The following is a 57,671-nucleotide window of genomic DNA, read 5'->3' on the forward strand; positions in this document are numbered from 1 at the left end:
CCGAAAAGTGTTTGATTGCTCGAAATTAATACTGACTTGGTGTTGAACTCAAGGTTCAACTTTATTTGCACGCTTGACATTTCGTTTAGTTTTCAAAGATCATTTCAATCTTGCTCGTTGTTTACTAACAGCGACATAAAACATCATAACATTTTATTTCGTGGAAGTCAACAACTTTTTTACTTAAGTTCTCTTCTTGTAGAGACTTTATACATCTTACAACATCGTCTGCTTGATGTCAAGGAATTTTGTAATTAAATCAACAAATTCCTTTAACTGCACCTGCGATTGTGAACTTTTTGTGAACATCGCTAACTGCGACTTTAATAATATACCATCTCCAAAAATCTAAGTCAACAAATTTCTACAAAAAAATACAAATGGCTTTAACCACTTGTAATTGGATTATAGAATTATTTGATCAATAGCTATGAGAGCCGCCATACCGGGGATGCCTAAAAATCCACTAATGCAAGCTGTAATGAAATTAATTGGAATATGAAAATCCATTAATGTCCCAATTGAATTTATAATGAAAAGACCCAAGGCGCCAATCATGATCTTTACAAGACCGCTGCCTACCAATCTTATTGGCTTAATCGGAGCGCCTAAGATTAATAGGAGACCCATTAGCCCTCCGAGAACAACGATAATCGTTGTCGGTTCAAATATGCTTATATCCATCATCCCTTCCCCTTTCATACTTTGTCCCACTTATTATCATTACTATGAAAGGGAAGTTAAAAAAAGAACAAAGAGAGGCTCTTTATTTTCGGTCTGCTGATAGATTACGGAATTTAGCCTCTCTTACTAAATAAAAATATTTAGCTTCTGAAATTTTTAGCTCATTCAGTAAATGTACACTCGGGTCAATACTTTTTTCTACTAATACTTTATTTCTCATCCATTCATCTTTCAATTCATTTAAAGAATTCCAAAGTTTTTGATCTGTCTCTCTTCGAAGCTTCCCTTTGCGGCGGAAAAACATCAACTAATCCCCCTGTTCCTTATAATTCACGTCGTCCTTCTAATGCCTTTGATAGGGTGACCTCATCTGCATATTCTAAGTCCCCACCAACCGGCAGACCATGGGCAATTCTAGTAATTCGAATACCCGATGGCTTGACTAGACGTGAAATATACATAGCTGTTGCTTCTCCTTCTATATTCGGGTTTGTGGCAAGGATAATTTCCTTTACTTCTTCATCCTGCAATCTTTTCAATAGTTCCGCTACTTTAATATCTTCCGGACCTACACCATCCATTGGTGAAATTGCGCCGTGAAGAACATGGTACAGTCCATGATACTCCTTCATTTTTTCCATAGCAATGACATCCTTTGGGTCCTGGACAACACAAATTACACTGCGATCCCGGTAATGGTCATCACAAATGGAGCATGGGTCTCGGTCCGTTATATTAAAGCAGACGGAGCAATGCGTCAGATTTCTTTTGGCATTTACTAAGGCTTTACCGAAATCTAATACATCTTCCTCTTTCATTTTTAATACAAAAAAAGCCAGACGAACGGCCGTTTTAGGACCGATACCTGGCAATTTCATAAAGCTATCAATCAGCTTTGCAATTGGTTCAGGGTAATGCATTCTATTTTTCTCCTCTTTTTAAATGCCATTAAAATAGACCTGGAATATTTAAACCTTGCGTATATTTACCCATTGTTTGGTTTGTTTTTTCATCAACCTTCTTTAGTGCATCATTTGTTGCAGCTAAGATTAAATCTTGAAGCATTTCGATATCTTCAGGATCTACTACTTCTTCTTTAATTTTTACTTCCTGGACAATTTTACCTCCAGTAACAGTGACAGTGACCATACCGCCGCCAGCTGTTCCCTCAAATACCATCGCCAATAATTCTTCCTGAGACTGCTGCATTTGTTTTTGCATTTTTTGAACTTGCTTCATCATATTATTCATATTTCCCATTCCACCACGCATATTGTGAAACCTCCTATAAGTATATTCAATAATTTGTTAATCTTTTATTTCAATTAAATCAGAACCAAATAATTTCTTTGCTTCTGCTATTAATGGATCTTCTTCAGGTACTTCCTCTTCATTTTCATTCTTTTGCTTGCGAATGAATTCTTCTTTAACATCTTCCCACTCTTCAAGAGTGATCGCATGCATTTTCAAATCTAATCCGGTTGTTTCACGAAGGACCTTTTCAATTATATCACGTTTATTTGTTGATGCCATTTGACAGTGAAATTCGTGTTTAAAGGCAAGAACGAAGGCTGACTTTGAGGCTGCAACGACTTTGGCATCTAGAATCATCGCCTGCGCAGCAATTTCTCGATTTTTCAAATTATCTAGAAATAAGCCCCACTGGCTTGATAACCGGCTGAGGTCCTGCTTTGATGCGGTTTTCAACATTTCCCTTACCGGGCCTGTTGCCTTTCTGGAGTTTCGGCCTGACCCTGTTTTTACAGGTTTCCTCTCCGCTTGGTGTGGTTCAGAACCTCTTCCCGAATCGATCATTGAACCATTTTTCTTCCACTCGTTTAATTCCGATTCCAACCGATTGATCCGGTCAAGGAGTGCACCAATTTGTTCATTGGATCCTGAGCCACCTGTTCCTGCACTACCCTGCTGGCAGATTTTCACTAAAGCCAACTCCAGGAAAATCTTCGGATGATTCGTCCATTTCATTTCTTGCTGGCTTTCATTAAGCCCATTTATGATTGTATAGATTTGATCTGGTGATGTTTCAGCAGTTAATGTCTTAAACCCATCATCAACAATCGCCCGCTCCATCATTCCCTCTAGATTCGGTGCAGTTTGATATAAAAGCATATCTCTAAAGTAAAAAATTAAATCCTCAATAAAACGAGCTGGCTCTTTACCTAGCCTTAAAAGCTTATCCACTGTATGTAACGCTTCTACTACATCCCTGTTCAATAAATTCCCTGCAGTCTCAACTAGAAATTGCTGAGAAACAGCTCCTGTAATAGAAAGCACATCCTCAACCGTTACTTTCTCACCACTAAAGGAAATTGCTTGATCAAGAAGGCTTAATGCATCACGCATTCCGCCTTCAGCAGCCTTTGCGATTAATGGCAAAGCTTGCTCTTCTGTCTCAATATTATTTGAATCCATAATTTCCTTCATTCGTTCGACCATCGCTCGAGGAGGAATTCGTTTAAATTCAAAACGCTGACAACGAGAAATAATCGTTAGCGGGATTTTATGCGGTTCAGTTGTTGCTAAAATAAAAATAACATGTTTCGGCGGCTCTTCTAATGTTTTTAGTAGTGCGTTAAAGGCTCCAATAGAAAGCATATGTACCTCATCGATGATATATACCTTATAACGAACAGCACTTGGTGCATATTTAACTTTATCCCGTATATCTCGAATTTCTTCGACGCCATTATTTGAGGCAGCATCAATTTCAATAACATCCGATATCGAGCCGTTTGTAATACCTCTACAAGCATCACACTCGTTACAAGGTTCACTTACCGGTGCCCGCTCACAGTTAACGGCCTTAGCCAAAATCTTAGCCGCACTCGTTTTTCCTGTTCCACGTGGACCGGAAAATAAATAAGCATGGGAAAACTTTTCCTGAACTAAAGCATTTTGCAATGTTCTAGTGATATGCTCCTGACCGACAACATCATGAAATGTTTGCGGTCTCCAAACACGATATAACGCTTGATAAGCCATTTCCCATGCCTCCTTTTACCTCTTTTTTGTACTATCAAAACTTATTATTCTAATTTGTAGATAGTATAAGAAAGGACATCGACTTCCGCCATTACTGGCGGCAAGCCGTGTCTTTCTAATCTATTTCATATGTACTAAATAATTATAACTGATTAAAGAAAAAAACTCACCCTATTGGTGAGTTTTTAATTTCATATGTAGGTGTCGTGCACCTTCTGTCGATATGGCAGCCATAAGCGTTACTTAAGCAGTTAGCTCGGCCCAGGCAACCCTACGGCACACAAGATGATCCACTTACTGCTGCTTCCTTCCGGACCTGACAGGGTTCGTGGGTTCCCGTTGCGTAGGACCCAGACGTCAACACCACTTACTTAAGGCAGGCCTTACGGCTACCAACCTCGAGAAGGGATTCGGCCTCGCTACAGCGGATTGCGAGTACAGGGCACCGCTACCTCCCCGCTTAGCACGACTCCCTAAGTATATAGTCTTTTATCCAAAAAATCAATAAGATAAGCGGTGGTAATTGTTTGTACATTTGCCAAGGTACATTTTACTTTTACAATATCATCGTCTTTGTCTGCTTTTTCTTTTCACGCAACCCTTTGAAAAAGTTACTTAGTAATGCAGCACATTCATCCTCTAACACACCGCTGGTCACCTCAGCCATATGGTTGAAACGATCATCCTGTAATAAATTCATGAGCGTTCCGGCACAGCCGCCTTTCGGATCCTTTGCCCCATACACTACACGATCAACTCTTGATAACACGATAGCCCCGGCACACATTGGGCATGGCTCCAATGTAACGTATAAAGTAGTTTCAGAAAGCCGCCATGTCCCTAACTTTTGGCAGGCATCATCGATCACTAACAATTCCGCATGGGCAACAGCCCTTTGCTCGGTTTCTCTCAAATTATATGCTGTAGAAATAATTTCTCCATCTTTTACAATGACAGCTCCAATCGGAACTTCACCGATTGCTTCTGCTTTTTTTGCTTCCTCAATAGCAGCCTTCATAAATAATTCATCTTGGCTAGTCATAAAATTTCTCCTTTGCGTACACAACATCTTCCACTATTATAAGGGAACTTTAACAAAAACAAAAAAACTGCAAGCAACCGTGCCTACAGTTTTTTCATTCAGTCATTCCATTCAATCATCGCTCAAGACCCATTTTTCTAACAACAGCATCATCTCGAAGCATCGTCCAGATTGCCGGGTCTTCCATTCCTAATCTCCAAAGTGCCAAGCCCCGTATTCCTAAACGGTTCGCTAACCGTACTTTCGCTTGGATACTCGCACGGTCTTCAAACCATACTTCATGGTTAACACCATTTTCATCTGTATAAGCGAACATTGGAGTTTGTGTTTCTTTATCAAAAGTAATTTCTTTATTATGCTTCTTTGCTAAATTTATTGCCATGTCATAAGTTACATACGATGCACGACCTGTTTGCAGGTTAAAATCAAAACCAAATACGGAAACAGCGGCTACGATCTTTTCTTTAGGCATAACTGTCATCGCATATCGTAAAACAGTTTCCATCCGCCCAATTGAAACAACCGGTCCTGGACCACTACCAGGCCAGCCATGTTCATTATACAGCATAATAACAAACTGATCTGTTGGCTGATGAAGATTCGGATAATCAAACGGTTTCGCAAATACACTCGGGTCATTAGGCCCCGTTTTCGATGGCACAGCAGTGGAGAAGAAGTAGCCCCGCTCATCGAAAACACGCCCGATCACGCGATATAACTGGGTCAAGCGATCTCTGTCTTCCTCTAATACATCTTCAATATCAATGTCGACACCATCTAATCCATAACGCTCAACAAGTCGAACTAAATTCATGGCAAAAGCATTCATATTTTGTTCAGACGATACAAGCTCATGGATAACGCGTTTAGCAAGCTCGACTCCTTCGTCATATAAAAGGTTATGGACTGTTGCGAGCATTTTCACATTATGGCGGTGACCGATAGTAACTACCGCCCGGACTTCGTCATCTGTAAATTCACCGAACTTATCAATTGTTGTCGGATTATCTTTGCTGATTCTAAACATGAACAAACCGGCCTGTGATATTTGCTCTATGTTAGTAACAAACGACTGATAGGAGCTTGGAAGTGTTGGACCTTCTTCTAATGTATAGTAGCCTAAAATTTGAACAATTGGTTCGGAACCATCATAGGCACGCAATGCTGTTACCGTTTTTGAAATCCACCCAGGGTTTCCATTAAATAATGCAACCCTATACCAATCCCCTTGAACACCTAGGAGTGGTAGCCTAGCCCCACGGGCCATTTGTGCCAAAACATTGTAGGCTGCCCCTGGTCTCTCCCTGACATTGGCAGTATCAACATTAACAACCACTTCTGAAAACACAGGGATAGTCAGCTTTTGGCCAATATTTAAATCCATATTTTCTAAGTTATTTAGAGTCATTATACTCTCAACTGTTGTATTGTACCTGTTAGCGATACTGTATAAGGAATCCCCCGATTTAACAGTATATACCGTCTGTCTCTCGTATCCTTCTGATACTTTTAGCCGTTGCCCGATATAAATAATGTTTGAACGTAAATTATTCAGATTCTTTATCTGTTCAACAGTAGTTTCAAACCGTTCCGAAAGTGTATATAAGGAATCCCCTGCTTGAACAATATAATAGTCAACATTAAATTCCTCAGGAATAACAAGCTGTTGATTAGCATAAATAATATTATCCTCTAAGCGGTTCATTCCTTTTAATTCTTCAACATCTAAGCCAAATCTTGTCGCAATTGTATACAAGTCATCTCCCGGCTGAACATTATATACCGTTTTTTCCAAATTAGAAGGAACGGTTAAAGGCTGACCAATAAAAATAACATTAGACGTTAAACGGTTTTCATCTTTAATACCTTGGACTGTCGTGTTAAACTTCTGTGCAATTGAAGCTAAAGATTCCCCAGGCTGCACAACATACATGATTTGCCGAAAATACATTTTGAGTCTCATCCCCCTCACCTAGACATCTACATCAATATATGCAGGAAGGGGATATTTTTGACAAAGAAAAAAGCACTATCACACGGACAGTCCTTAAATAAGGCTTAGACAGCCAAAAATACTTTTTCATTACTTCTCATGAATTTCATTTCTAATTCACATGCCGGTAAAGGCTTGCTGATTAAATATCCTTGGCCGTACTCACAATTGTGGAGTTTTAGATAATGAATCTGATCAATATTTTCAATACCCTCCGCAACGACCTTCATTTTAAGAGATTTGGCTAAAGAAATAATTGCATTTGTCATGAGTGATGATGAAAGGTGATTCATGCGTCCAATTTCATCGATAAAAGATTTATCAATTTTCAAAACATCAGCTGGAAGCATATCCAAATACTTCAAGGAACTATAACCTGTACCAAAGTCATCAATAGCTATGCTTACACCTAATCGTTTTAAAGCGTATAACTGACTCATAATCACTTCTTCAGACAGCATTGATACACTTTCAGTAACTTCAATTTCTAAATGTTTCGCTTCATGATTCGTTTCATGTAAGATACGTTCGATCATCCCAATCATCGTTGGTTGTTTAAATTGATGAGCTGACATATTAACTGCCATTATAAAATTATTGTAGCCTGCCTCGTGCCACTTCCTATTTTGTAGGCAGGCCTCTCTTAAAACCCACTCTCCAATTTGACTAATAAGCCCTGTCTCTTCGGCTAATGGGATGAATTCCGCCGGAGAAACCATCCCCATTGTTGGATGGTTCCAGCGGATTAAAGCTTCACAACCAGAAATCTCATTTGTCTTTAAATCAATCTTCGGCTGATAATAAAGAATGAACTCATTATTATCAATTGCTTTACGTAATTCCAATTCTAGCTGCATAATTCTTACTGATTTCTCTTTCATATGGGGCTCATAAAATGAGAAGCCATCTTTCCCTTTATCCTTGGACCAGTACATGGCAACATCGGCATTTTTCATTATTGTTTCAATATCATTTCCGTGTTCGGGATAGATGCTAATCCCAATACTGCAAGTTATTAAAATCTCTTTTTGTTCAATCATATAAGGCTGTTTGATTCGGTCTATCATTTCCTTTGCAATAATTTCAATTGAATTTCTATCGCGGTAGTTTACCAAAATTGTAAATTCATCTCCACCTTGACGGGAAACAATAGCATCCTTTTCAACAATACCTTTTAATCGTTTAGCCACTGCTTTTATCAGGTTATCACCAATACTATGACCAAGTGTATCATTAACATACTTAAATCGATCTAAATCTATGAATAAAACCGCAACACTATTATGTTTTCTAATAGCTTGCTGCAATTCATATTCAAATTTTCTACGATTTGTTAAATGTGTTAAATGATCATGAGTTGCTAGTAATTTAATTTCTTTTTCAGCTTCTTTTCTTGCCGTAATATCATTTCTTATTGTAATAAACTGATAAGGTTCCCCTTTGCTATTAATGAAAGGAACAATAATCGTCTGCACCCAATAATAGCTGCCATCCTTTGCTTTGTTTTTTACCTGGCCTTCCCAGACTTGTCCTTTGTTAATTGTTTCCCATAAATTTTGATAAAAATCTGCTGTATGGTAGCCTGAGTTAAGGATGCGGTGGGTCTTACCAATAACCTCTTCTGCACTGTATTTAGAGATATTACAGAATTTATCATTTACATAAACTATCCTACCTTTTTTATCTACTACCTCTACAATACTGGAAACTTCTAAGGCGGACTTTAGATTAATAAGCTCCTTATAAATGTTTTCAGCCTCTGTTTTGGACTGAATTTTTTCTGTAATATCCTTAAAAATGATTAATTCATTATTGTTCAATACTGTGTTCAAGGGGATTAATACCATTTCTAAATCGATATCATTTTCGTCAATCCTTTTACCCTTTTCTTCAATCAATTCATCTTTCTTTATCGATGCTTTGATTTCAGGATTGATAAAGTCATGAACATTTCTTCCAACTACTTCACTGCTATCATCAGCACCGAGTGTCTGATACCCTGATTTATTTATGAATGTAATTTTGTCTTCCTGTACAGTCATAATCCCCATTGGAGAATGATCGACTAACAGTCTATATTTTCTTTCACTATTTTTTATATTTCGGAAAAAGTGCCAGACCACAAATAAAATGATGATCAAAAGCAGATTTGAAAAAATAAGAAAAAGCTTTTGGGAATTTAATCCTTGCAAGCTCTTTCGACCTGATTGTTCAATTAAGTTGACTAGCTTGTCTAAACTTTCAATTTGGTCTATACTTTTTAGATTGATTTTACTGACTATTACCTTTTGTTGCTCTTTATCATTCTCTATTAAAAGTAATTGGTAATCTTCCTTTACATCGTTCCAAATCTCCATAGTTTTTTGAAACTGTGCCTGAATCTCTTTATCCTCCAGCTTTACTAAGCCAAGCTCATTGCTGCCATTCATTAAACCATAAAAGTTTTTTTCGAATGTACCCATTGATTCTTGAAGCTCTTTCTTCGTATAAAGACCTTCCATAAAGACATATTGAATGGCCTTCTTGCTCATTTTTTCAGTTAGCATTCGCTCCCTGCCCGCAACATTGATCATATGGGACACATTCTCTTCTTGAGAAAGCGAGTAAGAAATTATATAAAAACTCCCTATGATTACTGTAAAAAGTAATGCTAGAGAAATTCCCAGTCTAAATGAACTTGATTTGAAGATTGAAAAACCAGCCACCATGTCACCTACTTTCCTCTATTGAAAATATAGTTAATTTTCCGTAGCAAAACCGTGATTTTTTTCACTGAAGGAGATTAATTTCCATAGTGAAAGAAGGATTGTCGGAAATTCGACAAAATGCAACAAAAAAGGTAGACTCCATGAGCCTACCTAATGTAATTTAAGTTTATTCTTTTAATCTTTCGCCCGACCCCATCTTCGTTCCCTCAATCGATCAACAATCGTGATATCTCTTTTATGGGCGATTTCTTTTTCAGTAAATAAATCTGCTTTTTCCTTTACTCCCGCTATGTTATCCGGTTCTTTACACTTTTCATGAATTAAATTTCTGATGAGCTGGCTTTGACTTATAGGGGCATGAAACTTTTGAAAGTGCTGCTCTCTCAAGCTTTCAATTTTTTGCAATTCCTCCTCGGAAACTCGTAAAGTAATCGTCTTATACATACCATTCACCTCTACTTAAGGATAATCTTCCTCTAGTAAAAAGGTCGTCGGTTCGTGCTAGAAGTTTTTAGCTTTTATCATTGGTTATTGTCGATTATTACGCGTTATTAGGCGGAAAAAGGTCTCTGAATATAGTTTTTAATAATTTACAGAACTAGCAGTTTCCGCAAATCTCTTGCAAAAATCACATCTATTCGTAATCACAATATTTTTATCATCAAAAGTAATCGACCCCTGTTCCTTCAACTTCACGATTACCCGATTTACACTTTCACGGGTTGCTCCAATAATATTGGCTAGTTCTTGTATCGTTAGCGGGAGTTCTATTTTCACGCCACATTTGGTTCTTTTTCCAAAATCATTCGCAAGTCTTTCAATTGTTTTAACCGTTTTTGTATAGACATCTAATAGTGCTACATCCGCCAATATATTCGAAAATGAATGTAATTGCCCCGCCATAAAGCGAATCATTTCAACTGAAAAGCTTGGATTTGTTCCCATTAGTTCCTCTACATCGGAAGCCAGCAAATATAATACCTCTGTGTCGGCTAGTGTTTGTGCTGTTCCGGGATACGTAGAGCCCGGTTTACTGAACACAGATACCTCCGCAAAAAGATTGCCTGGCCGTTTAATGCAAACAACCAACTCTTTCCCCTGATGATTAACTTTCTTTATTTTGACTGTTCCGCTCTTCACAAAATAAATCGCTTTTGATTCATCACATTCAGAAAATATAATCTCTCCTTTTTTATAGGTTGCCGTTTTCACCTTTAAACTTAAAGTACTAATAATATTATCCGAAACATTTTGGAAAAAAGGGATGCTCCTTAAAAACTCAATATTCATATTTCCTAACCCCCCTAGCACAAGCAGTATAATAGATTTCATTATCTTATAATAATCTTATTATAATTTACACTGGACATCTTCACACTGCTTACAAGGGAAATGCCTTCAAATCTTCACAAATGTAGTTAAGCAAAACCTTTAATTCTATTTCTTCCCTCTTCTTTAGCCATATAAAGGGCTTGATCAGATTGGTAGATAAAATCTTTAATCCTCATAAAACTATTCGGTTTCTTTGTAGCATAGCCTACACATACAGTGACATGGTCGCTTACCTTAGATTGTTTATGTGGTATTTTTAACTGTTCAATGGCCATTCTTATATTCTCTGCAATGCCCCTTGCTCCTTCACCATCTGTGTCAGGCAGAATGATCACAAATTCCTCTCCGCCATAACGACATGCAAGATCACTTGGCTTCTTTAACGTCTCTTTAAGAGTTTTTGCGACCTTTCTCAGACATTTATCACCGCCTAAATGACCATACGTATCGTTATAGGCCTTAAAATAATCTATATCAATTAATAGCAAGGACAATGATGTTGAATTCCGTATTGAATTCTCCCACTCACTTTCTAATTTCTCATCAAAATACCGCCGATTCGCAATTCCCGTTAATCCATCCAAAGTAGATATCTGCTGCCAAAGCTCTTGTGCTTCTCTCAATTGCTGCTCGGCTAGTTTTCGTTCTGTAATATCTTTAACCATCGCCATAATGGACGGTGGATTTTCATTAACTAGACTGACAGTTAGATCACCCCAAATGATGCTACCATCCTTACGAATATACCGTTTTTCCATATGATAATGCTCTCGTTTTCCTTCAAGAAGCTCCTCGTACAGATCCAGATTCTTCCGTGTGTCTTCAGGATATGTAAGCTCTGAAAAGGTTTTATACAGTAGTTCTTCCTCAGAATACCCCAATATTTGTTGTAGCGTGGAATCTGTCCCTAAGAGTCGTCCTCCCTCCACATCAACGAGCGCAGTCTCAATTCGAGCCTTAGTTAAAATACGTTGCATGCGTTGATGGCTTTGTCGTAGGTCTTCCTCTAATCTGAGTCGCTCTGTTATGTCCCTGACAATTACTTGAGTGGCAGGTTTCCCCCTAAAAGAAATCGGGGACGTGATTACCTCAACATCGATGACCTGTCCATCCAGTGTTATGAATTTTTCTTTGGCTAACTCATTTATCTTATGTTCAAAATAGGATTGGTGCACACGCTGCTGTGCCAGATCTCGATAATCTGGATGAACAATGTCAAAAATTGATTTTCCAATCAGTTCTTCTTCATGATTGGCATGTAATAGCTTTAATCCAGCAGGGTTAATATACACAAATTTACCTTCCTGGTGTACAGCAATCGTATCTGGTGATAGCTCAACCAATTGGCGATATTGTAATTCACTTTCACGTAGTTGCTGAATATCACCTGAATGGTCGATAAACTTAGAAAACCTTAGCATTTTCGTCACCTCTTGCTGTCAGGGAATAATATAAAAAACATTTTAACATACATTTTTATTTAATAAATATTTTTTGAAAGCAATATTAAGCCAAAACAAAAAACCCTTGATATATCAAGAGTTTTGGGACGGCCCCGAGAGGAATCGAACCTCCGACGCACGGTTTAGGAAACCGACGCTCTATCCGCTGAGCTACGGAGCCAGATATTAAATTGTGTACATTTATTAATTATAATAACAATAACAAAAAAGTAAACCCTAGAGTCTGAAAAAATTAAAGGTAGAAAGGACCCAGTATATTATACGGGACCCTTTCTGCTTTACTATTATTAGAAACTTCCAAAAAAATTTTTAAAGGACTGAATGGTTGTTTCGCGATTCAAATGGGCGATTGAAGTTGTTAATGGAATTCCTTTCGGACATACTTCAACACAGTTTTGTGAGTTACCGCAATTCGTAATGCCGCCTTCACCCATAATGGCCTCCAGACGCTCTTCTTTATTCATGCTTCCGGTTGGGTGGGCATTAAATAAACGGACTTGCTGTATTGGCGCTGGTCCCATAAATTTTGATTTACTGTTCACATTCGGACATGCCTCTAAACAGCAGCCACATGTCATACATTTTGATAACTCATAAGCCCATTGCCTTGTTTTCTCTGGCATTCTTGGACCAGGTCCCAAATCATAGGTACCATCGATTGGAATCCAAGCCTTTACCTTTTTCAATGCGTCAAACATGCGCTCTCGGTCCACCCATAGATCACGGATGACTGGAAAGGTTTTTAAAGGTGCTAAGCGAATGGGCTGTTCAAGCTGATCAATAAGAGTTGAACATGCTTGACGAGGCTTTCCGTTGATAACCATAGAACAGGCTCCACAAACTTCTTCTAGGCAGACACTTTCCCAAACAACTGCTGTTGTAGCTTCTCCTTTTGCATTGATTGGGTTTCTGCGAATCTCTAGCAGCGCTGAAATTACATTCATGTTTGGGCGATAGGGGATTACAAATTCTTCTTCATAAGGAGCAGAATTCATATCCTTTTGACGTGTCACAATTAATTGAATGTTATTTTTCCCACTTGCCCCCATCAGTTCTCCGCTCCTTTCTTCTTCGCTTTCGTATAATCTCGTTTTCTTGGCTTAATAAGAGAAATATCAACCTCTTGATAAGAAATTTCTGGCTCATTTTTTGTAGTGTTGTATTTGGCCATCGTTGTTTTCAACCATTCTTCATCATTACGGTCAGGGAATTCAGGCTTGTAATGGGCCCCACGGCTTTCGTCACGGTTAAGGGCACCAAGTGTAATCACATGGGCAAGATTAATCATTCCCTCTAATTGGCGGACAAACGCTGCACTTGTATTAGACCATTTTGCCGTATCCTCAAGATTAATATTTTTATAGCGTTCGGCTAATACCTGAAGCTTCGCATACGTTTCCTTCAGCTTTTTATTCTCCCTTACAACTGTTACATTTTCAGTCATAAGCTCTCCTAGCTCTTTATGAAGCCTATACGCATTTTCAGTGCCTTTCATTGAAAGGATAGAATCATATTTTTCTTGGTCCTCTCTCACTTGCTTATCAAATATAGCACTAGACATCGTGTCACTTGTTTTATTTAGACCACCAATATATTCAAGTGCCTTTGGACCAGCTACAAAACCGCCATATACAGCTGATAATAATGAGTTAGCTCCAAGTCGATTGGCGCCATGCTGTGAATAATCACATTCACCGGCTGCAAATAAGCCTGGGATACTAGTTTGTTGATTAAAGTCGACCCATAAGCCACCCATTGAGTAATGGACGCCAGGGAAAATTTTCATAGGGACTTTACGAGGGTCGTCTCCTACAAATTTTTCATAAATCTCCATAATACCGCCTAGTTTTATATCTAGTTGCTTCGGATCAATATGGGATAAATCAAGAAATACTTTATTTTCCCCGTCGACGCCTAACTTTTGATTAACACAAACATCGAAGATTTCTCGAGTTGCGATATCACGAGGAACTAGGTTACCATAGGCAGGATATTTCTCCTCAAGGAAGTACCAAGGCTTTCCATCCTTATAGGTCCAGATCCTTCCGCCTTCCCCACGAGCAGACTCACTCATTAGTCGGTTTTTATCATCACCCGGGATTGCAGTTGGATGGATTTGAATAAACTCACCATTTGCAAAATACGCACCCTGCTGATATATCCTTGCGGCAGCATATCCGGTATTAATAGTCGAATTGGTAGACTTTCCGAAGATAATTCCCAGTCCACCTGTTGCCAAAATGACTGCATCTGCCCGGAATGGCACAATCTCCATCGTTTTTAAATTTTGAGCAGTAATTCCCCGACAAACACCAGCTTCATCAAGTATGACTGATACAAACTCCCAACTTTCGTATTTAGTTACTGTACCCGTTGTTTCATAGCAACGAACCTGTTCATCAAGAGCATACAATAATTGCTGCCCCGTCGTGGCTCCTGCATATGCTGTTCTATGATGCTGGGTACCTCCAAATCTACGAAAATCCAAGAGGCCCTCTGGTGTTCGATTAAACATAACTCCCATCCGGTCAAACATATGGATAATCTTGGGTGCTGCCTCACACATCGCCTTCACTGGAGGTTGATTGGCAAGAAAATCCCCGCCATAGATCGTGTCATCAAAATGTTCCCACGGAGAATCATTCTCTCCTTTTGTATTTACAGCGCCATTAATTCCACCTTGGGCACAAACAGAATGAGATCGTTTTACTGGTACAATCGAAAATAAATCTATTTTTTTTCCGGCTTCTGCTATTTTAATCGTAGCCATAAGGCCGGCTAAACCGCCTCCAACGACAATAACCTTTCCGTTTTGCATCAGAAAGACTCCCTTCCTTTTCATTAGATGAATGCAAAAATTGCACGTAATCCAACAAACGATAATGCAAAAAACAAAGCGATTGTTATATATTGAAGTATCTTTTGCGACTTTGGAGAAACTGTAATTCCCCAGGTGATTAGAAACGTCCAAATTCCATTAGTAAAATGATAAATAGCAGATAAAATACCAATAATATATAAGACTATTGATAGAGGATTTTCTACGATACTAGCCATCATATTAAAATCTACATGTACACCCAGTTCCGCCTGCACCCTCGTTTGCCATACATGCCAAATTACAAAGGCGAACGCAATGAAACCTGTTAATCTTTGAAAGAAAAACATCCAATTTCGCATGTACTTATATTGGCCCACATTATTTTTTGCTTGTAGAGCAATCTTGGCACCATAAATAGCATGGTAAAACAACGGCAAAAAGATAATAAATATTTCTAAGGCATACTTAAATGGCAAATTTCCCATAAATCCAGATGCCGTATTGTAAGCATCCTCTCCCCATACTGCACTATAGTTTAAAAATAAATGAAAGGTTAAAAAGACCCCTACTGGAATTATTCCAGCTAAAGAATGCAGCTTCCGGTAGAAATTTTCGTGGTTTCCAATACCCATTACTCTTAAACCTCCTTTATTTACTAGCAAAAAAATTATTTCTAAATTCTTAAACCAGTTATCATATGATCGATTTTTCCCTCCAATCACGTAGGTTTGTGAATTTTTTCACAAACATATTTAAAATTTTTTCTAAATCACTGCTAACCTATCTCTTTTTTAACCTACATGCATACTATAGTTGCCTACCTACAAAAAAAGACTTAAATCTACAAATAGCAACATATAATACACAAATTGGACATAAATCCCAATAAAATAAAGCCCGTGACAACGGGCTTCGTTAAACTTCAATATATGATATATTAGCTACGGCAAAACTACTGTACATTTTCTTGTACTTCCTGTGGTGCCTGTGAATTCTTCACATCCTGCGATTCTGCTAGTTTGCCAGGATCCTGAACATTATTCTCAGCATCTTGAACATTCTTTAATTCTTGCGTTTCCTCTATTTGTTCCAGTTTCTCTTCTACCGTAACTAAATCAATCGCAAGTGGCAATGCTGAGCCGCCAGCATGCATGATTTCAAGTTCGACCAATCCTTTTTCTTTTTCAGAAACATAATCAATGATAGTAGCTAATTCCGTCATAGGCTTGAGAGTTGGGATTAAATAGACTTTTCCATCCACTTTTACAGCTCCATTGTAAATTCCACCACGGGCACCTACGCTAACTCTAACAGTCTTTGATTCTCCCGTTTTATTAATGATTGGGATCTTCACAAGATAAGACGCACCGAAATGACCAGGATTTTTTATCATTTGCTCTTTGTCACCGAGACCATTTTCTTGCGACATCAGATTGTCAGTTGCCCCATTTGAAATTTGATACGCTGTTTCTTCAGTTCCAACTTCATATGGTGGTAGCTCAGTAGTTAGCTGAGAGCTACTCCATACCCCACGTGGGTGTTTAGCCGTTTGGTCAAGCTCAACCGGTTTGGACTTAATCGACGCTAAATCGGATCCGTTTTTACTTAAAACTGTCCGGATTTTATATTTCAATTCACCAGTTCCAGATTTTTTCTTCACTGTAAAATCATATTGGAATCCTAGTGTATTCCCTTTTGGAATATCAAATGACTTCATTAATGCAGTTTGCCCCGCTTTTACAACAGGACTTTCCATTTGGACACTCATCACCTTCCCGCTTAATACATTATCAACAAGCGGTAGCCCAACATCCCAATTCACCCAGCCATTGGCGGTTTTGCGATTTGTACCTTTAAAATCAACGACTTCAATTTCATTGGTGGATGACAGATTTTCAATCGTAATTCCTACCGTAGCAGTCTTGTCCAGTTCACTAATATGCCAGCCAAACACACGATGGTTGACTGCAGCATCTCCAGATTGAACGTCATCATGCCATAACGTAACATTGTCTTCCGGTAATGTCCGGTCATTTAAATTTTCTGGGTTATCACTGATCATGATTCTTCTGTTTCCTGCAAAACTAGCTTTTTCAACATTCGTTGGCTTCTTAAAGATTACTTCTTCTTTTTTCAGAAACTCATGTTTGAATTTTGCTTGATTGATATAAATAAAGATTTCTTTTGTATCAGCATCATAGTGGGAATAGCCGCCAAAAACTTTTGGAATTATATTAATCGGCATTACAAGTGTACCCTTATAATCAAATAACGGGTTTGCAATTTGTATTTGTTCGCCATCTACAATGACATAATTTTTATCTTTTACAAATTTAATTTTCGTTTCATTCCATTGGACATCAATCCCGTCATCCTGCTGCTTCCATGTTAATTCACCAGACGCATTGTCCAATACTGATTGAAGTGGAATAAATGTAACCCCATTCCTAACAATTCTCGTAAAAGAACCAAAATCAAGCTTGTTATCATTTACATAGACCGGTGCATCAATCGTTTGGAAGGTGGTATCAGGCAATGTAATTTTGATTTTCTTTGTATTCTCATCCCAAACGACCTCGCCGCCAAAAGCCTCTCCTACGAAACGCAAAGGAACAAGCGTCCTGTCTTTATAAATAGTCGCAGGAACATCTAATTTATGATCTTCTCCTTCAATTTGCGCAACATCAGAATCGATCACTAGATTAATATTTTTTTCATTTTTAATCGCACTAATCGCTCTATTTTTTTCATCCCAATTCACATTCGCATCCATTGCCTCAAAGATGGCACGCAACGGAACCAAGGTCCGATCATTTTTCATTACAGGTGGAACATCAAACACCACAGGGATCTCATTTACAAGGATTGTTAGACCAGCCATCTCTGTGACAGACGCCCCTTTTGGTGCTTCCTTTGCATAAACATTTGGCAAAAATACATTCATTGCTAGAGTACTAGATAAGAATGCTGTTATCATCTTTTTCTTCAAAATATTTCCTCCTTCGTAAACCAAAGCAATCTCTCTAATTCTACCACTATTATGTTACAAAACAATTTCAAACTTATTAAAATTCTGGTATTTAATGGGAAATAAAAAAATCGCTACCGCTTGGTAACGATCTTAATCTTCTATGTATGGCGGAGGAAGAGGGATTCGAACCCCCGCGCGGTTTAACCCGCCTGTCGGTTTTCAAGACCGATCCCTTCAGCCGGACTTGGGTATTCCTCCGTGTAAGACAATAAATAATATACCATAGGGAAAAAACAGTGTCAATTATCGAAAAGAAAAATGACTTATGTCACTTATTTTAAGCTTATAACAAATTATAATTCACTTTAAGTACCTTTAAGAAAATAATTAAAAACGGGGGCAACAAAGTGAATTATAGAAAAATATTAGTTGTCGATGATGAAGAAAATGTATCAGAGCTTTTAAAGCTATACCTAGAGGCAGAAAATTTTGAAGTGCATATCGCTGAAGATGGCCTTGAAGCATTATCAGCAGCAAAACAGTTCCAACCTGATTTAATTATTTTAGATATTATGCTTCCCTTTAAAGACGGCTGGCAGGTGGCAAAAGAACTTAGACTGACAATGGATACTCCCATTATCATGCTTTCAGCAAAAGGAGAAGAATCAGACAAAATCCTTGGCTTAAATTTAGGGGGAGACGACTATGTCACAAAGCCCTTTTCCCCTGGAGAAATTGTAGCAAGGGTCAATGCTATTTTTAGAAGATCTAAAAGTAATGGAAATGTCGACAAAACACTTCACTTCCCTCATCTCACAATTGATTTATCAAAATATGAGGTCATCATTCAAGATGAGAAAATAACTACAACCCCCAAGGAAGTTGAACTATTATGGATGCTTTCAAGCAGTCCCGGCCAAGTCTTTACAAGGGACCAACTGTTGGACAAAATTTGGGGCTATGCTTATCTAGGCGATACCCGAACAGTCGATACACATATTAAGCGACTGCGCCGAAAAATAGAAGGGAACCATCCCTATACTTATCTTCAAACAGTATGGGGTGTAGGCTATAAGTTTGAGGTGATCAAAAGTGAAAAAAACCTTATTTAGCAAACTCCTCAAAACGTATGTATTAATAACACTGCTTAGTATTACAGTCGCCATTTTATTTTTTTACCTTTTCTTTAAAAGCTATTATTTTAACGAAAAAGAACATCAGTTAATCACACAAGGCGAAAAAATGGCAGGGCTGTTAAGTCCCCATTTGAAAAATAGCCAATTGAAGGAAAGCATTCAAATCATTGATCATTATAATCTAGTGAATACATCGAGAATGTGGATTGTAAATAAAGATGGCAAGCTAATCAGTGAATTAGAAGACCAATCCATTACAAATCATTTGCAGCCAAAAACGGACCAACTTGAAAGAGCCTTAAACGGCGAAATCATTACAAGTCATGGCTTTGTAAAATATATTGATGACCCTGTACTCTCAGTAGCCGTACCTATCCTTGCCGGACGTGAAGTAATCGGGGTTATTTTTGTATGTAATCCCCTCTCGGATATTACGGCAAGTGTGATTGAAGCCTTGAAAATTGTAATCTTTGCGGGAATTACTTCGCTTATCATTGTTGCGTTTGTTAGTTATTTTATCTCCCAGTCGATTACGAGACCTATTAACGAAATAACAAAGGCCTCATTGGAAATGATGAAAGGGAACTTTACCCACCAGCCCAAAGTCCACTCTGCTGATGAGATTGGGAAATTAGCTTTGACTTTTAATAATATGAGACAGACTCTTGATAAAACACTGCAGGATTTAGAAAATGAAAAAAATAAAATGGTAGCCATGGAACGCATGCAAAGAGAGTTTGTGGCTAATGCCTCACATGAACTCAGGACCCCACTAACCTCTGTCCGTGGATATCTAGAAGGAATGTTAGATGGCGTCATCAATAGCAAAGAACAGGACCATAAGTATTTAAGAATCATTTTAAAAGAAACGATCCGGCTCCATCGACTTGTTAACAGTCTGTTAGATTTATCCCGAATTGAATCGGGTCAAATTAAAGTCAACAAAAGAGAAATTCCATTACCAGAGGTTATCAACCTTTCCGTAGAAAAACTCATGCCTTTAGCACAAGACCAATTCATTAATTTAGAAACAGATTTACCTTCCCAGTTGCCAAATGTAATTGGGGATGAAGATTTAATAGAACAGGTCCTGATTAACTATATTACGAATGCCATTCGCTTTACGCCAGAAGATGGAACGATAACGGTTAAAGCCGTTCCCCATGAAAATGAAGTCCATGTCCATGTAAGTGATACAGGAGTCGGCATTTATCCAGAAGAACTTAAACATATTTGGAAAAGGTTTTATAAGGTCGATAAGGATCGTCCTTTATCAAAAGAAGGGGCAGGCTTAGGTCTATCCCTTGTTCAAGAAATTATGAACCGTTTAGAAGGGAAAGCATGGGCTAAGAGTACCGTAAATGAAGGCTCTACCTTTAGTTTTAGTCTAAAGTCAGCTTAAATTGACAAAAAAGTTCACAATTAGAACAAATCCAGTTCAAAAAGTCTCTCTAACATAAAAGCATAGATCAAAATTAAATTATTTTAGGGAGGCAATTTTTCATGAAAAAAATTAAAATACCAAAAGTTTTTGGAGCAGCACTAATAAGTGTGGCGATTGCTGCTTCTATACCTACAATGGCAAGCGCCCATTGTGATACAATGGACGGCCCGGTAATACATGACGCCCAAAAAGCATTAGAAACAAATAATATTGATTACATTTTAAAGTGGGTTTCCGAAGAAGATGAAAAAGAGGTAAAGGATGCCTTTGACCTGGTTATGAAGGTCAGAAGCACCGGTCCGGAGTCACAAGATCTTGCTGACCAATATTTCTTTCAAAACTTAGTTAGAATTCACCGTGCCGGTGAAGGCGCCCCATATACAGGAGTTCAGCCAGAAGGCACACCTGTTGATGAGGCAGTAATGGCGGCAGATAAAAGTATTGAAGCAGGCAATTTGGATGCCTTTGAAGGACTAATTGAAGAAGAAAGAATGCCTGGTTTGGAAGAAAGATTTGCTCGTGTTCTTGAGACAAAGGACTTTGATGTAAATGATGTTGAAGCAGGAAGAGACTATGTCGAAGCCTATGTTCAATTTACGCACTATGCGGAAGGGGAAGAACATGGTGAAGGCCACGGAACAGAATCTGGGGCAGCCCATGTTGAAGGGGAAACTGCCGGACATGATGTTGCTGCTGAGGCAGACCATGGAGATGAAAATTATAAATCAATTGCCTCATTACCGATAATACCATGGAGCCTGGCAGGTGTATTTTTTATAACAACCGTCATTTTCGGTGGTGCCCATTTTAGAAAAGTACACAAGTAAATAAACGACTAAAGGGGATTCAGTTTGAATCCCCTTCTCTGTTGCTGTTTATTTTGATTTTGGCTTCATAACCTCAACATTTCCCATATAAGGTCTTAATACCTCTGGGATTACAACACTGCCATCTTCTTGTTGGTAATTCTCTAATATAGCTGAAACGGTACGGCCAATGGCCAATCCAGATCCGTTTAGTGTATGAACGTGCTCTGGTTTTGCACCTGGTTCACGACGGAAGCGGATGTTGGCACGTCTTGCTTGGAAAGCTTCAAAGTTACTGCAAGAAGAAATTTCTCGATATGTGTCGTAGCTTGGAAGCCACACTTCAATATCGTATTTTTTAGCAGCAGTAAAGCCAAGATCAGCTGTACACATGCTCATAACACGATATGGAAGACCTAATAACTGAAGAATTTTCTCAGCATGGCCTGTAAGTTTTTCTAATTCATCATAAGAATCCTCCGGTTTCACAAAGCGAACAAGTTCAACTTTATTAAACTGGTGCTGGCGGATTAATCCGCGTGTATCACGGCCCGCTGACCCCGCTTCAGAACGGAAACATGCACTATAGCCGCAATAAGCGATTGGAAGTTCTGCTCCATCTAGGATTTCGTCACGATGCATATTAGTAACTGGAACCTCAGCCGTTGGAATTAAGAAATAATCCATGCCATCAATTTTAAAAGCATCCTCTTCAAATTTAGGCAGCTGACCCGTTCCAATCATACTATCTCTGTTTACCATATAAGGCGGGATTACTTCCTCATAGCCATGGTTGTCAGAATGGTAATCCATCATAAAGCTGATAAGGGCACGTTCAAGGCGGGCACCCAGGCCTTTATAAAATACAAAACGGCTGCCGGTAACCTTTCCTGCCCGCTCAAAGTCAAGGATTCCAAGAGTATCTGCAACATCCCAGTGTGGCTTTGCTTCAAATGAAAATTGTCGAATATCGCCCCATTTGCGAACAACAACGTTATCATCCTCAGACTCACCAACCGGTACTGTTTCATGTGGAACATTCGGAATAGAAAGCAATAAAAGCTGAAGATCATCTTCCACAGTGCGTAATTCATCATCAAGTACTTTAATACGGTCGCCAACTTCTCTCATTTCAGCAATAAGATGATCAGCATCCTGCTTCTCTCTTTTCAATACAGATACTTGCTTTGAAACTTCATTACGCTTACTTTTAAGTTCTTCACCTTCGGCAATGAGTTCACGGCGCCTTGCATCCAACTCACCAAAACGGTCAAAGTCTCCTAAATCCTCACCACGACATTGCAGCTTTTCTTTAATTCCCGCAAAATTTTCTCGTAAAAATTTCATATCAAGCATTTTATGTTCCTCCTTTATTATAGTTAGTGTTTCACTGTCTAGCTCCAGTGACCAGCGACTCGAAAAACGGTCACTTACGCTTTTCTAAACAAAAAACTCCCGTCCCTATAAAAAGGGACGAGAGTTAACCCGCGTTGCCACCCTGATTGAAAAAAGACACTAGCCCTTTTTCCACTCATAATCATAACGGTTTTCAAACCGAAAATACTTACTTAGCTCTAAAGCTATCCATTGGCCTTACAGCTGTTCAATATTTTGCTCAGGGATGGATTCACAATAGCCCTTTATCGGTTTGCACCAGCCACCGACTCTCTAGAAAAAGAATTATTATTACTAGTTCCCGTCAACACTATAACGTATTTATAACTATATTTTACCACAAAAAGTCTTCTGTTATACAGCTAATTTTTCTTTTGCACCTTCAACCATTTTAACAAAGTATTCAGCCATACGGTGATCATCCGTTAATTCTGGATGGAATGAACATGCTAAAAAATTGCCTTGTTTAACTGCAACAATTTTATCGTTATGCTTGCAAATGATTTCAACATCGTTGCCAACTTCAAGTATTCTTGGTGCACGAATGAATACACCTACGAAGTCATCGGCGACATCTGTAATCATCAGGCTTGCTTCAAAGCTATCTACCTGACGCCCGAAAGCATTACGTTCAACGGTCATGTCAATTAACCCTAAATGTGCATTTTCCCCGCCAGCAAGCTTGCTTGCCATCAAGATTAAACCTGCACAAGTACCAAAAATCGGCTTGCCGCTTTTTCCAAATTCTTTAAGCGGTTCAAAAAAACCATATTTATCAATTAAACGTCTCATGGTCGTGCTTTCACCACCAGGGAATATAAGACCGTCGATGTCTTGTAATTGTTCAACCCTTTTAACGGCAACTGCTTCTGCACCTGCTGCTTCAAGGGCGCGAATATGTTCTCTTACAGCCCCTTGTAGAGCCAAAACACCCACTTTAACCATGTAACATTCTCCTTTTTACTCTATCTGCCTGCGTTTTTCATTGTCCAGCTCCAGCGCCTAGCGCCTAGCAAACTTCAGGTCTCCTCCCTACGATAAGTCAACATCGGCTCTCTACGCTCGCCGTGTTTCCTTTATCTCAGTCGAAGCCCCTCCAGTTTGTACGGCGCTAAGCAAGGCGCTTGCGCTTTTCTAATTACCAGCCACGCTCTTGCATGCGCTCGCTAGGTTGTAATGATGAAATTTCAATACCCTTCATCGCTGTTCCTAAGCCTTTTGAAAGCTCAGCAATTAATTTGTAGTCTTCATAATGAGTTGTTGCTTCAACGATTGCACGAGCAAACTTTTCAGGGCTGTCAGATTTGAAGATACCTGAACCAACGAATACTCCGTCTGCTCCTAATTGCATCATTAATGCAGCATCGGCAGGTGTTGCAACACCGCCAGCAGCAAAGTTAACAACTGGAAGTTTGCCTTCGCGCTTAATTTGAAGAACTAGCTCAAATGGAGCTTGGATATTTTTAGCGAATGTCATTAACTCATCTTCTGACATTGCAGCAACTTGACGAATTTGTGATTGAACCATACGCATATGACGAACAGCTTCAACAATATTACCTGTTCCTGGTTCACCTTTAGTACGTAACATAGAAGCACCTTCACCAATGCGGCGTAATGCTTCGCCTAAATCACGGCATCCGCAAACAAATGGAACTGTGTATTCACGCTTATTAATGTGATACACTTCATCAGCAGGAGTTAATACTTCACTTTCATCAATGTAGTCTACTCCCATTGCTTCTAAAACGCGTGCTTCAACAATATGACCAATACGAGCTTTTGCCATAACAGGGATTGACACAGCGTTCATAACTTCTTCTACGATTGTTGGATCAGCCATACGAGCAACTCCACCAGCTGCACGAATATCTGCAGGTACACGCTCAAGTGCCATTACTGCGACCGCACCAGCAGCTTCTGCAATTTTAGCCTGCTCTGCATTGACAACGTCCATAATAACGCCGCCCTTTTGCATTTCAGCCATTCCACGTTTTACTCTTTCTGTTCCAATATTCTGTGACATTTTAAAAACTCCTCCTAAATGTATGTATTCATTCTTTATCTTTATCTTTTTTATACTATCATCATGTACAAATAAAGGCCTATCAAATATTTTAACCTAAAATATCGAAAATTCCTATTTTTATTTATAAAAAAATAAAAAATCCATAAATTCTACTAGGAATACTCGAATATTCCATCGTAGACTTTATGGATTTTACTGTTTTTTACTTCGTATTATTATGAAAATAAACCTGCGATACCACCGGCTACACTTGACCAAATATCAGCGAAGAAGCCACCGATCGCCCGCATTGTTAATGAGAACCAATTTGCTTTTTCAACACCTGTTTGTGTAACGATAGCTACCTTTTCACTAGCAGCACCATTTTTTAATAGGTAGCCATAGTTATTTTCACCTTTATATTCATAGGTTAAGTAGCCAACCTTTTGCCCTTTTTCTGCGGGAGCGACTAATGTGCCTTTTTTCGTAAGGGCCTTTTTGTCTAATACTAACTTTGGTTCATATAGCTCTTCTTCATTTGTTTTAATTACAGTTTTTAAAGCTTCTTTACTAGCAATTTGAACCTCTTTTTGTTTTCCCTTTTCAACCTTTAGGACATCATGCTTTTTGACTTGATAGTTTGCAGGGAAAAGTTCTTTTTCTACAAAGTTACTAAATCCATAATCAAATAGTTTTTTAGTTTCTTCAAAACGTTTATATTGCGAATTGGTCTTCATGACAACACTTATAAGTCTCATTCCATTACGCTCTGCTGTTCCTGTGAAGCAATAGCCTGCAAGAGATGTAGAACCTGTCTTAAGTCCGTCTACACCTTGGTACGCGAATTGCTGTAAATATCCAGGAATATTAGGGAGCATAGCATTCCAGTTCAACATGCTAATTCCTTCGCCATCAATTCCTTTTGTGAATTTTTTAAAAGGAATGCTCGCAGTTTCCAAAACCTCAGGATAATCTTTAAGTAAGGAGTAAGCCAAGATTGCTACAGATCGTGGTGACATCATATTTTCTTCTGTTTCACCAGTACCCTTGGGATGCATGCCTAATAGGTCTTGATTATTTAAACCCGTTGAATTGACGAATTTAGCATCCTCCATCCCTAATGCTTGAGCTTTATCGTTCATCATTTTAATGAAATTTGTCTCAGAGCCGGCAATTGTTTCAGCTAATGCAATTGTTGAACCATTGGCAGAGTAGATTGCCATTGATTCGTAAAGCTCTCTTACTGTATATTTAATGTCCTTTCTTAACGGAACATTTGATAGCTTTGTATTTTGAGAGATTTTGTATACATAGTCAGTAATGGATACTTCCTGGTCCCAGCTTACTTGTTTGTTGTGAATTGCCTCTAGCAATAAATACTCTGTCATCATTTTTGACATACTGGCAGGAGGTAAAGTCATATCTGGGTTTAACTCATATAAGATTTTCCCCGAATTTGCATCAACTAAGATCGCTGCTTCCGCTTCCAGACCAAGCTCGACAGCACTCGCTTTAGTAGGGAAATTTGCAAATAAAGTAGTAAATAACAGTAGTGTAAGCAAACTATAAAGGAAACCTTTGTTCCTTATATGTTTTTTCAATTCAAATCCCTCCAATAATTTCTCAAAACCATCTATAGAGATCTACCTTCAATGGTTATTTTACTTTTTAATCCCAACGGCTATTCTATCAAATTTAACATAAAAAAAACAGAGGAAAACCTCCTCTGTTTTAAAAAGAACAGTTGTTAAAATTTTACAAGTGTATGAAAATTACACAGAATAATTTGGTGATTCTTTTGTAATTTGGACATCATGCGGATGGCTTTCGCGCAAGCCGGCGCCAGTCATACGAATAAATTGTCCATTTTCACGCAAATACTCAAGGTCTTCAGCACCACAATATCCCATTCCTGAACGAAGTCCGCCAACTAATTGATAGACCATATCGGCTAGTGGCCCTTTATATGGAACACGTCCTTCAATTCCCTCTGGAACGAACTTTTGATTTTCTTCTTGGAAATAACGGTCCTTACTTCCTCTTTCCATAGCTCCAACAGAACCCATGCCGCGATATACTTTAAAACGACGGCCTTGGAAAATTTCCGTTTCACCAGGGCTTTCAGTTGTACCAGCAAAAATACTTCCAAGCATAACAGCATTTGCACCTGCTGCAATCGCCTTTACAATATCCCCTGAATACTTAATACCGCCGTCCGCGATAATTGGAACACCATACTTTCTTGCTTCCGTAGCACAATCATAAACAGCTGTAATTTGCGGTACGCCAACACCAGCAACTACACGAGTAGTACAAATAGAACCTGGTCCAATACCAACTTTAACAATATTAACACCAGCTTCGATTAACGCCTTCGTACCTTCACCTGTAGCAACATTACCTGCAATAATATTTAAATTTGGATAGGCATCTCTAATTTCGCGAACTCTTTTTAGAACACCTTCAGAATGTCCGTGTGCTGTATCGATCACAATTACATCGACGCCAGCATTCACTAATGCTTCAACGCGAATCAAGGCATCAACCGTTGCACCAACTGCTGCTCCAACCAACAATCTTCCCTGACTGTCTTTTGCGGAATTAGGAAATTCAATGACTTTTTCAATATCTTTAATTGTGATTAATCCTTTTAATGTACCTTCATTATCAACTAAAGGTAATTTCTCAATTTTATATTGTTGGAGAATCTTTTCTGCCTGTACTAAAGTTGTCCCAACTGGGGCAGTAACTAAGTTTTCTTTTGTCATCACATCATAAATTTTGATTGAGTAATCTTGAATAAAGCGAAGGTCACGGTTAGTTAGAATACCAACTAATTTAAGGTCGTTTTCATTATTAACGATAGGAACACCAGAAATCCGATATTTGCTCATTAAATGTTCTGCATCGAACACTTGATGTTCTGGTGTTAAAAAGAATGGATTTGTAATAACGCCACTTTCAGAACGTTTTACCTTGTCTACCTGCTCAGCTTGTTGTTCAACTGACATGTTTTTATGGATAATACCAAGGCCACCTTGTCTTGCCATTGCAATAGCCATGTCTGCTTCTGTAACAGTATCCATACCGGCGCTAATTAATGGAATATTGAGCTTTAATGTCTCTGAAAGAACGGTCTTTACTTTAACATCTTTTGGTAAAACATTAGAATGAGCCGGAACTAACAACACATCGTCAAATGTTAATCCTTCCTTACTAAACTTACTTTCCCACATGGTAAAATCTTCTCCCTCGCATAAATTTCTGAAAAATATTATTAGTAGCTTAACAATTGGACACAATACTGTCAAGGAACGACAATGATCTCGACAATATTTTTATAATAAGTTTTAATTGGAGGCAAAATCAGTATGGGCTCTTGGGATTCCGTTTGGAAATCATTCGCAATTTATCATTCCTCAATCAATGTACAGAGATACCTTTTACATAGCTACCAACATAACGGTGTCGATGATTCCGAAAAGAAGAGCTTCGAAAACTGCTATCCATTTATTTATTATCTAGATCATGGAAAAAGCTATTATGAGCTTTCTAAACAAGCTCCTTTGTCAATCAAGCCCATTTTATTGTTTTACGGAATGGTTCAGTTGCTTAAAGCTTGTCTACTGACAGTTGACCCGGAATACCCTGAATCCTCCACTGTTTTAGCACATGGTGTGACAACACGTAAAAGAAAAAAAAGAAACTATGACTTTCTAAAGGATGAAGTAAAGGCCCAAAAAAATGGTTTGTTCTCACATGTTGCCGTCAAAATGTTCCATGTGAAACACCATCTAGATTCGGAAAAATACACTATGGACTTTCTATTAGGGCGGATTCCTGAATTAGATTACCTTTTTCAAGTTAGCTTAGAGAAGCAACAAAACTATAAAATAGCATGCCTAGATGACCAAACTTTTATCATACCTGCTTGCATATTAGATGATTTGCATATGACGGTTGACCGCTTTGATCATTTTTTAAAAGAAATATTGTCTTTTGATTACCAAATAATCAACAAGGCGGGCGCGGGTTGCAAACAACCAAACTATATTGAATTGCGAGCGAATGGCCCAATAAATCCTAATGACTGTTCGCCGCTCCAATTTGATTGCTTTGAAAATACATTACATATCCCCACCGACAAAGAGCAGTTTTTGTTTTTTCCAGAGATCTTAACACATTATTTGCTGCTTTATAATTTAAGTATGATTAGCAGGTATGAGACTGAATGGTGGAGTGAGCTATTACATGGCTTCGACAGCTTGGATTACCCATTTATTGAGCAATTCTTAAGTGTTACTGCTGTAAAAGTTCCGTATCTTATTAATCAATACTTGCAAAAAACAAAAATTTAAGTAAAAGGAAGGGATTGCCCATGAAAATGCTTTAGAGCAGCACTTTTGGACAGACCCTTCCCAATTAATCAAATGCGCCTTGGAGTATTTGCGCCCAGATTTTTTCGAGCTTGCTCGAAAAATTACCTTTGAAAATCTGAGACATCCGCCGGAGGCTTAACTTTACTCAGCACGCTTTTTGCTGAATAAGGTTATAGTATTTCTTCGATAAAAAGATCTCGCTGATTAACAAGCTGGATGATCTCCCCTGATTCATCTAATCTGACCATTGGCCTTGTTGGGGATTTTTGCTCAATAAAAACAATTTCTCCAATTTTATTATTCGATAATCGGACCTTTGTCCCGGAAGAAAAGTTCGTCATTATTTTAGTTAAAGTTTGGACAACCTTCATATCAAATTTGCCGAACTGATCCTGCAATATTGATTCTAATACTTTAAATGGAGATTGCTTACTGCGGTAATTTCTTTCTGACGTCATGGCATGATAGACATCGGCAACAGAAATAATTCTTTCATAAGGGTGTAAATAATCTGAATGAACACCATTAGGGTAGCCGCTTCCATCAATTCGTTCATGATGCTGATAGACAGCCTTTTTCACTTCATCTCTGAGAAGTTTAATATCCTTTAAAAGGATGTAGCTATAGACTGGGTGTTTTTTGACTTCTTCAAATTCCTCTCTTGTCAATGGTCCCTTTTTATTCATGATTTTCATTGGAATTTTGGCCATACCGCAATCACACATAGCACCCGCAATACCAATCTGAATATAATCTCCTTTTGAGAAGTTAAGCACACTAGCCAATACAGCTGACATTGCTGCAACTGAAATAGCATGATGATATAGGTAGTCCTCCATCGTTGAATAATGGTGAAGAGTAAATAATTCCCGTGGATTTTCAATTGCTCCCTCAATAATCGGTACTACTAATGTCCTTACAGCTGGCATATCAATGACCATACCTGACTGCCAACTTTGAAACAGTTTTTTATAGCCTTGGACAGCCTTTAGATACTTCTCCGTAAAGCTATGTTGGACTATTGTAGATTCTTCCTTTTTGAATTGATTCCCATCTTCAATCCAAGCAGGATTAAATGGCTCACCAGTAACAAGAGTAGGCTCTACCGCAACTTCTTTTATTAAAAAGGCATTAAGTATTTCTATTGTTTTTTTTGATAAGACTGTTTTCTGTGAAACAATCGGAAAATTAGTTAGTGAAAAGACATCTGCAGATAATATACAGCCTTCTATTAATTGACTAGTCTGGACTTTCATAAATGTCTCTCCCCCTTAACTAATTTCCAAAAGTGTCATAGACTTTGTGTTACTTATTCATTTTGATCCGGTTCTGAATCCTCTGGCGCTTCTTCATTTGTTTCTTCAACCGCCACTTCATTCTCCGGTTGCTCTTCTTCCTCTTCTTCACGGTCAACTTTTGCAACAGTAGAAACAACCTCATTTTCATCAAGACGCATTAGTTTAACACCCTGTGTATTACGTCCGGTAATTGAAATTGTATCTACAGCCATCCGAATTACGATGCCGCTTTCGGTGATGAGCATTAAATCCTCTTCACCTGTAACTGCTTTAATCGCCGATAATGGTCCATTTTTTTCAGTAATATTACAAGTCTTAATACCTTTTCCACCGCGGCTTTGCATACGGTATTCACTTAAAGGTGTACGTTTACCGTAGCCATGACGCGTTACAACTAATACATCTTCTTTTCCTTCAATGATTTCCATACCGATGACATGATCATCTTCATTTAGATTGATTCCTTTTACACCAGTCGCCAACCGGCTCATTGAACGAACATCGGTCTCATTAAAGCGAATTAACATCCCATTCTTAGTACCAATCATAATCTCTCGTTGGCCGTCAGTTAGTCCGACTGAGATAACCTCGTCACCTTCCCTTAAATGAAGGGCAATTAAACCACCTTTTCGAATATTGGCAAATGAAGATAATGATGAACGCTTGACAACACCTTGCTTCGTTGCAAAGAACAAGTACCAGTCGTCTAAAAATTCCTCAACCGGAATCACAGCGTTGATCCATTCATCTTTCTCAATTTCCAATAAATTAATGATTGGAATTCCTTTTGCTGTTCGGCTGAATTCAGGAATTTCATAGCCTTTTAGGCGATACACCTTTCCTTTATTGCTAAAGAAAAGAATCGTATTGTGGGTTGAAGTAGAAAGTAAATGTTCAACAAAGTCATCTTCATTGGTGCCCATTCCTTGTACCCCACGACCACCTCTTCTTTGGCTTCTGTAAGTATCAGCCGGCAATCTCTTAATATAACCTTTGTGGGTAAGCGAAATAACGATGCTTTGCTCTGGGATTAAATCCTCGTCTTCAATCTCGCCAAAGCTGCCGGAAATAATTTCAGTGCGGCGTTTATCGTAAAAGCGCTCTTTAATTTCAGTTAATTCTTCGCGAATAATATCAAGAACCTTTTCTTCATCCGCTAATATTGCTTTTAATTCTGCAATGAGTTTGATCAGTTCCTGATACTCTTCTTCAATTTTCTCACGTTCTAAACCTGTTAGACGCTGCAAGCGCATATCTAAAATTGCTTGTGCTTGCTTTTCAGATAAATTAAATCTCTCCATCAATCCTTGTCTCGCAATATCCGTTGTTTGCGAGGCGCGAATTAAGGAAATAATTTCATCTATATGGTCTAGAGCGATTCTTAAACCTTCTAAAATGTGAGCACGGGCTTCAGCCTTGCGCAGTTCAAATTCAGTTCTGCGGCGAATGATCACAATCTGATGATCAAGGTAATGGCTTAACATTTGTTTTAAGTTCAATACCTTTGGATGACCGTCGACAAGGGCAAGCATATTGATACCAAAGCTAGATTGCAATGCCGTTAGTTTAAATAAGTTATTTAAAAGGACATTAGCATTTGCATCCCGCTTAACCTCAATCACGATTCTCATACCATTACGGTCTGATTCATCACGGAGATCTGATATTCCCTCAATTTTTTTGTCGTGCACAAGCTCCGCTATTTTTTCAATCAGCTTTGCTTTATTAACCTGGTAAGGTATTTCATTGATGATAATTGTTTGTCTTCCGTTTGCCTTTTCCTCAATAAATGATTTAGCACGGAGGGTAATGGACCCTCTTCCTGTCTCATAGGCCCGGCGTATACCACTGCGGCCTAATATTTGTCCAGCTGTTGGAAAGTCAGGTCCAGGTACAATTTCCATCAATTCAGCAATGGTAATGTCACGATTACGGCTGACTGCTAAAACTCCGTCAATGACTTCCCCTAAATGATGCGGGGGAATATTAGTGGCCATCCCTACGGCAATACCTGAAGCTCCATTTACTAAAAGGTTTGGAAATCTTGCAGGTAATACGACTGGCTCCTTTTCCGATCCATCATAGTTATCTTGATAGTCAATCGTATCTTTGTTGATATCGCGCAACATTTCCATTGCCAACTTAGACATCCGTGCTTCTGTATAACGCATCGCAGCTGCTGGGTCTCCGTCCACGGATCCGAAGTTTCCGTGACCATCCACTAACATATAGCGAAAGTTAAAATCTTGAGCCATCCGAACCATTGCTTCATATACGGCAGAATCACCGTGTGGATGATATTTACCGATTACATCACCAACGATACGGGCAGATTTTTTATGTGCCTTATCCGCTGTATTCCCCAACTCATTCATCGCAAATAAGATTCTTCGATGCACTGGCTTCAGGCCATCCCTTACATCAGGTAAAGCACGAGATACGATAACACTCATGGCATAGTCTAAAAAGGATGTCTTCATTTCAGTGCTTAAATTTATTTCTTGTATTTGTTGACGTTCTTCCTGCATATCTTAAGCCCCTCCTCTCTATATATCTAGATTTTTAACATAACGGGCATTTTCTTGGATAAATTCACGTCGTGGCTCTACTTGATCCCCCATTAAGATTTCAAATACTTCATCTGCTTCCATTGCATCCTGAAGCTGTACTTGAAGCAATGTCCGAACTTCCGGGTCCATTGTCGTTTCCCATAACTGTTCTGGATTCATCTCCCCAAGACCTTTATAGCGTTGTAAACTTGGTTTAGGGTTATCAGGTAATTCGGCTAAAACCGCTTCTAACTCACGGTCATTATAAGCATATATCACCTTTTTCCCTTGCTGCACCTTATATAAAGGTGGTTGAGCAATATAAATATAGCCATTTTCGATGATTGGCTTCATAAAGCGATAGAAGAATGTTAACAGCAGTGTACGAATATGTGCTCCGTCAACATCCGCGTCGGTCATAATGACAATCTTGTGATATCTTGCCTTTGAAATATCAAAATCTTCGCCTATTCCAGTTCCAAGTGCTGTAATAATCGTACGAATCTCATTATTTGATAAAATTCTATCTAAACGTGCTTTTTCTACGTTAAGGATTTTACCGCGTAATGGAAGGATGGCTTGGAAATGGCGATCCCTTCCTGATTTAGCTGAACCACCCGCAGAGTCACCCTCAACGATATATAATTCACTAATAGAAGCGTCTTTGGATGAACAGTCAGCCAGTTTTCCAGGTAGACTTGATATTTCCAGGGCACCTTTACGGCGTGTCAATTCTCTCGCCTTTTTAGCAGCAATTCTTGCCCTTGAAGCCATTAATCCTTTTTCGACAATTTTTTTACCTACTGAAGGATTCTCCATTAAAAATTTATCTAATTGCTCTGAGAATACAGAATCAACAATCGCTCTAACTTCACTATTCCCAAGCTTTGTCTTTGTCTGGCCCTCGAATTGTGGGTCAGGATGTTTAACGGATATAATCGTTGTCAACCCTTCACGAACATCGTCCCCGGTTAAATTGGGGTCATTTTCTTTAAACATACCGCTTTTTCTTGCATAGTCATTAATAACACGTGTTAAAGCTGTTTTGAAACCAACCTCATGGGTTCCGCCCTCATATGTATGAATATTATTTGCAAAAGAATATATATTACTAACATAACTGTCATTGTACTGAAGGGCCACCTCGGCAGTAATCCCATCTTTTTCACCCATGACATAGACAGGCTCTTCATGAATAACTTCACGAGAACGGTTTAAATGTTCAACATAGGAAATAATACCGCCTTCATAGCACCAATGCTGCGTTTTTCCTTCCGGACGCTTATCTTCAATGATTAAATTTAAACCGCGATTTAAGAAAGCCAGTTCACGAAGACGAGTCGCTAATATGTCGTACTCATATACGGTTGTTTCCTGGAAAATTTCAGGGTCAGGACTAAAATGGACGATCGTTCCAGTTTTATCAGTTTCCCCAATAACTTTTAACTCTTCGACAACAGCGCCGCGCTCAAATTTTATATAATGAATCTTACCATCAAGGTGAACAAAAACCTCTAGTTCAGTCGATAAAGCGTTAACTACAGATGCACCAACGCCATGCAGACCACCAGACACTTTATAGCCGCCACCGCCAAACTTACCGCCGGCATGAAGGACAGTCATGATTACTTCAACCGCCGGACGTCCCATCTTCTCCTGAATACCGACAGGAATCCCACGCCCGTTATCTGTTACCGTAATACTATTGTCCGCTTCAATTGTTACCTTGATCTCCGTACAATAGCCGGCTAATGCCTCATCAATACTATTATCAACAATTTCCCAAACGAGATGATGAAGACCTTTTCCACTAGTAGATCCAATGTACATTCCTGGGCGCTTTCTTACAGCCTCTAGACCCTCAAGAACCTGTATCTGATTAGCATCATAGCTTGTTTCTACTACTGTTTGTTTTTCTTCCATGGCCACTAAAACCACCTTCACTTTGTTTACCTTTATTCGCTTACCATTTCCAACTCATAGATATATTGGGACCGTCTTTTTAATGTGACGGCTGTTAACGGTGAAAAATAAACCTTATTTTCAGTTACAACAATAGATTTAACCGTTCCATCTGAGATGTGAACAATATTATTTTTTTTGTTATTCACATCGATAAATTCCTTTAAAATTTCCGATTCTTCGGCTAAATTCGAATCAATAATAGCCACGATTTCTTTTGTTTGTAGAACAATATCCTCACCTAAATGCAGAAACAAACACTTATCCACTCCTCGCTCAAAGTTTAGGAATTTTCAACGCCACCTGCTGTTACATAAAATTTTGCAGCCTTTTTTAATGTTTCATGATCAATTCCTTCCACACTTGTCGTTGTAACGAATGTTTGAACTTTGCCTTGAATGGTATTTAGTAAATGTGATTGTCTATAGTCATCAAGTTCCGAAAGTACATCATCTAAAAGTAGAATCGGGTATTCTCCAACCTCTGATTTAATTAATTCAATTTCCGCCAATTTTATTGATAAAGCCGTTGTTCGCTGCTGTCCTTGAGAGCCATACACTTGAACATCCTTATCATTTACAAAAAACTGCATGTCATCGCGATGCGGACCAGCCAATGTAATCCCTCTGTCAATTTCTTTTTCTTTAATTTTTGAAAATTTTTCATAATATACTTCTACCATTTTTGACAACTCTATATCCTCTGATACATCAACAGAAGGATTATACTGAATTTTCAGCGTTTCTAGACCTCTTGAGATGCCCTTATGGATGGGTTCAGCCCAATTTTGCAGCAAATGTAAAAAGTGAATTCTACGATTCGTTATTTTTACCGCAATTTCGACAAGCTGGGTTGTCAATATTTCGAGCATAACCTTATTTTTCTCAGGGGAGCGATTATATTGTTTTAGTAAATGATTCCGCTGTTGCAAAATATGATGATACTGATTTAAATCATGCATATAGACTGGCATAACTTGCCCGATCTCAATGTCTATAAAACGTCGACGAACCTGAGGACTTCCTTTGACAAGATTTAAATCCTCAGGTGCGAACATCACGACATTTAATGAACCAATATAGCTGCTTAATTTTTTTTGTTCTAACGAATTTACCTTTGCTTTTTTGCCTTTATTTGATATTACAAGTTCAAGTGAAAGAGCGGACATTCTTTTTTGCACTCTTCCTTCTATTTTAGCATACTCTTCATCCCATTTGATAAGTTCTTTATCTCTTGACGTCCGATGAGACTTTGCAATCGCTAACACATATATACTTTCCATCAAATTTGTTTTCCCTTGTGCATTCTCACCAAGGATTACATTTACTTTATTTTCAAAAGAAAGCCTGGTTTTCTTATAGTTTCTGTAGTTTGTTAATGATAGTTCAGTTAAAAACAATTTTAAAAGCCCCAATCCCTTTAACAGATACTTCATCATTGTGTATCAGCTTTTTGCCTCTTCGATTTTCAGGTTCACCATTGACGAAAACTTCATGTTCACTTAAAAACCATTTAACGGCACCACCGGTATCAATGATTCCAGCCAATTTTAGAAATTGACCTAACGTGATATATTCCGTTGAAATGGTAACTTCAGTAGCCATCATTTCTCACCTCAATTTTGTATTCGATCACATTTTTTGCTGTTAGTTTCATTTTACTAAATGTTGGATAAATATAAAAGAAAGCTAAAACAGGAACTATTGAATTTATTTCCCGTTCAGCTTTCAAATAAAAGTTGGTGCTTCTTTATCCAGCTCTTCCGCTTTTAGTATGTTCTTACTGGTAGGATAAGCTGAAGAATTGAATCATTATCTAAAGGTCGAATTAAAAACGGACGCATAGCCCCTGTAAAACTTATTTTAATATCCGTGCTATCCAAAGCCTTCAAAGCATCCATCATATATTTAGCACTAAAAGAAATTTTTAATTCTTCTCCAATGAGCGATTCACAATTTACATCTTCCTCTACTTTACCAACCTCAGGCAATGTTGTCGAAATTTGGACACTGTTGTTATCAAATGTCGTTAACTTAACTACATTGTTTCGTCCTTCTTTTGCTAGTAAGGAGGCACGATCGATTGCTTGCAGAAAATCCTTGGCCGTAATGATAACTTCGGTCTTATAATCAGTTGGGATCAGTCTTGATGTATCAGGATAATTGCCTTCTAATAATCGTGAAAAAAATAATAAATACTTTGTTTTGAACAATATTTGATTATCAGTAATGACAATATCGATTAGATCATTTGTATCTTCTAAAATCTTATTTAATTCATTTAAGCTTTTTCCTGGAATAACTACACTTGTAATATTGGATATTTCCCCGCTCTCAATTGGAGCCTTTCTCATGGCCAGACGATGGCTGTCCGTTGCTACGCAAATTAATTCTCGATCTTCAATTCGCCAGTTTACACCTGTTAAAACTGGTCTTGTTTCAGATGTTGACACTGCAAAAACGGTTTGGCGTGTCATTTGTTTTAGCAGGTCGATTGGCATTTGAAAAGCATGATGATCGGAGATTTGCGGCAACTGTGGATATTCTTCAGGGTCCAATCCAATTAAATTAAATTCAGCACTTCCAGAAACAATTTTAGTGGAAAAATTATCTTGAACCTCGATATCCACAGTTTCCTTCGGTAATTTTTTTACAATCTCACTGAAAAATTTAGCCTGCAGAACAATGCTTCCTGTTCTTTGGATATCCACATGTTGATTACCTTCTTCCTCAGCTGGAATAAAGCTCTCAATTGAAATATCTGAATCACTTCCTGTTAAGGTTACGCCATCATGAGTAGCCGATATTTTAATTCCCGTCAAAATTGGAATTGTTGTTCTTGATGATACAGCTTTCATTACATCGTTAACAGCATCTACTAATTTATTTTGTTGAATGGAAAATTGCATTTTTTAAATGCCTCCTATTTGTTATTTTTTCAAACTGGCTGGCATATATTATTATTTTAAGAAATAAAAATATAGTAATAATAATAGTAGGGCTTGTGGATTTGTGGATAAGTGTGATTTTGAAACAGTAGAAGAGTCTATCCACATGTGGATAGACTGTATATAAGTAAGTTAAAGTTATTCACATAATCCATACTTTTATAATTTAAGTTTTTCTTCTATCTCTTGGATCCTCCGCCCGAATTCTGTATCCGACTGCAAGAGTTTTGAGATTTTTTCATGGGCATGAATGACTGTTGTATGGTCTCTACCGCCAAACTCCTCACCGATTTTCGGCAGTGATGAATCCGTCATCTCTCTCGACAAATACATTGCAATTTGCCGTGGAAATGCGACAGATTTTGTTCTTTTCTTAGCTTTAAAATCCTCTAATTTCACGTGATAAAATTCGCCAACAACCCGTTGAATTTCTTGAATGGTGATTACTTTTGTCTTCGTTCCTGGAATGATGTCTTTAAGTGCTTCCGCAGCTAAATCCGCATTAATGTCTTTATTAATTAATGAGGAGTATGCTACTACACGGATAAGGGCACCTTCCAGCTCCCGAATATTCGTATCAATTTGATTAGCAATGTAAATCATAACTTCATTGGAAATATCGAGACCCTCGGCCTTTGCCTTCTTGCGAAGGATGGCAATTCTTGTCTCCAAATCAGGTGGTGTGATGTCCGTAATCAGGCCCCATTCAAATCTTGAACGCAAGCGATCCTCTAATGTTGGAATTTCCTTTGGCGGGCGGTCACTTGAAATTACTATTTGTTTACTTTCCTCATGTAATGCATTGAAGGTATGGAAAAATTCCTCTTGTGTTGATTCTTTTCCAGCCAAAAATTGAATATCATCAATTAAAAGAACGTCAACCTTGCGATATTTATTGCGAAACTCAATCGCTTTATTATCACGAATCGAGTTAATAAACTCATTTGTAAATTTTTCAGAGGATAGGTAAACCACTTTTGCATTAGGATTATGTTCTAATACATAATGCCCGATGGCATGCATTAAGTGGGTTTTTCCCAGTCCAACCCCCCCATAAATAAACAATGGATTATAGGCTTTTGCTGGTGCCTCTGCAACAGCTAGGGATGCGGCATGTGCAAAACGATTGCCTGACCCAATAACAAAGGTATCGAAGGTATATTTAGGGATCAGCATACTTTGGGGCATTTCTTCAGAATGCTCTTCAACTTGTTTCTTTTTGGCCGGGCCTTCAAATTTTAGCACTTCCTCTTCTTGAGATTGTGGGATGACAAATTTTATTTCCAATTCCGCTCCCGTGATATCAAGAATGGTATCGGCTATTAGTTTTGAATACCTTGTTTCAAGCCAATCTCTAGCAAAGTCATTCGGTGCAGTAATGATTAAAGTGTCATTTGTAAGTGAGTGAGCTTTTGTTGACTTTAACCAAGTTTCAAAGCTGGGCTTGCTTAATTTTTTCTGGATCGCTTCTAAAGCCTTGGTCCATAAATCAGAGATGTTTTCCATTACAGAAAGACTCCCTCCTTTGAAAAGGATTTAAAAAAAAACGAAGGAGGGCATAAAAAATAGCTTGTACAGCTTTTGTACACCCTCAAAAATGATAAATGTATATAATTGCATAAAAATAAATTCCACAAGAAAAGTGTATAATTATATAATATAGTAGAAAAGTGTTTATTCGACTTTTTACACAGCTGTGTGGACAAATTTCTCCACAATAGTTAATAAAATTATACACAGGTTGTCCACATATGTGGATAAGTATATATAGTAAGAAAAGGGAAAACACAAATATAATAACAAATAAAACCCTTAATTGCAATGGGTTTTGGTACTTTATCCACAATTACCATACCTTGTGGAGCCAACTTATCAACAACACTATATTTTGTGTAAAGGTTGTAGATAACTAGTGAACATGTAGAAAAATGTCGAAAAGGATATCCACATGATGAATTTTGGATATTATGTAAAGAATTTTTGGAAAAACTTGAACTTTACATGAAAGATTGACAATATGCCTACTGACCGCTATACTTAGTAGGACTGTCTTTAAGAGTTTTTCCTCAGGGAGGTGCAAATATAATGAAACGTACTTATCAACCAAATAATCGTAAGCATAAAAAAGTACATGGTTTTCGCGCTCGTATGAGCTCTGCAAATGGACGTAACGTTCTTGCTCGTCGTCGTAGAAAAGGAAGAAAAGTATTATCAGCATAGGCCACTGAATAAGATCAGTGGTTTTTTTTCTATAAAGGTTAGAAAAGCGAAGGTGACTGTTTAGCGACGAAAAAACTGGAGCACGGCGACTGAGATAAAGGAGACACAACGTGCGAAGAGAGTTGATGTTAACTTATCGCAGGGAGGCGGGGGAAGTTTTTCGAGTCGCTGGGTGGCTGGAGCTGGACAAAGAAAAGCAGAAGCGCCGGAGTGAATTTTTGTGAACAAAAGGAATAGAATTAAAAAGAATGATGAATTTCAAGCGGTTTTTAAACGAGGAGTATCCGTAGCCAATCGGCAATTTGTCATTTATATGCTAGAAAAACCGGAGCAAATTGAAATGAGAATTGGCTTATCTGTAAGCAAAAAAATCGGAAAAGCCGTCGTTAGAAATCAGATCAAAAGAAATGTCAGACAGACTTTTCTGGAACTGAAGGAAGACTTAAAGCAAAATATCGATTATGTCATAATTGCCCGTAAACCGACAGCGGAAATGAACTTCCAAGAGACAAAGAAAAGCTTAATCCATGTATTAAAAATAGCAAAAGCGTTTACAAAGAAAATAAGCATATAAAGAAGTCGAAATTATAAAGGATTTATATTAGGAAGTGTCATATTTATAATGGTAATATAAATCTATCATACATAGGAATTCGCAAGAAGGAGGAACGGAGTTTGAAGAAGAGAATCGCCCTGATTTTGACCTTAGTAGGTCTATTAGCGGTTTTATCTGCATGTTCGCAAGTGAACACGCCAATCACCGCAGAGAGTGAAGGGATTTGGAACCAGTATTTTGTATATCCATTATCCTGGTTAATAACGTATGTTGCTAATTTATTTGGTGCTAATTATGGACTTTCTATAATTGTTGTTACAATTATTATTCGTTTGGCCATTTTGCCTTTAATGATCAAGCAAACACAAAATTCAAAAGCGATGCAAGCTATTCAACCTGAATTAAAAGAACTTCAACAAAAATATGCTTCTAAAGATCCAAAAACACAACAAAAGCTTCAACAAGAAACAATGGCATTATTCCAAAGACATGGTGTTAACCCTTTAGCAGGATGTTTCCCACTAGTTATTCAAATGCCAATCTTAATCGGATTTTACCATGCCATTATGAGGACAGCTGAAATTGCAAATCATAGTTTCTTATGGTTTGACCTTGGAGATAAGGATCCATTTTATATTTTACCTTTAATAGCTGGTCTGACTACATTCCTGCAGCAAAAAATGATGATGCATGGCATGGAAAATAACCCGCAAATGAAAATGATGCTGTACATTATGCCTGTCATGATCGTTGTATTCGCAGTTTCATTCCCAGCTGCATTATCACTATATTGGGTAGTGGGTAATATCTTTATGATTGTCCAAACTTATTTCATTAAAGGTCCAGTAAAAACTGAAGTGAATACTACAGGGGGAGCGAAGAAGTGAAACAAGTAACAGCTACCGGTACAGGGCAAACAGTTGATGAAGCGATTGAATCTGGATTAAAGGAACTTAATGTTTCAAAGGATAAAGTGGATGTTTCGATCATCGATGAAGGCAAAAAAGGTTTATTCGGTGTATTTGGAAACAGACCTGCGATTGTAAAGCTTACAGTTAAGATTGACCCTGTGTTTGAAGCTCAAACCTATTTAGAAGATGTCATTAAAAAGATGGGGATTTCAGCTACTGTAGAAAAATCCCAACATGGCAAAGAGCTTTCATTTAAAGTATCAGGTGAAGATGTCGCGATCCTAATTGGAAAGCGCGGCCAAACATTGAATTCTCTTCAATATTTAGTTCAATTAGTGGCCAACAAATATTCAGAAGAGTACTTAACTGTAATTGTAGATGCTGAAGATTATCGATTACGACGTAAAGAAACATTGGAACAGCTGGCAACAAGGCTAGCAGAAAAAGCTAAGAAGACAAAAACAAAAGTCGTTTTGGAACCAATGCCGTCGTTTGAAAGGAAAATCATCCATTCTGTTCTTTACGATGTAGATGGTGTAACAACTTCCTCTGATGGAGTAGAACCCAATCGTCACATCGTGATTATCCCGAACTAAAAATGATAATAAGAAGCATGGCAGTACTAGATTAATTCTAGTAGTTGCCATGCTTTTTTGTACTATAAGAAATTATTATTTTATGGATTATAGTATAAGAAAAGATATTGATATTTGCCATTGTGGGCAAATATCGTGTTTTTCTAATATGTGAAAGTTTTGCAGTTGCGTTCCCTGTTGTGGATAAGTTAAACTAGATATATTGCTTAAAAACAGAAAAGTTATCCACTGTGGATAAATTATAGATCACTCCGATAAAAAAATTCAAAAAAGCAGTTGTGGATAAGAGAGGTGATAGTATGATGGAAATGGATACGATTGCGGCGATATCGACTCCGATGGGGGAAGGAGCCATCGCAATTGTAAGAATAAGTGGACCAGAGGCAGTAAAGGCAGCCAACCAGATTTTTAAAGGGAAAAACATAGAGAAAGTAGAAAGCCATACCATTCACTATGGGTTTATCGTAGACCCGGAAGTGAATGAAAAAGTGGAAGAGGTTATGCTTTCAGTTTTGCGGGCACCAAAAACCTTTACGAGAGAGGATATTGTCGAAATCAACTGTCATGGTGGTCTAGTTTCCGTGAATCGGGTTTTGCAGCTTGTATTAAATCAGGGAGTACGTTTAGCAGAACCTGGAGAGTTTACTAAGCGTGCTTTTTTAAATGGTAGAATTGATTTGTCACAGGCTGAGGCTGTAATGGATTTAATTCGGGCTAAGACTGACCGGGCGATGAATGTGGCGATTGGTCAAATGGAAGGGAGATTGTCGAAATTGGTACGGCAATTAAGGCAAACCATCCTTGAAACGCTTGCCCATGTTGAAGTGAACATAGATTATCCTGAATATGATGATGTCGAAGAAATGACACATCGATTATTATTAGAAAAGGCGACTGAAATTAAAGCTGAAATTGCGAAGTTGCTTGAGACATCAAAGCAAGGGAAAATATTGCGTGATGGCATTTCGACAGTGATTATCGGACGTCCGAATGTTGGGAAGTCGTCACTATTAAATAGTTTAGTGCATGAAAATAAAGCCATTGTTACTGATATTCCTGGAACAACTCGTGATGTCATAGAGGAATATGTTAATGTTCGCGGTGTCCCATTGCGACTCGTTGATACAGCCGGTATTAGGGAAACAGAGGACATTGTTGAAAGAATAGGGGTCGAACGTTCGAGACAGGTTCTTAAAGAAGCTGATCTAATCTTATTAGTCCTAAATAATGCTGAACCTTTAACGGCGGAGGACAAAAAACTGTTTGAAGCGGCCCGTGGCATGGATGTGATTGTACTTGTAAATAAAACTGATTTGAACAGAAAAATTGATATGGATGAAGTGAAAAAGCTTGCTGACAATTATCCGGTCATTTCAACGTCTTTAAAAGAAGAGTCCGGGATAGACCAATTGGAGGAAGCTATTTCAGGATTATTTTTTACAGGAAGGATAGAATCGGGAGATATGACCTATGTATCTAATACTCGTCATATTGCACTATTAAATCAGGCCCAAAAGGCAATTGATGATGTTCTTTCAGGGATCGATGCAGGGGTCCCAATTGATTTAATTCAAATAGATTTTACAAGAACGTGGGAAATCTTAGGGGAAATAATTGGAGATACTGTACATGAAAGCTTGATTAATCAATTATTCTCCCAATTTTGTTTAGGTAAATAGGTGTCTAGCTCCAGCACCCAGCGACTAGTGGACTTCGCTAAACGGGTGCTTACGCTTTTCGATATAGGAGGTTTTTTATGGAATATCATGCTGGTTCGTATGATGTAATTGTTGTTGGTGCAGGGCATGCTGGATGTGAAGCTGCACTTGCCTCAGCAAGAATGGGTGCTAAAACTTTAGTTCTAACTTTAAATTTAGATATGGTTGCGTTTATGCCTTGTAATCCCTCGATTGGAGGACCGGCAAAAGGTATTGTTGTTCGTGAAATAGATGCCCTTGGCGGCGAAATGGCACGAAATATTGATAAAACACATATTCAAATGAGAATGTTGAATACAGGTAAAGGCCCTGCTGTTAGAGCGTTAAGAGCACAGGCTGATAAATATCATTACCAAAAGGAAATGAAGCACACGTTAGAGAAGGAAGAAAATTTAGTATTAAAACAAGCCATGGTCAAGAGCCTAATTGTGGAGAACGAAGAATGCAAAGGCGTCGTAACTGAAACAGGCGCCATGTATTATTCCAAGGCTGTCATTATTACTACAGGTACGTTTTTAAGAGGAAAGATTATTATTGGTGACTTTGCTTATGAGAGTGGTCCTAATAACCAACGGGCTTCCATAGATTTGTCCAAAAACCTTAAAGAATTAGGACTTGATATGGGGCGATTTAAAACAGGTACACCAATGCGTATCAAGGGACAAACCATTGATTATAGTAAAACGGAAATTCAACCCGGTGATGAAAAGCGACGGGCATTCTCTTATGAAACGACAAAATTCATCACGGATCAAATCCCTTGTTGGTTGACTTATACTAGTCCGAAAACACACGAAATTATTAATGCCAATCTACATCGTAGTCCAATGTATTCAGGGATGATTGAAGGGATTGGGACACGGTACTGTCCATCGATTGAAGACAAAATTGTTCGCTTCAATGATAAACCACGCCATCAAATCTTCCTTGAGCCAGAGGGTCGAAATACCGAAGAAGTATATGTCCAAGGACTTTCCACAAGCTTACCTGAAGAGGTCCAAGTGGAGATGGTTCACTCCGTACCTGGATTAGAAAATGCTGAATTAATGAGAGCAGGTTATGCGATTGAATACGATATGGTGCATCCTACTCAATTATGGCCAACATTAGAAACAAAGCTGATTAAAAATTTATTTACAGCTGGCCAAATCAATGGAACTTCTGGTTATGAGGAAGCAGCTGGCCAAGGATTAATGGCTGGAATTAATGCTGGTTGTAAAGTTTTAAATAAAGAACCGGTTATCTTGGATCGCTCCCAAGCCTATATCGGTGTATTAATTGATGATTTAGTTACAAAAGGAACAATCGATCCATACCGCTTATTAACATCGAGAGCTGAATATCGATTATTATTGCGTCATGATAATGCTGATCTAAGACTTACAGAAATTGGCCATCAAATCGGCTTAATTTCTGATGAAAGATACGAAAGATTTTTGGAGAAAAAAGAAAAAGTAGAACGAGAAAAAAATAGGCTGGAAGGTATTATTATTAAGCCTAATGAACAGGTACAAAATTTGATTCAACAATTGGGAGGCAGCCCACTTAAAGATGGTGTACGGGCATCTGACTTATTAAAACGTCCAGAAATGACGTATGAACTGTTGATGCAATTAGCCCCATCTGAAGAAGAACTGCCCGTCGATGTTACGGAACAGGTTGAAATTCAAATTAAATATGCAGGCTATATCGAAAAATCATTGCAGCAGGTTGAGCGTATGAAGAAGATGGAAGATAAAAAGATTCCAATTGATATTGATTATAACGCTATAACAGGAATTGCATCCGAAGCGCGCCAAAAGCTGTCACAAATCCGTCCACTATCAGTCGGACAGGCGTCCCGGATTTCCGGTGTAAACCCTGCTGATATTTCTATTCTTTTAGTTTATTTGGAGCAAGGGAAAATAGCGAAGATACAACAATAGGGTGGTACATTATTGTCCAGCTTCAGCGCCCAGCGACTAGTGGACTTCGCTGAACTAGCTTTGAGCTTTTCTTATAAAAGGGGATTGATTATGGATATTCAATTATTTCAAACAAGCCTAGAGGAGAAGGGGATTTCCCTTTCCTCCAGGCAACTAGAACAATTCGACCTGTACTATAACACACTTGTTGAATGGAACGAAAAAATGAACTTAACGTCCATTACCGATAAGCCGGAAGTATATTTAAAACATTTCTATGACTCGATAACAGCAGCATTTTATTTTGATTTTACAAAAGAATATAAAATCTGTGATGTCGGGGCAGGGGCAGGGTTTCCTAGTATCCCCTTAAAAATATGTTTCCCACATCTTTCCATTTCAATCGTTGATTCACTGCAAAAAAGGATCACCTTTTTAAATGAATTAGCATCCACTTTGCAATTAGATCAGGTTACCTTTTACCATGACCGTGCTGAAACATTCGGAAAAAGACCTGAAATAAGGGAATCATATGATATAGTAATGGCAAGGGCTGTTGCTAGGATGTCGGTATTAAGTGAATTATGTATTCCATTGGCAAAGGTTGGAGGCTACTTTATAGGGATGAAAGGTGCTAATCTAGCAGAAGAACTGGATGCCGGAAAAAAAGCAATTGAAGTATTAGGCTGCAAAGTAGAAAGTATACATAATTTTCAACTGCCTATTGAAAATAGTGAGCGTAATATCGTGATCCTTAAAAAGGAACGTAAAACACCTAATAAGTATCCAAGGAAACCAGGAACACCTAATAAAACTCCAATTGAGTAAACAGGTCGATTTTGTATATCAATGTCTATCTCCAGCGCCTAAGCTTTTCGAATTGTTTCACGTGAAACATAGGAGTTCTTTATTAGATTTATTTATGACATTTTAAATTTTGATATTGCAGGAATTTGTATTTCTATAGAGAATAGAAGTATATGTCGAATTGTATTGTTTTTTTTGTAGTAATCAAAAGGCGGTGTATGAAAAATGAAACACCCTTTTTCGCGCTTTTTTGGTATAGGGGAAAAGACTGTAGAGACAAATAATGTAGAACTAAAGGAAGAATTAATAACGGAAAATGAAGAAGTGAAGCGGATCCCAATTCAGGATATCGTCCCAAATCGTTTTCAGCCACGTACTGTATTCGTTGATGAAAAAATTAATGAATTAATGCAGACGATTCATACCCATGGAATCATTCAGCCTATCGTTTTAAGAGAATACGAAAAAGGTAAATATGAAATTATTGCTGGGGAAAGAAGATGGCGGGCTGTTACAAAGCTTGGATGGGATACAATTCCGGCTATCATAAAAGACTTCAATGATACGGAAACAGCTTCAGTTGCTTTAATTGAAAACCTTCAGCGGGAGGAGTTATCTCCGCTTGAAGAAGCCATTGCTTATGCTAGACTTTTAGAGTTGCATAATTTAACTCAAGAAGCATTAGCACAAAGATTAGGTAAGGGTCAATCAACTGTTGCTAATAAACTTCGTCTATTAAAATTACCAGAAGCTATTCAAGAGGCATTGTTGCAAAAGAAAATTACAGAAAGACATGCCAGGGCATTGATTCCACTTAAGGAACAGGAATTACAAGAAAAACTTTTAGAAGAGATCATTGAAAAACACTTAAATGTAAAACAAACAGAAGATCGTGTTATAAAAATGCTCGAAAGTAAAGTAAAAAAGCCCAAGCCGAAAAGAAAAGCATTTAGCAAGGATACTAGAATTGCGATGAATACAATTCGCCAATCACTTAACATGGTAGCCAGCACTGGAATGAAAATAGATAGCCAAGAAGAGGAACATGAAGATTATATTCAATTTACGATAAAAATACCGAAAAAATAGCACTATATTTAATCCATCTCTAAAAAAGTAGATGGGTTTTTTACTTTTAAAACGAAATTCATTGGAATTCATGATAAAATAGTAAAGTATGAAAAACTAAAGTAATGTAATCCTTTGTCCAAAAGGATATCTGTTATAGGACAAGCTTCTTTTTAAGGAAGGTAGGTGACAGCATGGGTAAAATTATTGCAATTGCAAACCAAAAAGGTGGAGTTGGAAAAACAACAACTTCGGTGAATTTGAGTGCATGTTTGGCTTATTTAGGGAAAAAAGTGTTACTTGTTGATATAGATCCGCAAGGGAATGCATCTAGTGGGGTTGGCGTTGAAAAGGCAGACGTGGCGCAATGTATATACAATGTCTTAGTTGACGATGAAGAAGCAAAATCAGTCGTCCTGCCCACTAACGTAGAAAACCTTTATGTATTGCCTTCAACCATCCAGTTAGCCGGTGCGGAAATAGAATTAGTGCCAACTATTTCAAGAGAAGTCCGGTTAAAAAGGGCGCTAGACCCGCTTATAGTAGAGTACGATTATATTATTATTGATTGTCCTCCTTCGTTGGGATTGCTAACCCTAAATGCTTTAACGGCTGCGGATTCGGTCATTATTCCAGTACAATGTGAGTACTACGCACTTGAAGGTCTTAGTCAGTTATTGAATACAGTAAGATTAGTCCAAAAGCATTTAAATCAATCATTAAAAATTGATGGGGTTTTATTAACGATGCTTGATGCAAGAACAAATCTTGGAATTCAAGTAATAGATGAAGTTAAAAAATATTTTCAGGACAGAGTTTACCATTCTATCATTCCACGCAATATTAGATTAAGCGAAGCACCTAGTCACGGTAAACCGATTATCATTTATGACCCTAAGTCAAGAGGGGCAGAGGTATATCTAGATTTTGCAAAGGAAGTGATTGCTAATGGCTAAAGGTTTGGGGAAAGGATTAGGCTTGGGGGCCTATTTTTCAGTAGATGATGTACTGGAGCCTTCAGATAAAATCCAGAATGTAAAATTAAAGGAATGCCGTCCGAATCCTTATCAGCCTAGAAAAACATTTGATCCGGAGTCTATTAAAGAATTAAAAGAGTCGATTGAAACTCACGGAATCCTGCAACCGATTGTAGTAAGAAAGAGCATTAAAGGCTATGACATTGTCGTGGGTGAAAGGCGATTTCGTGCTGCTAAAGAAGCCGGCTTAGAAACAATCCCTGTCATTATAAAGGATTATACTGAACAACAAATGATGGAGCTGGCATTGATCGAGAACTTACAGCGGGAAGATTTAAATCCAATCGAAGAGGGACTAGCCTACCAAACCTTAATTGAACAACTTAAGTTAACACAAGAGGAGCTTGCTGGCCGTTTAGGAAAGAGCCGCCCGCATATTGCGAACCATATTCGCCTGCTAGCATTGCCGGAGCCAGTTAAAACATTGATTTCCAATGGCGACTTAACAATGGGGCATGGCCGGACACTATTAGGACTTAAAGACAAAGAACTTATGCTTCCACTTGTAGAAAAGATAAAAAAAGAGAACTTAAACGTACGTCAATTAGAACAAATTGTCCAAAGGCTAAACGAAAATGTTTCACGTGAAACAAAGAAGAAGGAAAAGCCAAAGGATATTTTTATTAAGCAGCAGGAGTCCCGTCTCCGCGACCGTTTTGGAACAGCTGTTGCTATCAAGCAAAGTAAAAATAAAGGGAAAATTGAAATTGAGTTTTACTCCCCAGACGATTTGAATCGGATTTTAGAGTTGCTTGATAAAGAGTCGTTGTAAAAAAGCCATCTTCAAGGTGGTTTTATTTTTTATCGATAGGAGGCATTTTATGATTTATTTTGATCAAGCAGCTTCATCTTTTCCAAAACCAAAAGAAGTAACAGATGCAGTAGTAGAAGCGTTGACGAAATATGGCGCTAACCCTGGAAGGGGCAGCCATGCCTTAGCAAATGAAGCGGGAAATAAAATCTATGAAGCACGGGTTCAGTTGGCGCAGTTTTTTGGATTAGCAGATCCAAGACGGGTTGTATTTACCCAAAATGCTACCGGAGCTCTTAATATAGGAATTCAAGGACTTGCATTAAAGCACGGAGATCATGTGATTACAACCGCCTATGAGCATAATTCAGTTCGCCGGCCTCTAGAACGATTGAAAAGTGAAATCGGTATAGAAATTACATACATTCAGCCAAACCATAACGGTGAAATTAATATTGAAGAGTTTGAGAAGGCGATAACAGCCCATACAAAATTACTTGTAGTTACCCATGGTTCCAACTTAACCGGGGCTATTATTCCCATTGAAGTATTAGGGAAAATAAGCAAAAAACATAATCTCATATTTATGGTGGATGCCTCACAAACAGCGGGAATTTTACCATTAAATATGGAAGAAATGAATATCGACCTTTTAGCTTTTGCTGGCCATAAAGGGTTAATGGGACCACAAGGAACGGGTGCTTTGTTAATTAATAAAAATGTTGAGTTGAAGCCCCTTATAACCGGTGGAACAGGCCACTTTTCGGAAAAAATTGAACAGCCTGATGAACTTCCTGAAAGATTAGAAAGCGGGACATTGAATACTCCAGGAATTGCAGGGCTATTGGCAGGCGTCCTGTTTATCAAGGAAAAAGGGCTTGATGTAATTTTTAAGCATGAACAGCTTTTGACAGACGCCTGTAAAAAAGGATTAAAAAAAGTGAATGGTGTAACTGTATACGGACCTGATGAAGATATCAAACAGCTTGCTGTCGTTTCCTTCAATATTGATGGAGTCGATAGTCAAGAAGTGGCGATGATTTTAGATCAACATTATAAGATTGCAGTTAGGGCAGGTCTTCATTGTACTCCATTAGCCCATCAGTCCATTGGAACGATTGGACAAGGCGGCACATTAAGGGCAAGCTTTGGCATCTTTAATACAGTAGATGAAGTTGAAAAATTTGTACAAGCTATAGATGAGATTAGAGCAGGATATTTAGCCTAGGGGAGAGAAAAGACATATGGTTTTGCTAGGTACAATCGTGAATGGGATTGCGATTATTGCTGGGACTTTTCTGGGGAAAGTGATGCATCGCATTCCCGAAAAGGTAAAAACATTGGTTTTACAATCAATTGGACTAGCCGTTGTCATTTTAGGGATACAAATGGGAGTCAAAAGTGAACAATTTCTGATTGTCATCCTAAGTTTGTTATTTGGAAGTATTATCGGAGAAATTATGGATCTTGATGGGAAATTAAATAAACTTGGCTTTTGGATAGAACGGAGAATGGGTTCTACTGAAGAAGGTGGAATAGCAAAAGGATTTGTAACGGCAACATTGATTTTTGCAATTGGCGCGATGGCCATTATTGGTGCCCTTGACAGCGGTCTTAGAGGAGACCATCAAGTTTTATATACAAAGTCACTTTTGGATGGTTTTACGAGTATCGTTCTTGCAACTACACTGGGAGTAGGCGTTCTATTCTCGGCATTTCCGGTTATGATCTATCAAGGAATGATTGCCTTATTTGCAACGCAAATTGAACAATGGATTCCAGATCCGATTATGGATGCCTTTATTATTGAGATGACATCCGCCGGTGGGATTATGATTTTAGCGATTGGTTTAAATATGTTGGAAATTACAAAAATACGAGTTGCTAATATGCTGCCTGCCATCCTTGTAGTTGCTTTATTAGTTGCTGGACAATATTTTTATCATCAATTTACAATGTAATATGTTTATAGTAAACCTTGCCCCCCTACCTGCGAAGTAGGGGATTTTTTTTAATCTTTAATAATTGATCTGCTTCCATAATGCCGCTTGCCATTGTTTGTGCCATTTTCATAACAAGATTTAACCTCGTATTTTGTAAAACAAAAAACTCCATAAATCCACTGACATTTACAATTCCAGTTAAGTGAACCTCTCCAACTGGTGGAAGTTGTTTGTTAACACCGGCTCCAGGCTTCAACGCGCCGACATTTAAAGTAACATCCCCAACACTTTTTAATCTACCTAAACATGCATCAATTGCAACAATATATGGATTCTGATGTGTATTATTTATTAATTCTAATTGCTCTTCTAGATTAACAGCATGAATAGGATGTTCAAGTGTACCGTATACATGGAAATGAGAAGGTTTTTTTTCATGAAGGATTGTTCCAATTAATGGTCCAAGCGCATCCCCAGTTGAGCGATCAGTTCCAATACAAGCGATAACGACAGGTTGAAGGATATGGTGTGGCAAAAGTTCAACTAATTTCTCGCCAATATATAAAGGGGCATTTTGCTCTTCGTAAGAAATACGGTAGGAGGAGACCTCTTTTTTTTCAAAAAACTTTGGTTTTAGATTCATAGGATCCACTCCTCTTTAATAGTAGTAACAGTATACGGAATTTATTAAGTTCCTATACATAAAGTTGATAATTTTTAACTTTGATTATGAAAGGAAGATAAATAATGTGGAAAGCCGGTCTTAAATGGATGTTTCTTATTATGGGTACGACGATTGGCGCGGGATATGCATCAGGACGAGAAATATGGCAATTTTTTGGGTATGAAAGTGGACTTGCCATTTTACTATTTACCGTATTATTTATAATCAGCTGTTATTTTATTATGAAAATTAGCTATGAAAAGAAAACCGTTCACTATTTGCCAGTATTGGAGACTTTGCTGGGAAAGAAGTTGGCTGGCCTTTATGATTTTATGATTATATTGTATTTATTTTCAGTTACGGTTGTAATGTTGGCTGGTGCAGGAGCTGCTTTAGAAGTATTTTACTTGCCATTTTGGGTTGGAATTGCCGTTACAGTTATTTTATTGGTATTTTTATTTGTTTGGGATATTCAAGGAATGGTATCCATTAATGCTTTTATCATTCCATTATTAGTTGCCGGTTTAATTGGGGCTCTTCTTTCCTTCACGTTAAAATATGGACAGCCAATCATCATTGATTGGCGGGAGCAGGGGAATTGGCCATCTGCCTTCACGTTTACAGCTCTAAATATCTTGCCATTGGTTGCAGTCCTCGCAGCAATCGGAAAAGAAATCAAGCATCAGGGTGAAATTTGGATTGCGAGTTTAGGAAGCGGGATATTATTAGGGGGCCTAACATTTCTATATAATGAAATATTGTCACAAATGGCTTCAGATATAGTACTCTACGAAATTCCTTTGTTTGCTATATTAAAAAATTATCATTATATTATGTTAATATTGATGTCAGTTGTTTTATGGTGTGCCATTTATACAACAGCTGCTTCGGGAGTTGTCGGTTTAGCCACACGATTTAGAAAGAAAACATCAATGCCATTATGGCTATTGGCATTCATTATACTTTTAGTTATGGTGCCATTAACAACGTTTGGATTTTCAACATTAGTGGCAGTTCTTTATCCGTTATATGGACTGTTAAATTTATATATGTTGGCCGCGATTTTGTTGTATCCTATAGCAAATCGCTACAAATGGTAACGAAAAATTGGTAAAATATAAACAAGCAGTCTGATACAAATTGTGACCGTGAATAAATGAAGGGGGGAGCAAAATGGTTGATAAAGATTTTGGTCTAAATGATATTGTAGAAATGAAAAAGCAGCATCCATGTGGAACTAATCGCTGGAAGATCATTCGCCTCGGCATGGATATTCGCATTAAATGCGAAGGCTGTGATCATAGTGTTTTAATTCCCCGAAAAGAGTTCACAAGAAAGTTAAAGAAAATCCTTGTTAAGCATGAAGAGTAGCATACTACATGAAAGTATAGTTAATTAATGAGGCAAGTCAATTATTGCGCTTGATTCTTGGGTAATGGTTGGCTTGTTTCGTTTTAATCAATGCTTGCGCTTTTAAGGAACAGTTCCTATAATTGGTTAAGAATACTTAGAACGAAGATTTTTTAAGGAGTGAATGGTTAATGGGTTTAACAGCCGGAATCGTTGGTCTTCCGAACGTTGGAAAATCAACGCTTTTTAATGCAATTACACAGGCAGGTGCTGAATCAGCAAACTACCCTTTCTGTACAATCGATCCTAACGTGGGGATTGTTGAAGTACCAGATGAGCGTTTAAATAAATTAACACAATTAGTAAAGCCGAAAAAAACAGTGCCAACTGCTTTTGAATTCACAGATATTGCCGGTATCGTTAAAGGGGCGAGCAAAGGCGAAGGTTTAGGAAATAAGTTTTTATCCCATATTCGCCAAGTGGATGCCATTTGTCAGGTTGTTCGTTGTTTCGCAGATGATGAAATAACACATGTAGCGGGTAAAGTAGACCCAATTTCAGATATTGAAACGATTAACTTGGAATTAATTTTAGCTGACCTTGAAACAGTGGACAAGCGTATTGACCGTGTTGGTAAATTAGCGAAGCAAAAAGATAAAGATGCGGCAGCAGAACATGAAATTCTTGTTATCCTTAAAGAAGCGTTTGAAGAAGGCAAGATGGCTCGTTCGATTGAATTTACGGAAGAGCAATTGAAACTTGTGAAGAATCTTCATTTGTTAACAATCAAGCCAATGCTTTATGTAGCCAATGTTGGTGAGGATGAAGTGGCGGACCCATCTGGAAATGAGTATGTTCAAAAGGTTCATGAATTTGCAAAAAGTGATAATGCTGAAGTTATCGTCATTTGTGCAAAAATTGAATCTGAAATTGCTGAACTTGATGGGGAAGAAAAGCAAATGTTCCTTGAAGAACTTGGCATTAAAGAATCAGGCTTAGATCAGTTGATTAAGGCTGCTTACTCATTACTTGGTTTAGCAACGTATTTTACAGCTGGGGAACAGGAAGTAAGAGCATGGACATTTAAAAAAGGAATGAAAGCTCCACAGTGTGCAGGGATCATTCATACTGACTTTGAGCGCGGTTTTATTCGTGCAGAGACAGTTTCTTATGAAGATTTACTGGCAGGTGGCTCTATGACAGCTGCCCGTGAAGCAGGTAAAGTTCGCCTTGAAGGGAAAGAGTATGTAGTTCAAGACGGAGACGTTATGCATTTCAGATTTAACGTATAGGTGCTTGTCCCCGTAAACAGGCACTTGCGTACGCTAATTAATCATGGTATAATTTTGTTTCGTGAGTAATTATATGAATATATTGCTCCTTGCTCCTTTTTAAAAAGTGAGCCGTTTAGTCCAAGAGGAGGTGAAAGATATGCGTAAATATGAAATTATGTACATTATTCGTCCAAACGTTGAAGAAGAAACAAAGAAAGCTGTAATCGATCGTTTTAACGACATCTTAACGAACGAAGGCACTGAAATCGCTAAGTCAACTGACATGGGTAAGCGTCGTTTAGCTTACGAAATCAACGATTTCCGTGAAGGTTATTACATGCTTCTTAACGTTGTGGCGAAGCCAGAAGCGATCAGCGAATTTGACCGCTTAGCGAAGATCAGCGAAGACATCATCCGTCACATCGCAGTACGTGAAGAAGATAAGTAATTAATTTTATTCATAAAGTTAAAGCCTCCGGCGAGCCTTGCGATTTTCAGGGGTAGTTTTTCGAGTATGGTAGCTCGATAATATCCGCTGGGCACAAATACGCCAAGGCGCATTTGATTTAAGTTTGAATTTCCATTAAGGAGTGATTCTGATGTTAAACCGCGTGGTACTCGTTGGCAGGTTAACGAAAGATCCTGAATTGCGTTATACTCCAAACGGAGTTGCTGTTACCCAATTTACACTTGCTGTTAATCGCACATTTTCTAATCAACAAGGTGACCGTGAAGCAGATTTTATTAACTGTGTTGTATGGCGCCGTGCAGCTGAAAATGTAGCGAATTTCCTCAAAAAGGGAAGCTTAGCTGGTGTTGATGGCCGCTTACAAACTCGTAATTACGAGGGACAAGATGGTCGCCGGGTTTATGTAACAGAAGTTGTGGCAGATAGCGTACAATTTTTGGAGCCTAAAGGTGCTAGCCAAGGAGGCGGTCAAGCAGATCCTTATGGATTTGGAGGAGGAAACCCTGGGGGTGGAAACTTCGGATCTGGACAAGGATATGGAGGCCAAAAACCATCTGGTGGCGGATATCGTCCAAATCAGAATCAACGTTCGAACGATAATTTTTCTACTGTCGATGATGACCCATTTAAAGATGATGGTTTACCGATTGACATATCAGACGATGATTTACCGTTTTAAATAAGAAAAGCGGAAGCGCCCGAGTGCTGAAGCTAAACAATTTACAATACGTAAGGAGGGACTTTCAAATGGCAATGGGTGGAGCTCGTAAAGGTCGCACTAAGCGTCGTAAAGTGTGCTATTTCACAGCAAACGGAATTACACACATCGACTATAAAGATGTTGATCTATTAAAACGTTTCGTTTCTGAACGCGGTAAAATTTTACCTCGCCGTGTAACAGGAACATCTTCAAAATACCAACGTAAATTAACAACAGCTATCAAGCGCGCACGTCAAATGGCGTTGTTACCATACGTTAACGATTAATTTATTGATAGAATTTTAAAAAGGCAGCAGGATTATCTTGCTGTCTTTTTTTCAATTTCTTGAAACTAACGAAATAAATACATAAAATAGTACATACAGAGAATGGAAAAAAAGGATATATGAGGTGAAGATTTGAATTCAATACGTTCAATAACTGAAGGGGCCATATTAACAGCGTTATATTCTATTCTTTTATTAGCTGTCTTGTTTATACCGCTCATTGGTAGCTTATTTCTTTTTATACTTCCAGTTCCTTTTGTTATCTATGTAACCCGTCATACTTTGAAAAAAGGGCTATTAATGTTAACGGTCGCATTATTTATTACATATATGGTTGGTTCAATCGCAACGCTGCCAATTACCCTTATGTTTGGAACAACCGGTCTTATCATGGGGTACATATATTCACTAAAAAAAGGTGCTTATGCCATATTACTTAGTGGAAGCCTTGGTTTCATCGCAAACTTTGTTCTGTTGTTCATTGTTACTAATGTCTTCTTTCATATAAATTTTATTGAAGATACGAAAAAGATGATGTATCAATCGATGGAAACAGCTGAAAAAATGGTAACATCGCTTGGACAACCTACAGATCAATTTGAAATGATGTATCAATCCATTGAGATGATTTCTTACATTGTTCCAAGTGCAATGGTCATTACAAGCATCGTGTTGGCTTTTGTAACTCAATTTTTTGCAAATCAAATATTAAAAGGATTTAAATATGAAATAAAATCATTCCCACCGATAAGAAAATGGTCTTTTCCAAAAAGCTTATTATGGTACTATTTAATTGTTACCATTATTTTCATGACAGGGCCGGAACAGGGTACAATACTTTTTACAATAATTATTAACCTATTTATCGTGCTTGAAATAATAATGACAATACAAGGGTTTTCGTTTATCTTTTTTTACTTTCATATAAATAAAAAGCCCTTAACAATACCTGTTGTTATCATAATTCTATCTTTGTTTATGACTTTTTTACTATCTATAATAAGAATCTTAGGTATAATTGATTTAGGGTTTAATTTGCGGAAGCGCATGAAAGACCCACAATGATGTGGAGATGAAGATATGCCAAATTCAATCAAAAAACGATGGCGAAGCATTCCGTTTATTCTCTTCTTGATATTATCAATAGCCATGATGGCAACCATAGCTTATTTTCAATGGGTGTTTGGGGTAATCTTCTTTGTAATCATGGGCGTAATCGTTTATTACTTATTAAGATATGAGCTTAATTTGTATGAAGAGATGGAACAATATATTTCAACATTATCCCATCGTGTAAAAAAAGTTGGCGATGAAGCGCTGATGGAAATGCCTATCGGAATTCTATTATATAACGATGAGCATCAAATTGAGTGGTCTAACCATTATTTGGCGGATGTTCTAAATGAGGAAACGTTAATAGGGCGCCATTTAAACACAATATCTGATGGTATGATTTCACTTTTAAAAGGTGAATC

Annotated in this window: 53 protein-coding genes, 2 tRNA genes, 1 other RNA gene and 1 other annotated feature (1 of these 57 running past the window's edge); of the genes, 24 read left to right on the forward strand and 32 right to left on the reverse strand. The window is 38.0% G+C overall.

The features are described 5' to 3' along the window. Positions 1-405: 405 nt before the first annotated feature. From P9E47_RS16740 to P9E47_RS16825, 18 genes are all read right to left on the reverse strand, one after another. Positions 406-684 carry a pro-sigmaK processing inhibitor BofA family protein gene (locus P9E47_RS16740; RefSeq protein WP_035198546.1) on the reverse strand — a complete coding sequence of 93 codons (279 nt, stop codon included), beginning with the start codon at positions 682-684 and terminating at the stop codon, positions 406-408. A gap of 82 nt (positions 685-766) precedes the next feature. Next, complete coding sequence (locus P9E47_RS16745; protein WP_035198492.1) at positions 767-988, reverse strand: YaaL family protein; 222 nt, start codon at positions 986-988, stop codon at positions 767-769. Positions 989-1,007: 19 nt separating this feature from the next. Then, entirely contained in the window at positions 1,008-1,604 is a 597-nt protein-coding gene (recR, locus tag P9E47_RS16750; RefSeq protein ID WP_003329800.1) for a recombination mediator RecR, read from the reverse strand. Between the two features lie 28 nt (positions 1,605-1,632). Next, complete coding sequence (locus tag P9E47_RS16755; protein WP_003329799.1) at positions 1,633-1,956, reverse strand: YbaB/EbfC family nucleoid-associated protein; 324 nt, start codon at positions 1,954-1,956, stop codon at positions 1,633-1,635. Positions 1,957-1,992: 36 nt separating this feature from the next. Further along, positions 1,993-3,687, reverse strand: coding sequence for a DNA polymerase III subunit gamma/tau (dnaX, locus tag P9E47_RS16760; RefSeq protein ID WP_326164084.1), 1,695 nt, complete (start codon positions 3,685-3,687; stop codon positions 1,993-1,995). A gap of 204 nt (positions 3,688-3,891) precedes the next feature. Beyond that, an RNA gene (gene ffs / locus P9E47_RS16765) (signal recognition particle sRNA large type) lies at positions 3,892-4,156 on the reverse strand. An 87-nt stretch (positions 4,157-4,243) separates the two neighbouring features. Then, entirely contained in the window at positions 4,244-4,729 is a 486-nt protein-coding gene (gene tadA / locus P9E47_RS16770; RefSeq protein WP_326164085.1) for a tRNA adenosine(34) deaminase TadA, read from the reverse strand. Between the two features lie 115 nt (positions 4,730-4,844). Continuing rightward, positions 4,845-6,680, reverse strand: a complete 1,836-nt coding sequence (locus P9E47_RS16775; protein ID WP_003329795.1) for a LysM peptidoglycan-binding domain-containing protein — start codon at positions 6,678-6,680, stop codon at positions 4,845-4,847. A gap of 107 nt (positions 6,681-6,787) precedes the next feature. Beyond that, positions 6,788-9,430 (reverse strand): EAL domain-containing protein, encoded by a 2,643-nt coding sequence (locus P9E47_RS16780; protein WP_326164087.1) that lies wholly within the window; start codon positions 9,428-9,430, stop codon positions 6,788-6,790. 174 nt (positions 9,431-9,604) lie between these two features. Then, the gene (locus tag P9E47_RS16785) at positions 9,605-9,874 is read right to left on the reverse strand and encodes a hypothetical protein (protein WP_326164088.1); all 270 of its coding nucleotides are present in this window, start codon (positions 9,872-9,874) and stop codon (positions 9,605-9,607) included. A 138-nt stretch (positions 9,875-10,012) separates the two neighbouring features. Next, on the reverse strand, positions 10,013-10,720 hold the full coding sequence (locus P9E47_RS16790) for a Crp/Fnr family transcriptional regulator (RefSeq protein ID WP_003329792.1): 708 nt from the start codon (positions 10,718-10,720) through the stop codon (positions 10,013-10,015). A 128-nt stretch (positions 10,721-10,848) separates the two neighbouring features. Continuing rightward, on the reverse strand, positions 10,849-12,183 hold the full coding sequence (locus P9E47_RS16795) for a sensor domain-containing diguanylate cyclase (RefSeq protein WP_326164089.1): 1,335 nt from the start codon (positions 12,181-12,183) through the stop codon (positions 10,849-10,851). A 129-nt stretch (positions 12,184-12,312) separates the two neighbouring features. Further along, positions 12,313-12,385 (reverse strand) — tRNA-Arg (locus tag P9E47_RS16800). Positions 12,386-12,512: 127 nt separating this feature from the next. After that, positions 12,513-13,274 (reverse strand): succinate dehydrogenase iron-sulfur subunit, encoded by a 762-nt coding sequence (gene sdhB / locus P9E47_RS16805; protein ID WP_326164091.1) that lies wholly within the window; start codon positions 13,272-13,274, stop codon positions 12,513-12,515. Next, positions 13,274-15,043, reverse strand: a complete 1,770-nt coding sequence (sdhA, locus tag P9E47_RS16810) for a succinate dehydrogenase flavoprotein subunit (protein ID WP_326164093.1) — start codon at positions 15,041-15,043, stop codon at positions 13,274-13,276. The genes sdhB and sdhA overlap by 1 nt, the downstream gene beginning before the upstream one ends. Positions 15,044-15,066: 23 nt before the next feature. Beyond that, a complete protein-coding gene (locus P9E47_RS16815; protein WP_326164095.1) occupies positions 15,067-15,678 on the reverse strand; it encodes a succinate dehydrogenase cytochrome b558 subunit in 612 nt (203 codons plus the stop codon). Positions 15,679-15,998: 320 nt separating this feature from the next. After that, positions 15,999-18,035 carry a stalk domain-containing protein gene (locus P9E47_RS16820; RefSeq protein WP_003329787.1) on the reverse strand — a complete coding sequence of 679 codons (2,037 nt, stop codon included), beginning with the start codon at positions 18,033-18,035 and terminating at the stop codon, positions 15,999-16,001. Between the two features lie 147 nt (positions 18,036-18,182). Then, positions 18,183-18,275 (reverse strand) — tRNA-Ser (locus P9E47_RS16825). Between the two features lie 149 nt (positions 18,276-18,424). Here P9E47_RS16825 and P9E47_RS16830 point away from each other — a divergent pair. The 3 genes from P9E47_RS16830 (at position 18,425) to P9E47_RS16840 (ending at position 21,424) form a co-directional block, all read left to right on the forward strand. Next, entirely contained in the window at positions 18,425-19,129 is a 705-nt protein-coding gene (locus P9E47_RS16830; protein WP_003329786.1) for a response regulator transcription factor, read from the forward strand. Further along, complete coding sequence (locus P9E47_RS16835) at positions 19,110-20,555, forward strand: sensor histidine kinase (protein WP_326164096.1); 1,446 nt, start codon at positions 19,110-19,112, stop codon at positions 20,553-20,555. Before P9E47_RS16830 ends, P9E47_RS16835 begins: the two co-directional genes overlap by 20 nt. 101 nt (positions 20,556-20,656) lie before the next feature. Next, positions 20,657-21,424 carry a DUF6448 family protein gene (locus P9E47_RS16840; RefSeq protein ID WP_003329784.1) on the forward strand — a complete coding sequence of 256 codons (768 nt, stop codon included), beginning with the start codon at positions 20,657-20,659 and terminating at the stop codon, positions 21,422-21,424. Positions 21,425-21,472: 48 nt separating this feature from the next. Here P9E47_RS16840 and serS read toward each other — a convergent pair whose 3' ends face one another. From serS to guaB, 5 genes are all read right to left on the reverse strand, one after another. Continuing rightward, entirely contained in the window at positions 21,473-22,759 is a 1,287-nt protein-coding gene (gene serS, locus P9E47_RS16845) for a serine--tRNA ligase (protein WP_326164098.1), read from the reverse strand. 110 nt (positions 22,760-22,869) lie between these two features. Beyond that, positions 22,870-23,115 (reverse strand) — a binding site (T-box leader). 37 nt (positions 23,116-23,152) lie between these two features. After that, entirely contained in the window at positions 23,153-23,743 is a 591-nt protein-coding gene (pdxT, locus tag P9E47_RS16850) for a pyridoxal 5'-phosphate synthase glutaminase subunit PdxT (RefSeq protein WP_003329781.1), read from the reverse strand. 193 nt (positions 23,744-23,936) lie between these two features. Next, complete coding sequence (gene pdxS, locus P9E47_RS16855; protein WP_003329780.1) at positions 23,937-24,824, reverse strand: pyridoxal 5'-phosphate synthase lyase subunit PdxS; 888 nt, start codon at positions 24,822-24,824, stop codon at positions 23,937-23,939. A 218-nt stretch (positions 24,825-25,042) separates the two neighbouring features. Further along, a complete protein-coding gene (locus tag P9E47_RS16860; RefSeq protein WP_326164099.1) occupies positions 25,043-26,407 on the reverse strand; it encodes a D-alanyl-D-alanine carboxypeptidase family protein in 1,365 nt (454 codons plus the stop codon). A 171-nt stretch (positions 26,408-26,578) separates the two neighbouring features. After that, positions 26,579-28,042: an IMP dehydrogenase gene (guaB, locus tag P9E47_RS16865; protein ID WP_003329778.1), complete on the reverse strand. Its 1,464-nt coding sequence runs from the start codon at positions 28,040-28,042 to the stop codon at positions 26,579-26,581. A gap of 135 nt (positions 28,043-28,177) precedes the next feature. On the opposite strand from guaB, the gene P9E47_RS16870 reads away from it, so the two are divergent. Next, a complete protein-coding gene (locus tag P9E47_RS16870) occupies positions 28,178-29,164 on the forward strand; it encodes a YaaC family protein (RefSeq protein ID WP_326164101.1) in 987 nt (328 codons plus the stop codon). Positions 29,165-29,355: 191 nt separating this feature from the next. Here the strand turns inward: P9E47_RS16870 and P9E47_RS16875 are convergent, their stop codons facing one another. The 8 genes from P9E47_RS16875 to dnaA form a co-directional block, all read right to left on the reverse strand. Beyond that, entirely contained in the window at positions 29,356-30,441 is a 1,086-nt protein-coding gene (locus tag P9E47_RS16875; protein WP_003329776.1) for an HD-GYP domain-containing protein, read from the reverse strand. Positions 30,442-30,494: 53 nt separating this feature from the next. Then, positions 30,495-33,011: a DNA gyrase subunit A gene (gyrA, locus tag P9E47_RS16880; RefSeq protein ID WP_003329775.1), complete on the reverse strand. Its 2,517-nt coding sequence runs from the start codon at positions 33,009-33,011 to the stop codon at positions 30,495-30,497. A gap of 18 nt (positions 33,012-33,029) precedes the next feature. Next, positions 33,030-34,955: a DNA topoisomerase (ATP-hydrolyzing) subunit B gene (gene gyrB, locus P9E47_RS16885; RefSeq protein WP_326157577.1), complete on the reverse strand. Its 1,926-nt coding sequence runs from the start codon at positions 34,953-34,955 to the stop codon at positions 33,030-33,032. Between the two features lie 32 nt (positions 34,956-34,987). Continuing rightward, a complete protein-coding gene (gene remB / locus P9E47_RS16890) occupies positions 34,988-35,251 on the reverse strand; it encodes an extracellular matrix regulator RemB (RefSeq protein WP_003329773.1) in 264 nt (87 codons plus the stop codon). A gap of 26 nt (positions 35,252-35,277) precedes the next feature. Beyond that, the gene (recF, locus tag P9E47_RS16895; protein WP_003329771.1) at positions 35,278-36,393 is read right to left on the reverse strand and encodes a DNA replication/repair protein RecF; all 1,116 of its coding nucleotides are present in this window, start codon (positions 36,391-36,393) and stop codon (positions 35,278-35,280) included. Then, complete coding sequence (gene yaaA, locus P9E47_RS16900; RefSeq protein WP_003329770.1) at positions 36,380-36,598, reverse strand: S4 domain-containing protein YaaA; 219 nt, start codon at positions 36,596-36,598, stop codon at positions 36,380-36,382. Before yaaA ends, recF begins: the two co-directional genes overlap by 14 nt. A gap of 164 nt (positions 36,599-36,762) precedes the next feature. Next, positions 36,763-37,902, reverse strand: coding sequence for a DNA polymerase III subunit beta (gene dnaN / locus P9E47_RS16905; protein ID WP_003329769.1), 1,140 nt, complete (start codon positions 37,900-37,902; stop codon positions 36,763-36,765). Positions 37,903-38,100: 198 nt separating this feature from the next. Then, the gene (gene dnaA / locus P9E47_RS16910) at positions 38,101-39,447 is read right to left on the reverse strand and encodes a chromosomal replication initiator protein DnaA (RefSeq protein WP_003329768.1); all 1,347 of its coding nucleotides are present in this window, start codon (positions 39,445-39,447) and stop codon (positions 38,101-38,103) included. Between the two features lie 579 nt (positions 39,448-40,026). On the opposite strand from dnaA, the gene rpmH reads away from it, so the two are divergent. The 12 genes from rpmH (at position 40,027) to P9E47_RS16970 (ending at position 51,470) form a co-directional block, all read left to right on the forward strand. Beyond that, positions 40,027-40,161, forward strand: a complete 135-nt coding sequence (gene rpmH / locus P9E47_RS16915) for a 50S ribosomal protein L34 (RefSeq protein ID WP_003329767.1) — start codon at positions 40,027-40,029, stop codon at positions 40,159-40,161. A 220-nt stretch (positions 40,162-40,381) separates the two neighbouring features. Then, positions 40,382-40,735, forward strand: coding sequence for a ribonuclease P protein component (gene rnpA, locus P9E47_RS16920; RefSeq protein WP_003329766.1), 354 nt, complete (start codon positions 40,382-40,384; stop codon positions 40,733-40,735). 101 nt (positions 40,736-40,836) lie between these two features. Continuing rightward, positions 40,837-41,604, forward strand: a complete 768-nt coding sequence (spoIIIJ, locus tag P9E47_RS16925; protein ID WP_003329765.1) for a YidC family membrane integrase SpoIIIJ — start codon at positions 40,837-40,839, stop codon at positions 41,602-41,604. After that, positions 41,601-42,224 carry an RNA-binding cell elongation regulator Jag/EloR gene (gene jag, locus P9E47_RS16930; RefSeq protein WP_003329764.1) on the forward strand — a complete coding sequence of 208 codons (624 nt, stop codon included), beginning with the start codon at positions 41,601-41,603 and terminating at the stop codon, positions 42,222-42,224. The genes spoIIIJ and jag overlap by 4 nt, the downstream gene beginning before the upstream one ends. A 302-nt stretch (positions 42,225-42,526) precedes the next feature. Further along, a complete protein-coding gene (gene mnmE / locus P9E47_RS16935; RefSeq protein WP_003329763.1) occupies positions 42,527-43,903 on the forward strand; it encodes a tRNA uridine-5-carboxymethylaminomethyl(34) synthesis GTPase MnmE in 1,377 nt (458 codons plus the stop codon). Positions 43,904-43,980: 77 nt separating this feature from the next. Continuing rightward, complete coding sequence (mnmG, locus tag P9E47_RS16940) at positions 43,981-45,867, forward strand: tRNA uridine-5-carboxymethylaminomethyl(34) synthesis enzyme MnmG (protein WP_003329762.1); 1,887 nt, start codon at positions 43,981-43,983, stop codon at positions 45,865-45,867. 90 nt (positions 45,868-45,957) lie between these two features. Further along, positions 45,958-46,674 (forward strand): 16S rRNA (guanine(527)-N(7))-methyltransferase RsmG, encoded by a 717-nt coding sequence (rsmG, locus tag P9E47_RS16945; protein WP_326157569.1) that lies wholly within the window; start codon positions 45,958-45,960, stop codon positions 46,672-46,674. Positions 46,675-46,878: 204 nt separating this feature from the next. Continuing rightward, positions 46,879-47,742 carry a nucleoid occlusion protein gene (gene noc, locus P9E47_RS16950; RefSeq protein ID WP_003329759.1) on the forward strand — a complete coding sequence of 288 codons (864 nt, stop codon included), beginning with the start codon at positions 46,879-46,881 and terminating at the stop codon, positions 47,740-47,742. Between the two features lie 173 nt (positions 47,743-47,915). Further along, positions 47,916-48,677: a ParA family protein gene (locus tag P9E47_RS16955; RefSeq protein ID WP_003329758.1), complete on the forward strand. Its 762-nt coding sequence runs from the start codon at positions 47,916-47,918 to the stop codon at positions 48,675-48,677. Next, the gene (locus tag P9E47_RS16960; RefSeq protein WP_003329757.1) at positions 48,670-49,530 is read left to right on the forward strand and encodes a ParB/RepB/Spo0J family partition protein; all 861 of its coding nucleotides are present in this window, start codon (positions 48,670-48,672) and stop codon (positions 49,528-49,530) included. Before P9E47_RS16955 ends, P9E47_RS16960 begins: the two co-directional genes overlap by 8 nt. 49 nt (positions 49,531-49,579) lie before the next feature. After that, the gene (locus tag P9E47_RS16965; RefSeq protein ID WP_326157568.1) at positions 49,580-50,737 is read left to right on the forward strand and encodes an aminotransferase class V-fold PLP-dependent enzyme; all 1,158 of its coding nucleotides are present in this window, start codon (positions 49,580-49,582) and stop codon (positions 50,735-50,737) included. Between the two features lie 16 nt (positions 50,738-50,753). Continuing rightward, positions 50,754-51,470 (forward strand): DUF554 domain-containing protein, encoded by a 717-nt coding sequence (locus P9E47_RS16970; protein ID WP_326164103.1) that lies wholly within the window; start codon positions 50,754-50,756, stop codon positions 51,468-51,470. 25 nt (positions 51,471-51,495) lie between these two features. On the opposite strand, the gene yyaC is transcribed toward P9E47_RS16970, so the two are convergent. Beyond that, the gene (yyaC, locus tag P9E47_RS16975) at positions 51,496-52,095 is read right to left on the reverse strand and encodes a spore protease YyaC (protein ID WP_003329754.1); all 600 of its coding nucleotides are present in this window, start codon (positions 52,093-52,095) and stop codon (positions 51,496-51,498) included. A gap of 104 nt (positions 52,096-52,199) precedes the next feature. Between yyaC and P9E47_RS16980 the strand changes: the two genes are divergently transcribed. The 8 genes from P9E47_RS16980 to P9E47_RS17015 all read left to right on the forward strand — a co-directional run. Beyond that, positions 52,200-53,216 (forward strand): YkvI family membrane protein, encoded by a 1,017-nt coding sequence (locus tag P9E47_RS16980; protein ID WP_326164105.1) that lies wholly within the window; start codon positions 52,200-52,202, stop codon positions 53,214-53,216. 73 nt (positions 53,217-53,289) lie between these two features. Beyond that, a complete protein-coding gene (locus P9E47_RS16985) occupies positions 53,290-53,487 on the forward strand; it encodes a DUF951 domain-containing protein (protein WP_003329752.1) in 198 nt (65 codons plus the stop codon). Positions 53,488-53,657: 170 nt separating this feature from the next. Further along, the gene (ychF, locus tag P9E47_RS16990) at positions 53,658-54,758 is read left to right on the forward strand and encodes a redox-regulated ATPase YchF (RefSeq protein WP_003329751.1); all 1,101 of its coding nucleotides are present in this window, start codon (positions 53,658-53,660) and stop codon (positions 54,756-54,758) included. Between the two features lie 139 nt (positions 54,759-54,897). Beyond that, positions 54,898-55,188 (forward strand): 30S ribosomal protein S6, encoded by a 291-nt coding sequence (gene rpsF / locus P9E47_RS16995; RefSeq protein WP_003329750.1) that lies wholly within the window; start codon positions 54,898-54,900, stop codon positions 55,186-55,188. A gap of 151 nt (positions 55,189-55,339) precedes the next feature. Continuing rightward, on the forward strand, positions 55,340-55,888 hold the full coding sequence (gene ssb / locus P9E47_RS17000) for a single-stranded DNA-binding protein (RefSeq protein ID WP_003329748.1): 549 nt from the start codon (positions 55,340-55,342) through the stop codon (positions 55,886-55,888). A gap of 74 nt (positions 55,889-55,962) precedes the next feature. Continuing rightward, a complete protein-coding gene (gene rpsR, locus P9E47_RS17005; protein WP_003329747.1) occupies positions 55,963-56,196 on the forward strand; it encodes a 30S ribosomal protein S18 in 234 nt (77 codons plus the stop codon). 132 nt (positions 56,197-56,328) lie between these two features. Continuing rightward, the gene (locus P9E47_RS17010; RefSeq protein ID WP_003329746.1) at positions 56,329-57,261 is read left to right on the forward strand and encodes a YybS family protein; all 933 of its coding nucleotides are present in this window, start codon (positions 56,329-56,331) and stop codon (positions 57,259-57,261) included. Positions 57,262-57,276: 15 nt separating this feature from the next. Further along, positions 57,277-57,671 carry the 5' portion of a DHH family phosphoesterase gene (locus P9E47_RS17015; RefSeq protein ID WP_326164106.1) on the forward strand. Its footprint extends 1,576 nt past the window's final position, so the window shows 395 of its 1,971 coding nt (coding positions 1-395); its start codon is at positions 57,277-57,279; the stop codon falls past the right edge of the window.

It is taken from the genome of Schinkia azotoformans, assembly GCF_035811335.1.
Classification (GTDB): domain Bacteria; phylum Bacillota; class Bacilli; order Bacillales; family Bacillaceae_J; genus Schinkia; species Schinkia azotoformans.

Coding starts and splice junctions, on each gene's coding strand:
- tadA (WP_326164085.1), bottom strand. CDS start 4,729: ATGACTAGCCAAGATGAATTATTTATGAAGGCTGCTATTGAGGAAGCA.
- P9E47_RS16790 (WP_003329792.1), bottom strand. CDS start 10,720: ATGAATATTGAGTTTTTAAGGAGCATCCCTTTTTTCCAAAATGTTTCG.
- ychF (WP_003329751.1), top strand. CDS start 53,658: ATGGGTTTAACAGCCGGAATCGTTGGTCTTCCGAACGTTGGAAAATCA.
- dnaN (WP_003329769.1), bottom strand. CDS start 37,902: ATGCAATTTTCCATTCAACAAAATAAATTAGTAGATGCTGTTAACGAT.
- P9E47_RS16795 (WP_326164089.1), bottom strand. CDS start 12,183: ATGCTAAGGTTTTCTAAGTTTATCGACCATTCAGGTGATATTCAGCAA.
- mnmG (WP_003329762.1), top strand. CDS start 43,981: ATGGAATATCATGCTGGTTCGTATGATGTAATTGTTGTTGGTGCAGGG.
- ssb (WP_003329748.1), top strand. CDS start 55,340: ATGTTAAACCGCGTGGTACTCGTTGGCAGGTTAACGAAAGATCCTGAA.
- P9E47_RS16985 (WP_003329752.1), top strand. CDS start 53,290: ATGGTTGATAAAGATTTTGGTCTAAATGATATTGTAGAAATGAAAAAG.
- rpsR (WP_003329747.1), top strand. CDS start 55,963: ATGGGTGGAGCTCGTAAAGGTCGCACTAAGCGTCGTAAAGTGTGCTAT.
- P9E47_RS16970 (WP_326164103.1), top strand. CDS start 50,754: ATGGTTTTGCTAGGTACAATCGTGAATGGGATTGCGATTATTGCTGGG.
- pdxS (WP_003329780.1), bottom strand. CDS start 24,824: ATGTCACAGAATATTGGAACAGAAAGAGTAAAACGTGGAATGGCTGAA.
- rpsF (WP_003329750.1), top strand. CDS start 54,898: ATGCGTAAATATGAAATTATGTACATTATTCGTCCAAACGTTGAAGAA.
- P9E47_RS16875 (WP_003329776.1), bottom strand. CDS start 30,441: ATGAAAGTCCAGACTAGTCAATTAATAGAAGGCTGTATATTATCTGCA.
- rsmG (WP_326157569.1), top strand. CDS start 45,958: ATGGATATTCAATTATTTCAAACAAGCCTAGAGGAGAAGGGGATTTCC.
- yaaA (WP_003329770.1), bottom strand. CDS start 36,598: ATGGCTACTGAAGTTACCATTTCAACGGAATATATCACGTTAGGTCAA.
- P9E47_RS16965 (WP_326157568.1), top strand. CDS start 49,580: ATGATTTATTTTGATCAAGCAGCTTCATCTTTTCCAAAACCAAAAGAA.
- P9E47_RS16870 (WP_326164101.1), top strand. CDS start 28,178: ATGGGCTCTTGGGATTCCGTTTGGAAATCATTCGCAATTTATCATTCC.
- guaB (WP_003329778.1), bottom strand. CDS start 28,042: ATGTGGGAAAGTAAGTTTAGTAAGGAAGGATTAACATTTGACGATGTG.
- P9E47_RS16980 (WP_326164105.1), top strand. CDS start 52,200: ATGTGGAAAGCCGGTCTTAAATGGATGTTTCTTATTATGGGTACGACG.
- gyrA (WP_003329775.1), bottom strand. CDS start 33,011: ATGCAGGAAGAACGTCAACAAATACAAGAAATAAATTTAAGCACTGAA.
- gyrB (WP_326157577.1), bottom strand. CDS start 34,955: ATGGAAGAAAAACAAACAGTAGTAGAAACAAGCTATGATGCTAATCAG.
- serS (WP_326164098.1), bottom strand. CDS start 22,759: ATGCTTGATATGAAATTTTTACGAGAAAATTTTGCGGGAATTAAAGAA.
- pdxT (WP_003329781.1), bottom strand. CDS start 23,743: ATGGTTAAAGTGGGTGTTTTGGCTCTACAAGGGGCTGTAAGAGAACAT.
- P9E47_RS16775 (WP_003329795.1), bottom strand. CDS start 6,680: ATGTATTTTCGGCAAATCATGTATGTTGTGCAGCCTGGGGAATCTTTA.
- noc (WP_003329759.1), top strand. CDS start 46,879: ATGAAACACCCTTTTTCGCGCTTTTTTGGTATAGGGGAAAAGACTGTA.
- P9E47_RS16840 (WP_003329784.1), top strand. CDS start 20,657: ATGAAAAAAATTAAAATACCAAAAGTTTTTGGAGCAGCACTAATAAGT.
- recR (WP_003329800.1), bottom strand. CDS start 1,604: ATGCATTACCCTGAACCAATTGCAAAGCTGATTGATAGCTTTATGAAA.
- P9E47_RS16740 (WP_035198546.1), bottom strand. CDS start 684: ATGGATATAAGCATATTTGAACCGACAACGATTATCGTTGTTCTCGGA.
- rpmH (WP_003329767.1), top strand. CDS start 40,027: ATGAAACGTACTTATCAACCAAATAATCGTAAGCATAAAAAAGTACAT.
- P9E47_RS16780 (WP_326164087.1), bottom strand. CDS start 9,430: ATGGTGGCTGGTTTTTCAATCTTCAAATCAAGTTCATTTAGACTGGGA.
- P9E47_RS16755 (WP_003329799.1), bottom strand. CDS start 1,956: ATGCGTGGTGGAATGGGAAATATGAATAATATGATGAAGCAAGTTCAA.
- dnaX (WP_326164084.1), bottom strand. CDS start 3,687: ATGGCTTATCAAGCGTTATATCGTGTTTGGAGACCGCAAACATTTCAT.
- P9E47_RS16785 (WP_326164088.1), bottom strand. CDS start 9,874: ATGTATAAGACGATTACTTTACGAGTTTCCGAGGAGGAATTGCAAAAA.
- sdhB (WP_326164091.1), bottom strand. CDS start 13,274: ATGGGGGCAAGTGGGAAAAATAACATTCAATTAATTGTGACACGTCAA.
- yyaC (WP_003329754.1), bottom strand. CDS start 52,095: ATGAATCTAAAACCAAAGTTTTTTGAAAAAAAAGAGGTCTCCTCCTAC.
- dnaA (WP_003329768.1), bottom strand. CDS start 39,447: ATGGAAAACATCTCTGATTTATGGACCAAGGCTTTAGAAGCGATCCAG.
- sdhA (WP_326164093.1), bottom strand. CDS start 15,043: ATGCAAAACGGAAAGGTTATTGTCGTTGGAGGCGGTTTAGCCGGCCTT.
- P9E47_RS16955 (WP_003329758.1), top strand. CDS start 47,916: ATGGGTAAAATTATTGCAATTGCAAACCAAAAAGGTGGAGTTGGAAAA.
- P9E47_RS16745 (WP_035198492.1), bottom strand. CDS start 988: ATGTTTTTCCGCCGCAAAGGGAAGCTTCGAAGAGAGACAGATCAAAAA.
- mnmE (WP_003329763.1), top strand. CDS start 42,527: ATGGAAATGGATACGATTGCGGCGATATCGACTCCGATGGGGGAAGGA.
- P9E47_RS16815 (WP_326164095.1), bottom strand. CDS start 15,678: ATGGGTATTGGAAACCACGAAAATTTCTACCGGAAGCTGCATTCTTTA.
- P9E47_RS16960 (WP_003329757.1), top strand. CDS start 48,670: ATGGCTAAAGGTTTGGGGAAAGGATTAGGCTTGGGGGCCTATTTTTCA.